Source organism: Marinobacterium sp. MBR-109, assembly GCF_040547565.1.
In the GTDB taxonomy this organism is placed as follows: domain Bacteria; phylum Pseudomonadota; class Gammaproteobacteria; order Pseudomonadales; family Balneatricaceae; genus Marinobacterium.
Window position 1 is genome coordinate 54,669 of record NZ_JBEPPZ010000003.1, and the last position, 57,671, is coordinate 112,339.

Below are 57,671 nucleotides of genomic sequence, written 5' to 3' on the forward strand. Positions count from 1 at the left end.
GGCCGAGGCCTGCCTCGACAGCGGCGGTTCCTGGGATTACCTCGAAGCGCGCTGTGATACCGAGCGTCAGCACGCCTTTGTACCCTATATCGCGCGTCATCCACTGTTGGTGAACGGCGGCATGCTGCTTTCGGTGCTGGGGTTGCTGCTGTGCATCGCTGGCCTGTACCGGCGTCGTTAACCGCTCAGGAGCTGTTTCAATGTTGAAAAAAATTCTGCTGGCACTGATCCTGTTGCCACTGCTGTTCATTCTGTTTTTGTGGCAGGTCAACCCGAGCTGGTGGCAATCGATGAAGTCCGAGTGGCTGGCCGAGTTCAACGCCGAACGTGCAGAGGCGGCAGCCAGCTGGCGCAACGATGGGCTGGCATTCGGCCGTCTGAATGATCAGCAGAGCTGTCTGGAACACAGTCTGAGCAACTTTGACGGCTGTACCGGGTTTGACTGCACCGTCAACTATGGCCGCTTTCTCAGGGCCTGTCTGGAAACCGCACAGCCCAGCGAGGGCTTCTGCGAAGCGGTACCGGGGTTTCGTGAAGAGCCGACCGAGGATGACAAGGCCTGGGCCAAGGATGAGTGCTGGGAACGTAATATTCGGGGTGAAGGCTGCCGCCTGCTGATGCGTCAGCAGCAGCTGTTCTGTGGCCCGGCAGAAGATGAAACGACGGCATCCCTGCCGACATCCGAGTCAGATGGTTAACACCAGCTTGCCGCGCACATGGCCGGTGGCGCTCAGACGGTGCGCCTCGGCCGCCTGATCCAACGGCAGATTGTCGGTCAGGTTCAGCATCACCTTGCCGCTGGACGCCAGCATTGCCAGTTCATGCAGCTGCTCGGCATCAGGGCGGGCGCGAATGCCGCTCACCTTCAGCCCCTTTGCCTCACCGGCCGCGATCACCTCGGCAGCCGTGACGGAGGGCAGGGTGATCATTTTGCCATGGGGCTGCAGGCAATCGAGTGCACGAATCGCTGTATCGCCGCCCACGCCATCAATGATCAGGTCAGCATCATGGATCAGGTTTTCCACCTGCTGGCGTTGGTAATCGATCACGTCATCACAACCCAGACTTTGCAAAAACGCCTTGTTGCCATGGGAGGCGGTACCGATCACATAGGCGCCTTTCCACTTCGCCAGCTGTACCGCCAGATGGCCTACACCGCCCGCTGCCGCGAGTACCAGAACTGACTGACCACTTTTCAGATCGCCGGCTTCAAACAGTGCCTGCCAGGCGGTCAGGCCGGCCAGCCCGAGGCCTGCGGCGGTTACTGGGTCCAGTGCGCTGGGGCGTTGGCTGACCTGATCAGCCGGGGCGATCAGATACTCGGCATAGCAGCCGGCCGGCTGCGGAAAGCGGATAAACCCCATTACTTCATCACCCTGACGCACGTTGTTGACGCCGTCACCCAGGGCTTCAACACGGCCGGCGAACTCCCAGCCGGGGCAAAAGGGCAGCGCGTCGATGAAACTGCTGGCACCGCCACCGGAACAGGTTTTCCAGTCGATTGGATTGACCCCGGCAGCGCGGTTGTGGATCAGTACCTCACCCGGCCCCGGTTGTGGCTGTTCCAGCTCCTCGAGCTGCAGATTTTCAGGCCCGCCAAAGGCATGGATACGGATCGCTTTCATGTGTACTCTCCCCGGATTGTGCGGCTGGCTTAATCGGCCGTCATCAAACGTTAACTGATACCAAGAGTAAAGTGATCCTGCCATGTCTGGCAAACTCTGTGTGATCATCCTCGGGAGGCAAGATGAAGGGAAACCCCGTACGTGGTGGCAGCTACCTGCTGCGTGGAGCGGCAATGTTGCCGCAACCGGGTATTCGGCGTTTTGTGCTGGTACCGCTGCTGATCAACCTGCTGCTGTTCATTGCCGCCATCTGGCTGCTGACGAAGCAGTTCACCCATTGGGTCGAATATGGACTCGGATACATGCCGGACTGGGCCGGCTTTCTCTACTGGCTGTTCTGGCCCCTGTTTGCACTGGTGGTGATGGTCGGTGTCTATTACGGCTTCTCCATTGTGGCCAACTTGATCGCCGCGCCCTTTAACGGCTTTCTGGCCGAAAAGGTGGAACAACAGCTGCGAGGGTCTCCGCTGGTGGATGAGGGCTGGGGGGCGGTGCTGGCAATGATTCCGCGGGCGCTGCAGCGGGAGCTGCAGAAACTTGCCTATTATCTGCCGCGTTTTCTGCTGTTGCTGTTGATTACGTTTATTCCGGGCCTGAATCTGCTTGCGCCACTGCTCTGGTTTCTGTTCGGGGCCTGGATGATGTCGATTCAGTACTGCGATTACCCGATGGACAACAACAGGGTCAGCTTTCCACAGATGAAGCAGTTGATGAAGGCGCGTCGAGTAACGTCGATAGGCTTTGGCGGGCTGGTTCAGCTGGGTATGCTGGTGCCGGTGCTGAATCTGTTTCTGATGCCGGCGGCCGTTGTGGGCGCAACGATTTTCTGGGTGGAAGAGTATGCCGCCGAAGCCAGGGAGCTCAATCCCGGGGCGGCACCACCAGCTCAATGGGGAAATGGCAGCTGAAGCAGCTGCCCTTTCCGGGCTTGCTTTCGATCTCCAGTCGGGCACCCAGGCGCATCAGGACATGCTTGACGATGGCCAGTCCCAGCCCGGTGCCGCCGCTGGCGGATGAACGGCTGTCGTCGACACGGTAGAAGCGTTCGGTCAGGTGGGGAATGTGGCGTGCCTCGATGCCGATCCCGCTGTCGGTCACACTGAAGTGTCCGCCCTTGGCATCGGCCCACCAGCGAATCAGAATGCGGCCCTTGTCGGGCGTGTAGCGAACGGCGTTGAACACCAGGTTGGACAGTGCGCTCTGCAGCTCTGCCGGCACACCCAGCAGGTCATGCTGCGGGTCGATCTGCAGCTCGAACTGGTGCTCACGCTCGGCCGACAGGGTGACGGCATCTTCATGGATATGGCTGATCAGGCTCTGGATCAGCACCGGCTTGAAGGCGGTAGCCTGACGCGAGGTGGCTTCCAGCCGTGACAGCAGCAACAGGTCCTGCACCAGATTTTCCATCCGCCGTGCCTGCTGCTGCATCTGACTCATGCCGCGCATCAGCGGTTTGGGCAGGTCCTGATCGAGAAAGGTTTCAAGATAACCGCGGATAACGGTCAGCGGCGTGCGCAGCTCATGTGAGGCGTTGGCAACGAAGTTTTGTCGGGTCTGCTCCAGCTGGGTCAGACGGGTGATGTCACGTGCCACCAGCAGGCGATCATCGGCGCCAAACAGGCTGATCTGATACTGCAGCCGGGTATCGCCGCCCAGCGGCGAGGGCAGCTCCAGCGGCTCCTGATAGCGCCCCTTGCGGTAGTAGTCCACAAATACCGGATCGCGCAGCAGATTGAGCAGCGGCTTGCCGCGGTCGGTCGCATGGCGCAGCCCCAGCAGTCGCTCGGCAGCCAGATTCCACCATTCAAGATTGTTGTTGCGGTCAATGATGATCACCGCATCGGGCAGTGCGGCGGAGGATTGCTGGAAGCGCGAGATGATGCTGCGCAGCGATGCTTCACGGGCCTGAGTGCGCTTCTGCATCCGAGCCAGTGCGTCCAGGATCTCGCCCCAGGCGCCGGGCAGCTCGGGTGGTTCCTGGGTCGTGTCGCCCATCAGCCATTCGCGCAGCACATTGAAGCGGCGTATCTGGATGAAGGTGAACACGATCAGGCCGAGGGTGATGCCGGCCAGCGGGTAGCCCAGCACGGCACCCAGAACCAGGCCCAGACCGGCGCTCAGCAGCAGACTGATCAGCAGCGAGTGCCGCGCTATGTGCATGGAGTCACTCCATTGCGCTCCCGTTTGGGCGGTGACCGATCTCGATCACGCCACCTGAGCCGAAAAACGGTAACCGGTGCCGCGCACCGTCTGGACCAGGTAGTCGTGACGCTCACCCAGGGCCTTGCGCAGGCGGCGGATATGCACATCGACGGTACGCTCTTCCACATATACGTTGCCGCCCCACACCATGTCCAGCAGCTGGCTGCGGGTATAGGCCCGATCCGGGTGGGTCATGAAAAACTGCAGCAGGCGGAACTCGGTCGGTCCCAGCTCCACCGGACGGTTATCCGCCGTCACGCGATGCGAAACCGGATCCAGCGTCAGGTTGTCCACCGTGACCGGCTCCTCGACCCCCTTGGGCGTGGCACGGCGCAGTACGGCCTTGAGGCGCGCTACCAGCTCGCGTGGCGAGAACGGCTTGGTGATGTAGTCGTCCACTCCGGCTTCCAGCCCCTGGATCTTGTTGTCCTCATCGGCCTTGGCGGTCAACATGATGATCGGAATACCGGCGGTGACCTCATCCTTGCGCAGGCGGCGAGCGAACTCAATGCCGCTGGTACCGGGCATCATCCAGTCCAGCAGCAGCATATCGGGCTTGTTATCGACGATACGGGCATGGGCGGACTGGGCGCTGTCGGCCTCGTCACATTCGTAACCTGCCATCTCCAGTGCTACCGCGATCATCTCGCGGATCGGCGCTTCGTCATCAACGATCAGTACGCGTTTGGACGCAGACATGTTTCTGCCTCTTTTACAGACATTTAATCAGAGTCTGGTATTACAAGACGTTTTGGTTACACAAATATGACATTGGCAGATTTTATTGCCGTTGTCAGTCCTGAATCAGCTGCGCAGCGCGTATTCCAGAATCAGACCGAGCAGCACCAGCAGCTCGGCATAGTGGTTGTTGAGAAAGGCACGGAAGCAGGGCATCCGCTCGCGGGCGCGGATCAGCCAGTGCTGGTAGACGAACAGGGCGGCGGCACCGGCAAGGCCCAGCATATACCAGAGCCCCAACTGCTCGATCCGAGCTACCCAGAGCAGCACCGCCAGCGTGGCCAGCTGCAGCAGAGCGATGATGAGTCGGTCATGGCGACCAAACAGCACCGCGGTGGATTTGACACCGATTTTCAGGTCATCGTCACGGTCCACCATGGCGTACTGCGTATCATAGGCCACGGTCCAGAGCAGTTTGGCCAGATACAGCAGCCATGCGGTCAGCGGCAGCGCTTCCTGAGTGGCGGTAAAGGCCATCGGGATCGCCCAGCCAAAGGCCGCCCCTAGCACCAGCTGAGGCAGGTGGGTATAGCGCTTCATGAAGGGGTAGATGAACGCCAGTGCAAGGCCACCGAAGGACATCAGGATGGTCATGCCGTTGGTCAGCAGTACCAGCAGGAAGGACACCAGCATCAGGCCGCAGAACAGGTAGATCGCTTCCCGTTCGCTGACGCGGCCCGAGGGCAGCGGGCGGTTGACGGTGCGTTTGACGTGGCCGTCGATATGGCGATCGGCAAAATCGTTGATGACGCAGCCGGCGGAGCGGGTCAGAAACACGCCGAGACAGAAGATCAGCAGCAGGTCCCAACGGGGCAAACCTTCGGACGCGATCCAAAGCGCCCAGAGCGTGGGCCAGAGCAGCAGATAGGTGCCGATGGGGCGGTCGGCTCGCATCAAATGGATGTAAGCCTGCAGCCGCTGTTTCAATGGCTGCGGTGACGGTTTGGTTGCCTGCATGATCCCTCCTGAGCGGTCAGAGCGGGTATTGTACGTGCTCCATGGCCGGTAGAAAAACTTCGCATACCAGCAGGGGTTTGCCGTGCAGGTGGAATACGGAACGGCGGGCCCAGTAATGCTGACCGCCGCGGCCTTGCAGTCGACAGGCACGCAATGGGGCGCGCTCAAGACTGGGGTCACGGAACAGGTAGGAACCGAGCGAGCGCGAGCCCAGACGCAGCAGGCGGCGTTCGACGCCGGTCAGTGTGGTGGCGGGAATCACCGTGCGGGCGAAGACCCAGGGCTCGGCATCGCGGCCCAGCAGTTCGACTTCCCGGATCAGGGCACGGTGCCGATGGCTGATGCCCAGTGCACGGGCTTCATCTGGCGTCGGACACTGCCAGCGCTCACTCAGCACCCGGACACCGAACTCGCCGCCGGCGGCCCGCTGCAGACGCCGACTCAGGGAGCCGGCATCGTACAGCCAGGGGCGCCATTGGGCGGGCACGCGAAAGCTGCTGCTGCCCGCAAGCAGCCAGTGCCGGTGGGGAGAGCGTTGAAGCAGAGAATCGCGTGCAGACACCTGGGGAGCTTCCGTTAATGAGACGGGCACCAGTCTAGCATTTTCACCCCGCCAAGTGGGCTGCAGCGATGGCGGTTTATTCTTCGGTGCTGTTGTCGTCGCCCAGCAGGGTGTCGGCTTCGTCTTCCACCGTTTGACGGATCTGTTTCAGGCTGCGGTGGCGCACATCGGTGCCACTGACCTGATAGATCAGGTGTTCTGCCAGGTTGCGGGCATGGTCACCGATCCGCTCCAGGCTGCGCAGGGCCCAGATGACGCTCAGTACCGAAGAGATCGCACGCGGATCTTCCATCATGTAGGTGACCAGCGAGCGCATGGCGGTGCGGTATTCGCGGTCCACCTCCTTGTCCTGTTTGGCAACCTGATAGGCCATCTCGATATCGTTGCGGGCAAAGGCGGTGAGGACATTGCGGACCATGTCACGCACCAGGCTGCCGATATGGCGGACTTCCTGATGGCCGCGCTGGGACGCGCCGCTCTGGGCTTGCTCGATCGCCTGACCGCAGATGCGGGTAGCTTCGTCACCGATCCGCTCCAGATCCGATACCGCACGGCTGATCGATACGATCAGACGCAGATCGCTGGCAGCGGGCTGGCGTCGCGCAATGGTGGTGGTACACAGGTCGTCGATCATCAGTTCCATGGCGTTGGTCTGCTGGTCGACCTTGCGTGAAGCTTCGGCACGATCCACGTCCGCGGTCAGCAGTGCCTCGATGGCATCGCTGACCTGCTGCTCCACCATGCCGCCCATGGTCAACATCTGAGTACGGATGGTCTCCAGCTCTTCGTTGAACTGCTGGGAGATGTGGGTCGAATAGCTGTCTTTTTCCAGTTCCACAGTGTGTGTCTCCGTTTCGGGCGCAGGTCTAGCCGTAGCGTCCGGTGATGTAATCTTCCGTCTGGCGTCGTGTCGGCCGAGTAAACAGTCGCTCGGTATCGCCGAACTCGATCAGACGGCCCTGATGCAGAAACGCGGTGTAATCCGATACACGGGCGGCCTGCTGCATGTTGTGCGTGACGATCAGAATGGTGAAATCCCGCTTCAGCTCGTGGATCAGCTCCTCGATTTTCAGCGTCGAGATCGGATCCAGTGCCGAGGCCGGTTCATCCAGCAGCAGAACCTCGGGGCGAATGGCGATGGTGCGTGCGATCACCAGTCGCTGTTGTTGTCCCCCGGACAGCCCCAATGCACTCTCGTGCAGCCGGTCCTTGACCTCGTCCCAAAGTGCTGCCGAACGCAGCGCCCATTCAACGGTCTCGTCCACCACCCGCTTTTTGCGGATGCCCTGAATCTTGAGGCCGAAGCTGACATTCTCGTACACCGAGGCCGGAAACGGATTGGGTTTCTGGAACACCATGCCCACGCGGCGCCTCAGCTCGGCCACATTCACGGATCGAGCGTAAATATCTTCATTATCCAGCAGAATTGTTCCAGAAATATTACAGTCGGCTGCCAGCTCACTCATGCGGTTGAAACAGCGCAGCAGAGTCGACTTGCCACAGCCGGAAGGCCCGATAAAGGCGGTTACGCGGTTGCCGGGCAGGTCCAGGTTTATATTGCTCAATGCCCGGCTGCCGCCATAGCTGAGGCTCAGGTCACGCACCTGCAGCCGGGTGTCCGGGAAGTCAGATTCAGGGCTGGTGGCGGCCGGGTCGACCGATATCTGTGTGTCCAGGCGTATCAAGACATAGCTCCGTTGGTGAAGGTTGCACGCTAGAGTTCCGGTTCCAGTGTTCTGAATCGGGCCCGCAGATGGTTGCGCATCAGGATTGCTGACAGGTTCAGCAGCAGGATCACCAGCAACAACAGCAAGGCGGTAGCATAGACCAGTGGCTGAGCAGCTTCGGTGTTGGCGCTGTGGAAGCCGACATCATAGATGTGGAAGCCAAGGTGCATGAATTTCTGATCCAGGTGCAGATAGGGGAAGTGTCCGTCCACGGGCAGCTGGGGGACCAGCTTGACCACGCCCACCAGCATCAGTGGTGCGACTTCACCAGCGGCACGGGCGATCGCCAGAATCACTCCGGTCATCATTGCCGGGCTGGCCATGGGCAGCACCACTCTCCACAGGGTTTCCGCCCGGGTTGCACCCAGCGCCAGGGCGCCTTCGCGCAGGCTGGCTGGAATAGTGCGCAATCCCTCTTCGGTGGCCACGATCACCACCGGCAGTGTCAGCAGGGCCAGGGTGGCCGATGCCCATAGCAGGCCGCCAGTGCCGAAGGTCGGTGCTGGCAGGGCTTCCGGGAAAAACAGCGCATCGATACTGCCCCCCAGAAAGTAGACGAAAAAGCCGAGCCCGAAAATGCCGTATACGATGGAGGGTACCCCGGCCAGATTGTTGACCGCAATACGGATGAGTCGGGTGAGTCGCCCCTGATAGGCGTATTCGTGCAGGTACACGGCAGCCAGCACGCCGAACGGTGTGACCAGCAGTGACATCAGCAACACCATCAGAACGGTGCCGAACAGGGCAGGGAAAACGCCGCCCTCGGTATTGCCCTCGCGTGGCGAGTCGGACAGAAACTCCCACAGCTTGATGCCAAAGTGTTCCAGCCTGTCGACAAGGCTCATGTCGTTCGGGCGGTAGGCGCGAATGACGTCCGCCACGGCGAATTCCAGCACCCGCCCATCAGCCACTTCAACGTGGAAGTGGTCACGGGTGACCTGCTGCTGCAGGCGGGTCAGCCGTTTCTGCAGCAGATGATAGTCCTGCTCCAAGTCGGTACGTTTGCGGGCCAGAACTTCCAGTTGAGGTGCCTGCAGCGGGCCGAGCAGTTCAAGTCGGCGCTGCTCCAGACGCAACTGTTCCAGCGTGCGGTTGATCTGCCCCAGCATGTTGCTTTCGATGCGATCAATTTCCTGCTGCAGTGCCTCGGTACGCTGCCGGCGCTGCTCGAATTCATGCCACAGCGCTTCCTGGTCAATGTCCGGGCCCTGATGCAGCAGGGTGCCGTTCTCGCTCAATCCACGCAGATAGCCATACAGCTGGCCCCAACGAGCGCGCTCGAATACGGCCAGATGACCGGGATAGTGCCGCTCTGACAGGGCGCTCTCCAGTACCCAAAAGTAGTCGCTGTCGCTGAACTCCCGGTTACCGTTGCGGATCAGGGTGCGCTGCACTTCGGTCTGATCAGTAACGAGTGAAATGCCGGCTTCCTGCAGCTGACGTACGGGCACCTGCTCATGGCGGATGACTGCGCCAATGACGCGCCGACTCTGGCTGTCGGCCGTCACCTGTGCCTGCAGCAGGTCTTTGGGCCAGAAGTGAGCCAGCCCCTGAACACTGATCAGCAGCAGAATACCCAGCAGGGTGAGCAGGCACAGTGCAACGGCACCGGCATTGAGCCAAACCCAGGGGGTATCGGTATGAAACCATCGCATCAACCGGTTATCAGAGCGCACGGTATTTCCTCCGCAGCTGCTGACGGATCAATTCGGCGATGGTGTTGACGACCAGTGTGAACAGGAACAGCAGCAGCGCAGTCAGGAACAGGACGCGGTAATGGCTGCTGCCGACGCTGGACTCAGGCATCTCGATGGCGATATTGGCGGCCAGTGTTCGCATCCCCTCGAAGATGTTCATCTCCATGATCGGGGTGTTGCCGGTGACCATCAGAACGATCATGGTTTCACCGATGGCACGACCGAAGCCGATCATCAGGGCCGAAAAAATACCGGCGCTGGCAGCGGGCAGGATCATCCAGGTCAGTGCCTGCCAAGGGGTGGCCCCCAGTGCGAGAGCACCGTTGCTGAGGTGGCGTGGTACGGCATGAATGGCATCTTCGGTGAGGGAAAACAGGGTGGGAATAATGGCAAACCCCATTGCAATACCGACGATCAGTGCGTTGCGTTGGTCATAACTGATACCCACCTGGTTGCCGAGCCAGAGTACCAGCTGACCATCAAAAAGCCATGCCTCAATGGGCGCTGCCAGTGGGAAAGCCAGCCAGGCCACCAGCGGGATCACCCCCAGCAGCAGGATCACGTCCCAGCCTTCAGGTAACAGGAAACGGATGCGCTGCGGCATTTTTTCCCAGCCGAAGGCGAACAGCAGAATGCTGATCGGCAGCAGAAGGACCAGTAACAGGATGGCGGTCAGATGAGCCTGCATGAACGGCGCCAGCCAGAGACCGGCGAGAAAACCCAAGACCACAGAAGGAACGGCGGCCATCATTTCGATCATCGGCTTGATTTTGCGGCGCAGGGCCGGCGCCATGAAGTAGGCGGTATAGATGGCGCCGCAGATCGCCATGGGGGTCGCCATCAGCATGGCATAGAGTGCGGCCTTGAGCGTACCGAATACCAGCGGCACCAAGCTGTATTTGGCGGCCGAGTCAGTGCCATTGGTGGATGACTGCCAGATGTAGCCCGGCTCATCATAGTCTTCGTGCCAGATTTTGCCCCACAGGCTGCTCAGCGTGATTTCGGCGTGGGGTGCCTGTAGCTGCCAGCTGCTGACCCGATGGTCGTGCTCAAGCAGCAGTTGCCCGTTGTGTGGTGACAAGGCCAGGGTATTGGGCTTGCCGCCCAGCAGGTTGGAGCGCAGCAGTACGCGGCTGGAGGTCAGGTTGTACAGGCTCAGCGTGCCGTTGTGCTCCAGCGTAACAAAGCTGTTGTCCTGATCCCGGCCGGCCAACAGCAGGGGTGCCGAGGACAGGGGGTCATACTGACGAATCTGTTGCAGTTTCGGGGTGTTATATTCATCCGGCACGAAAAACCACTGTGACAGTGCGCCCGAGCGGTCACCCAGCATCAGGCTGCGCCGTCCCGGCAACAACTCGAACAGTGTGATCTCCTCTCGACTGGCGCGGATCACCTCGTAGGTTTGTCCCGCCCCGTGCAGGGGGATCACGCCGATACGGCCCTCGGGGCCCAGTGCCAGCAGCCGGGACTGTTGCGGCATCAACAGCAGTTTGCGTGGTTCAAAGCCCGGCGTAGGCAGACTGACCGACTGCAGAGGAGCAGACTCGGGTTGGCTCAGGTCAAAGCGGAACTGGTGCAGCTGGCCGGCATGGAAGCTGATCAACAGCAACTGTTTCCGGCTAACGACCGCCGCCAGCGGGCCGGCGGGTGCCGAGTGCAGGCTCAGGGGTTCGGTACCCAGTGGGTAGTGCAAAACCGGCTGAAGATTGTCCGCGCCTGTGTACTGTCGCTGCACCGGCAACACACGTCCGTCACTCAGTGCCAGCACCATCAAGCCGTCACCGGCATCGGCCAGATCGGTAATGTGGCTGTTGTCGGGCAGGTCAAGACTCTGCTGCTGCAGGAGCGTGCCGCTGGAGGACTGGAAAAACTGCAGTGTACCCTCTCGCGTGAGCCGTACGCCGACCTGACCTTCGGCGTCCAGAGCCATAAACAGGCTCTGCCCCGGCAAGGGCTGGTCGATCTGCTGTTCAAGCGGGACGATACGGGCAGATGTCAGCAGAGGGACCACCTGATACAACAGATAGAACAGGATCATCAATACTGACAGGATCACGCCCAGCCCGCCGAGCATGATGAACAGCGTGGCCAGTCGATCCTTGTAGCGACGCAGCTGCAGCCAGCGCTTGCGCAATGGTGTGGACAGCTGCAAATCCGGTGGCGGCGGCAGGGGACTAGTCGACATCGGAGATCATCCTCAGCTGACGAGCGATTGCGCGGGCGGGAAGTGGCGTATAACCCTCTTTCAATACCATTTCCTGACCTTCCCGTGACAGTACCAGATGGAGAAATTCGCGCACCAGTGGGGACAGTGGCTGCCCCGGTGGCCGGTTGATGTATATGTGCAACGGCCGCGCCAGCGGATAGCGGCCATCGATAAAGGTGTCAGGCTCGGGTGCGATATAATTGCTGCCCAGCCGCGCCAGTGGCAGCACGCGCACGGAGGCGTTGCGATAGTTGATGCTGGAATAGCCGATCGCGTTCAGTGCCGTTGCCACTGACTGAACCACCGAGGCCGACCCCGGCTGTTCGTTGACTCGGCTGTGGAAGTCACCGCGGCACAACGCCTGCTCACGGAAGAAGCCATAGGTACCGGACATGGCATTGCGGCCGTACAACAGCAGTGGCTGGGCTGCGAGCTGTCCCTCCACACCCAGCTGCTGCCAGCGATCAATCCGGAGCTCCCCGTTGCAGCGGCGGGTGGCTGAAAAGATCGCATCCAGCTGCTGCAGGTTCAGCCCTGCCACCGGATTGTCGCGGTGCACGAAAATCGCCAGTGCGTCCACCGCCACGGTAATCGCGGTAGGAGGGTAACCATGTCGGCGCTCAAATGCCCGCAACTCTCGCTCCAGCATGGGGCGGCTCATGGGGGCCAGGCTGGCGGTCCCCTCGATCAGAGCCACCGGAGCCGTTGACGAGCCCGGCGCCTGCAGCTGGATATTCACATTGGGGTACAGACGGTTGAATTCCTGCGACCAGAGCAGCATCAGGCTGGCCATGGTGTCGGAGCCAATACTGGACAGGTTGCCGGAAATGCCGGCAACACGCTGGTAAGGCTGCAACTCGGTGGCCGTATCGCTCACGTCCGCGCGGGCTCCTGTCGCCAGCAACAGCAGGCCCAACAACAGTAAGAGTCCGGTGTGCTTCAATGTCTGAATCCTGGCTGGGTCAAGTCAGTGGCTGATTGTACAGCACTGGCGATAGGCAGCCAGGCTGTACACTGAGCGGCACCGCCGGATCAGCCGAAACGACCGGTGATATAGGCTTCGGTCATGTGATGCTCCGGTGCGGTGAACACCTTGACAGTATCGTTGACCTCGACCAGATGGCCAAGATGGAAGTAAGCCGTACGGTCAGAAACACGTGATGCCTGCTGCATGGAGTGGGTCACGATCACGATGGTGTAGCTTTCGGACAGCTCCGATATCAGCTCTTCCACCTTCGCCGTGGCGATCGGGTCCAGTGCCGAGCAGGGCTCATCCATCAGTACGACTTCCGGGTTGACCGCAATGGTACGGGCGATGCACAGGCGTTGCTGCTGACCGCCGGACATGCCGGTGGCGGTGGAGTCCAGACGGTCCTTCACCTCGTCCCACAGGCCCGCCTTGCGCAGGCTGTTCTCGACGATTTCGTCCAGATCCGACTTGCGGTTGGCAAGACCATGAATACGCGGGCCATAAGCCACGTTGTCATAGATCGACTTGGGGAAGGGGTTGGGTTTCTGGAACACCATGCCGACACGGGCACGCAGCTCAACCACGTCCTGACGCGGATCGTAGATGTCCTGATCATCCAGCTGCAGGCTGCCCTTTACCTTGCAGATGTCGATGCTGTCATTCATCCGGTTCAGACAGCGCAGGAAGGTGGATTTGCCACAGCCGGACGGGCCGATAAAGGCAATTACTTCATTCTTGCCGATATCCAGGCTTACGTTCTTGATCGCCCGGTCTTCGCCGTAGAATACCTCCACGTCACGCAGCTTGAACTTGGGTTCTTTGGCAGCGTAGGGCTTGCCAACGGTCTTGCCCTCTTCGATACCGGCATCCGAGCTGCTCTCGATGGCAGTGGACTCGGTGGCCGTGGCTGTAGTCTTGGTCATGGCTGCGTTATCACTCAGAGTTGCGGTCATGTTCATATCTGTTCTCCTTACCAACGGCGCTCAAGACGCTTGCGCAGCCAGATGGCCAATGCATTCATTCCGATCAGAAAGCTCAGCAGTACCATGATGGCGGCTGAGGCACGTTCAATAAAGGCCAGTTCGGGGCTGCCTGCCCACAGGAAGACCTGCACCGGCAATACGGTGGCCGAGTCGAAGAAACCACCGGGTACGTCGACAATGAAGGCGACCATGCCGATCAGCAGCAGCGGGGCGGTCTCACCCAGCGCCTGTGCCATACCGATAATGGAGCCGGTCAGCATACCCGGCATCGCCAGCGGCAGCACATGGTGCAACACCACCTGCATTTTCGAGGCGCCGATCCCTTCCGCCGCTTCGCGGATCGAGGGCGGTACGCTCTTGATCGCGGCCCGGCTGGAGATGATGATGGTGGGCAGTGTCATCAGAGTCAGCACCATACCGCCCACCACCGGCACCGAGCGGGGCATACCGAACAGGTTGATGAATACAGCCAGACCCAGCAGACCAAAGATGATCGACGGCACTGCCGCCAGGTTATTGATGTTGACCTCAATAAAATCGGTCAGACGGTTTTTGGGGGCGAACTCTTCCAGATAGATGGCCGCGGCCACGCCGATCGGGAACGACAGCACCAGGGTGACGAACATGGTCAACAGGGAGCCAATCACCGCACCCATGATGCCTGCCTTGGCCGGGTCGCGAGAATCGCCCCCCTTGAAGAAGACATCGTTGAACGAGGTTTCGATCACGCCCTTGGCCTTCAGCATGTCGACCCACTCCCGCTGTTGTTGCGAGAGTTTGATGGAGTAGGCCTTGTCACCGGCATGCTTGGAATACACATCCACGTCGCTGTGGGCCAGGAAGCTCATCGTCCGGGTGGTGTTCAGCCAGTCGGGATTTTCCTTGAGAGCATCACGCAACTCTGCCGATGCATAGGGGTTGATCAGCTTGCGCACCGCTTCACGGTTGGCGTCGGTTGCGTCCGGAATTTCACGCATCAGGGCCTGAACCAGCGGCTCGACGAAGTCGGCCATTTTTACCTGGCGTGGATCGGTCGGATCATCCAGGTACATCACCTCGCCATCCAGCACGACTTCCAGATTCAGGCTGGTCTTCATGAAGCCGCTGTACCCCTTGCCGATGATATCGGTAAACAGGATCAGCAGGGCCGACAGGGCGATGGCGATCGCAAGAATGCCGTAGGCACGAAAGCGCTTTTCCTTGCGGTAGCGTTTTTTCAATGACTTGCGGACGATTTCCGCCTGTGTAAGTTGCTTAGTCATACTGTTCTCGATACTTGCGCACAATATGCAGGGCGATGATGTTGAGGACCAGTGTTACCAGGAACAACATGGCACCCAGCGCGAAAGCCGCCAGCGTCTTGGCGCTGTCGAACTCCTGGTCTCCGGTGAGCAGAGTGACGATCTGTACGGTCACGGTGGTCACGGTTTCCAGCGGATTGGCGGTCAGATTGGCCGCAAGGCCTGCCGCCATCACCACAATCATGGTTTCACCGATGGCGCGGGAAACGGCCAGCAGAATGCCACCCATAATGCCGGGAAGCGCCGCCGGAAATACCACCTTTTTCATTGTTTCGGACTGAGTCGCCCCCAGTGCCAGCGAACCGTCACGCAGCGACTGTGGTACGGCGTTGATCACATCGTCGGACAGGGATGAAACGAACGGAATGATCATGATCCCCATGACGGCCCCGGCGGCCAGTGCACTCTGTGATGAGGCTTCAATGCCAAAGGAGGCAGCCAGATCGCTGATGAACGGTGCTACGGTCAGGGCGGCAAAAAAGCCGTATACCACGGTCGGGATACCGGCCAGCATCTCCAGCAACGGTTTGACCACGCCGCGCACTTTCGGGTTGGCATATTCCGACAGATAGATGGCTGACATCAGCCCAACGGGTACCGCAACCAGCATGGCGATGCCTGAAATCAGCAGCGTACCGGTGAACAGGGGGATCATGCCGAACGCCCCTTGAGCTGCTACCTGATCTGCACGCAAGGCGGTTTGTGGGCTCCAATGAGAGCCGAAAATGAAATCGACAAATGAAACCTGCTGGAAAAAGCGCAGTGTTTCAAAGGCGACCGAGAAGATGATGCCAATGGTGGTCAGAATGGCCATACCCGCGCAGGTGAAGAAGAGCCATTTCAGAATGATCTCGACCTGCACTCGAGCGTTAAGCCGCGGATGGATACGCAGCCAAGCCAGAAAACCGGCCAGTACTGCAACGGCAACCACCAGCAGGCTCATGTACAGCCGGCTCTGCTCACGCAGCTGTACCAGGCGGTCTGCGGCCTCGACGATGGCGGGTTCGGCAAAGTTGCGCGGCAGGGCACCACTGGCGACGTTGCTGATCTGACTCAGCAACAGACTGGCCTGGCCGGCACTGTCCGGGATTATCTCCTGTGGCAACGAGCCGACGACCAGTGTCTGAATCACCTTGCCCTGAAAGCCGACCCAGAGCGCCAGAATGATCAGAGCGGGAATGCCGCACCAGAGTGCAGCGCGGGCGCCATAGTAGAACGGAAGTGACTTGAGGTGTCGAATCCCGCCCAGCGGCATGGCCAGCGTGCGCGAACGGGTATACCCCAGCCAGTAGGCGATCGCAGCGAATGCCAGCGTGAAAAGAAGCAGATTTGCCGGTTGCATGAGTGTTCCTGTCTGCGATTTTTCGGTAAATAAAACGAATGATGTCCAGACGTGCAAAAGGGCGCGACCCTGATTTCAGGACCGCACCCCGTGTTTTGCCTATGCGTCCTGCTTACTTGAGCTCGTCAATGGTCAGGTTCGGCATGTTTTCAGCCTTGTCCATCAGAACGGCCAGCTGGTCACGCGGCGGTACGATCAGGCCCACATCCTTGAGGTAACCGTTCTGGCCCAGCGCAGAGTTACTGGCAAACTCGCCCACGTATTCAGCGATGCCCGGAACAACACCTACGTGTGCCTTCTTGACGTAGAAGAACAGAGAGCGGGCCACCGGGTACTTGTCCGCCGCAATATCTTCAGCGGTCGGTACCATGCCATCGAGTGTAGCGGCCTGCAGGCGGTCAGCATTTTCTTCCAGGAAGCTGAAACCGAACACGCCGTACATGCCGGTATCGCTGATCAGTTTCTGCACGATCAGGTTGTCATTCTCGCCTGCTTCAATGAAGGCACCGTCTTCACGAATGCTTTCGCAGGTAGCCTTGTGCTCGTCCTTGCTCAGGTCCTTGGCTTCCGGCAGTTTGTCACAGCCGGCTGCGAGTGCCAGTTCATTGAAGGAGTCACGGGTGCCGGAAGTCGGCGGCGGGCCCATTACGCGGATCGGCTTGTTCGGCAGGCCAGCGTCGATGTCACTCCAGTTCTTGTTCGGGTTGGCAACCCATTTGCCATCGACCGGTACCTTTTCGCCCAGCGCCAGGAACAGCTGCTGCAGGGTCAGGTTCAGGTTTTCGGCATCCTTGGAGCTGGCGATAACGATGCCGTCAGAACCGATGCGGAATTCAGTGATATCGGTCACGCCGTTCTTCTGGCACAGCTCAAACTCGGAAGTCTTCATGCGACGAGATGCGTTTGAGATATCCGGGTGCTGAGTGCCGATGCCCTGGCAGAACAGTTTCATACCGCCGCCGGAACCGGTGGATTCCAGCTTCGGAGTGTTGAATTCGGTGTTGCTGCCGAAACGTTCGGCAACCACAGTCGCGAACGGGTACACGGTTGAAGAGCCCACGATGCTGATGGTGTCACGGGCGGCAGCCGGAGCGGCCAGGCTGATGCCGGCAGCGGCGGTCATGGCAAGTGCAAGAGCTTTGGTGCGCAATTTCATTGAGTTACCCTCTCTGAACTGATCGTTTTTTGATGTGGCTCACTATAGGGGGCAAAGATGACTGATTTATGACAGTTGTCACAAAGCGTAAAAAAGTTTTCCAGAGGGCGGGAGCTAGTGCCGTTTGCGGGCAGATTCTCTATTATGTGCACTGCAGCAAAGAGCGTTCGGTTCGCTCGACCCAATAATAAAAGGAGAGATGCATGAGTTGCAGTGATGACACAGAGGTGCTGAAACCCGCAGGAGAGCTGACACTGCAGCTGCCCGCCGGTCAGGAAGCGGTCAACATGTTTGGTGATGTGTATGGCGGTTGGGTAGCCTCTCAGCTGGTGCTCGCCAGTGAGATCCGTGCCGGGCAGGAGGCGCAGGGCCGTATCGCCACGGTATCGGTTGGTCGGATGAGTTTCATGTCACCGGTCATGTGTGGGACGGTGCTGAGTTTTTACACCCGGGTGGTGGAGCGGGGTAACAGCTCGTTGCGGATTCAGGTAGAGGTGTGGGGGCGCTGTCCGGATGGCAGTGAACTGCGCAAGGTGACCAGTGCCGAGTGTGTACAGGTTGCCATCGACCGTCAGGGCCATATCCGCAGTCTGCCGCAGCAGGAGTGAGGCGGTATCCGGCTGCCACTGCGGCAGCCGGATATGACAGATCAGATCAGGAAGCTGGCACCGCTGGCGATAATCGCGATCATCATCACGTTGAGTACCATGCCGGCGCGCATCATCTGACCCTGTGGCAGGAAGCCCGAGCCATACACGATGGCGTTGGGTGGCGTCGCCACCGGCAGCATGAAGGCGCAGGATGCCGCCACGGCGATCACCACCGCCATGATTTCGGTAGACAGACCCATGGTGCCGGCAATGCCAACGAAAATGGGTACCAGCAGTGCGGCGCTGGCGGTATTGCTGGCGATTTCGGTCAGCATCACGACAAATGCCGCAACAACCAGAATGAACAGCGGGGCGGATGCACCACTCATCAGATCGCTGACGGTCTCGGCCAGGAACAGGCTTGCACCGGTGGTGGACAGCATGGCTGACAGGGTCAGTCCGCCCCCGAACAGCAATAGCACGCCCCAGTCGGCCGTTTTTTCGATCTGCTTCCAGTTCACCAACTGCAGCATGCACAGCAGCAGAATGGCGGTCATGGCGACAATTGAGTCGAAACCGCCCTTGACGCCCAGAAAGCCGGACACGGGCTTGCTGAACAGCCACAGGGTGACGGTCAGCGCAAATACGCCCAACGTCATCCACTGCTTGCTGGTGAGTGGTTCATGGCGGTGGATCGCCGGAAAACGGTGGCTCAGCTCAGGCCGCAACAGCGCCCACAGCACCACAATCATCAGCGGCAGTGACAGCGCAACGGTCGGAATACCGAACCGGAGCCAGTCGGCAAAGCTCAGGCCCACTTCGGCGGCGGCGATGGCGTTGGGCGGTGAGCCGACCAGGGTGCCGATACCGCCGATATTGGCGGAATAGGCTACGCCCAGCAGCACGAACCAGTAGGTACGTTCATGCCCTTCATAGGGCAGCTGGCGCAACAGGCCCAGTGCCAGCGGCAGCATCATCGCAGCGGTTGCCGTGTTGGAGATCCACATGGACAGCCCTGCTGACGTAATGAACAGCAGCACCGCGGCCATTCCCAGCTTGCCCTGCGCCAGACGGATCACATGGCCGGCGATGTACTTGTCCAACCCCTGCGCACTGAGCGCCGCGGCAAGCCCGAAGCCACCGAGAAACAGAAAGATGATCGGATTGGCGAAGCTCTTGAGCGCATCGGATACGCTGAACACGCCCGCCACCACGGTCAGCACCGGAATCAGCAGTGCCGTTACGGTAATGTTGAACGTCTCGGTCATCCACAGAATGGCGATGACAGCCAGAATGGCGAGGCCGGTACGCAGCTGAGGCTCAAGTGGCGCCAGCCACCAGATACCGGCACCGGCCAGTACCGCCAGCAGGAAGGTGATCCACTTTCCGGGCATGGGTGTCTCCAGGGTTGGTTGCAAAAGAGCGCGGATTTTACACAGTTGTCCATCAGTGGGCTACTTTAGTCGTAGCGCCCCGCTGGAAGTGTAGAAAAGCTCAACCAAAAAACCAGTAACCACAGGCGATGGCGGCTGTAATGCCCGCCAGATCAGCGCTCAAGCCACACAGTACGGCATGCCGCGTACGCCGAATGCCGACTGCACCGAAATAGACCGCCAGCACATAGAAGGTGGTTTCGGTTGAGCCCTGAACGATCGAGGCTACCTGTGCGGCGAACGAGTCGACCCCGTGGGTGTTCATCGTTTCCAGCATCATTGCGCGTGCCCCTGAGCCTGACAGGGGTTTCATCAGTGCCGTGGGCAGAGCGTCGGCAAAGCGGGTATCCAGCCCGAGCAGGGCAATTCCTTCACGCAGCAACCAGATGAATCCTTCCAGCGCACCGCTCTCGCGCAGGACCCCGATCGCCACCAGCATCGCCAGCAGGTAGGGGATGATCATGATGGCGGTCTCGAACCCCTGCTTGGCGCCTTCTATGAAGGTTTCATACACATTGACGCCGCGTCGCTGTGCCAGCAGCAGAAACAGAATGATGACACTGAACAGCAGCAGGTTGCCGGTCAGCGCCGACTGGCGCTGCAGCTCATCGGCGCTGAGCGTTGCAAAATAGCCCACAAAGGCCAGCAGAAGGGCTGCCCCGGCTCCGAACCAGAGCAGCAGGGTGCGCTGTAACAGGCTGATGCGTTGAACCCAGCAGGTCACCAGCAGTCCTACCAGCGTTGAACAGCTGGTGGCGATCAGAATGGGGATAAAGACTGCGGTGGGATCGGCTGAGCCCTGCTGCGCGCGGTAGAGAAAGATGGTGATCGGAAACAGCGTTACAGCCGAGGTGTTAAGCACCAGAAACAGGATCTGGGCGTTGCTGGCGGTCTCCTTGTCAGGGTTGAGGCTCTGCAGGTCCTGCATCGCCTTCAGCCCCAGCGGGGTGGCCGCGTTGTCGAGGCCGAGAAAGTTGGCCGACAGGTTCATGGTCATGGAGCCGATCGCCGGATGGCGCGGTGGTACCTCCGGCATCAGCCGGGTAAAGAGTGGCCCGAGCAGGTGAGCGATGCGATCCACCAGTCCCGATGCTTCGGCCAGTTTCATCATTCCCAGCCAGAAGGCCAGGGTGCCGATCAGTCCGATGGACAGCTCCACGGTCAGTTTCGACATGTCGAAGCTGCTCTGGATCAGGCGCTGGAACACAGCGGAGTCACCCATGACCAGCCACTGCCAGAGGGCGGCGACAAAGGCGATCAGAAAGAAACCGAGCCAGATCCGGTGCAGCATGGGGGACGTCCTGTGGAAAACTTGCCTCGATTCTAGCGAGGCAGCTGGCATCTGGCCACAGGAGCATGCAATGGGGCGGGGCAGAAGGTATCACGCGCATGTGACACGCTTTGCGTCATCCATGACCGCTCGACCGCCGCCATCCCTGGCGGCAGACGGTCACACACACGCGATATCTCCTGCCTTGCGGTGGTGGCGTGTCTGAGTGAGCTTACCCCCGTAACCGCCAGCAGGTCACTTCCGACAGGGTATGCTGGAACTTGCGCCGGGTTTCGCGGATCACGAAAGGCACGGCCTTAGGCCCGCGGATGAGTTCGAAGTGCTCGTCCAGCACTTCATGCAGGCCATCCAGCGTGGTGACATTTTCACCATCGCGTTTGAAGCCGCCCAGCCACTCCTCTTTGGGGGTGTGTTCCTCCAGCCAGGTGTAGGGCGAAGCGATCAGCAGCAGGCCGCCGGGGTTCAGACGGGTATGCACCTGCGACAGGAACTGACGCGGGCTGTAGAGACGGTCGATCAGGTTGGCGGCCAGAATCAGGTCATAGCCGCTCAGGATCGGTTTGAGATTACAGGCATCGCCCTGCATGAAACTGACGCGATCAGCCGTATCCGCCAGCCCCAGTGAGGCCAGGTCTCGCTCGTGATAGCTGACCAGCTCACCTTCGTCTGGCAATGTATAGCGAAGCCGGCCCTGTTGCTGCAGTTGGACGCCCAGATTGATCAGTCGGGCGGAGAAGTCGACGCCGTCTACCTGATCAAAATGGCGAGCCAGCTCAAGGCTGGCACGACCGGTGGCACAGCCCAGATCCAGCGCCTTGCCGCGACGGCCTTCACCCGTCAGTTCGATGGCCAGACAGGCCAGAGCCCTGGGGAAGTTGGCGACGCCGAAATGCTCGTCACCATAGTGGAACTCGGCGTACTGAGAGGCCAGAGCATCGCTTTCGTAGCGGGAAGAAGGGGTGTCCTTTGGCGCATCGGCGGCGATGTAGCGGAAACCGGCATGCTGAAAGAAGTGGCGGCGAAAGGCGTAGCGCGCACTGCGCAGGCTTTCGTTGCCACAGGAGATCCAGCTGCCACCCTTGATCAGATTGTGGCGGTCGTCAAAGGTTGGCGTGGTGAAGTCATCATAGTAGGGATGCACTTCAAACCCCTCAAAGGGGTAGATCGGTGTCTGTGTCCACTGCCAGACATTGCCGCTGACATCGTAGAAATCGCCTTGGGCAAAGCGGTACACCGAGCAGGATGAAGCAAAGTGATCCAGATGCAGGTTGGCATTGACCGGACCTGTATTATCCGGCTCGACCACGCGGGCCAGGTCGAAAAGGCGATACCATTCGTCCTCGCTGGGCAGGCGGATAAGCTCGCCGGTCTGCTCTGCTTTCCAGCGACAGAAGGCCTCGGCTTCGTGACAGTTGACCTCCACCGGCCAGTCCCAGGGCATATAGACCTGTTCGCACATGAGGCGCAGCTGCCAGCCGTCCTCCGATTCGACCCAGAAGGTCGGATGTACCGCACCGGTGAAGTCGCGCCAGTTCCAGCCTTCCTCGCTCCACCAGCGACGTTCGATGTAACCGCCCGCTTCAACAAAGGCCAGAAACTCCTGGTTGGAGGTCAGCATCTGTGCCGCCTTGAAGCTGTCCAGCATGATCTCGCGGTGGCCGTATTCGTTGTCCCAGCCGTAGCGGGAGTTTTCACGTGACTTGCCCAGAACCGTCTTGCCGGCCGGCACTTCAATCAGCTGGTTGGCAGGTGCAGGTCCCGAGTCGCGACACACCGGCCAGGCCGGGTGGGGCTGTACATACCTGAGTTCATGCTGACGGATCAGCACCGATGAGGTTTCCAGGTGGATACGCTCATGCTCGATCCCCATCACAATGGTCCACCAGGGGTGTTCCCAATTGATCGGGGATGATAGGGGAGCCTCGCGAATGATGCGGTCCAGTGTTTGGCGTACCTGATCACGGTAGGCCTTTACCTCAGCAACAGAAGGCCAGTTGTAGTGGTCATCGTTCAGGTCATCCCAGCTCATTTCATCGACGCCGATGGCGAAGATCGACTCGAAACGGGGGTTGATCCGCTGCTCCACCAGTCCGCTCAGCAGCAACTTGTTGATGAAGAAGGTAGCCGTGTGGCCATAGTAGAATATCAGCGGGTGGCGCAGGGCGATCGGCTTGACGGTGAACGCTTCGTCACAGGTCAACACTTCGAACAGCTGCTCGTAGCGATCAAAGGTGGTATGGAAATAGTCCAGTATCTCGCGACGCAGGGCGTCACTGTCCGGGTTGTCCAGCCGAGGGGTACGGTTAAGGCGTTCCATGTGCAGTCCTGATCCGGTTGGCGACGGTAACGTCAGTTCAGTATAGACAGCCGGATGAGGGTGGAGTAACAGGTACCGGCTGCAGGGTATGGGCTTGTTACTGCCGGCAGGAGGATTTGGATCAGTGATAAAAGTCGGCAGGCGGGCGCCTGCCGACAGATGCAGCGGGGTTTGGGCTCAGTCGAGCATGCTCAGATCACGTACGGCGCCCTTGTCGGCCGAAGTGGCCAGCAGGGCGTAGGCCTTCAGTGCCGTCGAAACCTTGCGCGGACGCTCTTCGGCCGGCTTCCAGCCCAGCTTGTCCTGCTCGGCGCGACGCATCGACAACTCTTCATCGGACACCAGCACGTTGATGGTGCGGTTCGGGATGTCGATACGGATGCGATCACCGTTATTCACCAGACCGATGGCACCACCGGCGGCGGCTTCCGGTGAAGCGTGGCCGATTGACAGGCCCGAGGTCCCGCCGGAGAAGCGGCCATCCGTGAGCAGGGCACATTCCTTGCCCATTCCCTTGGACTTGAGGTAAGAGGTCGGGTAGAGCATCTCCTGCATGCCCGGACCGCCTTTAGGACCTTCGTAGCGAATCACCACAACGTCACCGGCCTTGACCTCGTCGTTGAGGATTTTCTGCACCGCCTCGTCCTGTGATTCCATCACGTTGGCGTTGCCTTCGAACACCAGAATCGACTCATCAACGCCGGCACTCTTCACGACGCAGCCATCCAGTGCGATGTTGCCGTACAGCACCGCCAGTCCGCCTTCCAGCGAGAAGGCATGGTCCAGCGAGCGGATGCAGCCGTGTTCGCGGTCACCGTCCAGCGTCGGCCATCGGGTCGCCTGGCTGAACGCCTGCTGGGTCGGGATGCCGGCCGGGCCTGCCTTGTAGAACTCGACCACCTCGGGCGTTGGATTGCGCATGATATCCCACAGGTCCAGCGCATCCTTCATGGTGGCGGTATGTACCGTTGGCACATCAGTGTGCAGTTTGCCGGCGCGATCCAGCTCACCCAGGATACCCATGATGCCACCGGCACGGTGAACGTCTTCAATGTGGTATTTCGGCGTGTTCGGCGCCACTTTGCACAGCTGAGGTACAACGCGGGAGAGGCGGTCGATATCCTTCATGGTGAAGTCGATCTCCGCTTCCTGCGCGATCGCCAGCAGGTGCAGAATGGTGTTGGTGGAACCGCCCATGGCGATATCCAGCGTCATGGCGTTCTCGAAAGCCTTCATGCCCACGGCGCGGGGCAAAATGCGCTCGTCATTGCCTTCATAGTACTTTTTCGCCAGCTCAACGATCAGATGACCGGCACGCTTGAACAGCTGCTCGCGGTCGGCGTGTGTCGCCAGCATGGTGCCGTTGCCTGGCAGGGACAGGCCCAGCGCTTCGGTGAGGCAGTTCATGGAGTTGGCAGTGAACATGCCGGAGCAGGAGCCGCAGGTGGGGCAGGCGGAGCGCTCGACGGCATCGACTTCTTCGTCAGTCGCATTCGGGTCTGCCGCCAGTACCATGGCATCCACCAGATCCAGCTTGTGTTCGGACAGTTTGGTCTTGCCGGCTTCCATCGGGCCACCGGAGACGAAGATGACCGGAATGTTCAGGCGCATCGCTGCCATCAGCATTCCCGGGGTGATCTTGTCGCAGTTGGAGATGCACACCAGTGCGTCGGCGCAGTGGGCGTTGACCATGTACTCCACGGAGTCGGCAATGATATCGCGGCTCGGCAGCGAGTAGAGCATGCCGTCGTGGCCCATGGCGATACCGTCATCCACGGCGATGGTATTGAACTCCTTGGCTACACCGCCGGCCTTTTCGATCTCGCGGGCCACCAGTTGTCCCATGTCCTTCAGGTGGACGTGGCCGGGAACGAACTGAGTAAAGGAGTTGGCCACGGCAACGATCGGTTTGTGGAAATCTTCATCCGTCATGCCGGTGGCACGCCACAGTGCACGGGCACCCGCCATGTTGCGGCCGGCGGTGGAGGTCTTGGAACGATACTCAGGCATGGGGCTCCCCTCGGAATTCGGTTCTTCAAATAGGATTAAGTATATCAGATAAAAGCAGGCCGCCGAGGGGGGTAAAAGCCGAGTCTTTTCAGCTAGACTGAAGAGCAGAACTCAGTGCACAAAGGAGAGATGGCCATGCGAGTGGGCGTGCCGAAAGAGATCAAGAATCATGAGTATCGGGTGGGCATGACCCCGATGGGGGTGCGCGAGCTGGTCGAGCAGGGGCATCAGGTTCAGGTTGAACAGAATGCCGGAGCTGCGGTTGGCTTCAGTGATGCCGACTATGAACAGGCCGGCGCCGTGATTGTGGATGACCCGCGGGCCGTGTTCACCTGGGCCGATCTTATCGTCAAGGTGAAAGAGCCGCAGCCCGATGAGTGCAGCTGGCTCAGTGCCGATCAAGTGCTGTTTACCTACCTGCACCTTGCCGCAGACCGCCCGCTGACGGATGCTCTGCTGGCCAGTGGCTGTACCGCCATCGGCTATGAAACCGTAGAGGACCAGCATGGCGGCCTGCCGCTGTTGGCGCCAATGAGCGAGGTGGCCGGGCGAATGGCCGTGCAGGCGGGTGCTCACTGTCTTGAAAAGGCGCAGGGTGGACGCGGTGTGTTGCTCGGCGGTGTGCCGGGCGTGAACCCGGGGCGGGTGATGATCCTCGGTGGAGGTGTGGTGGGCGAAAACGCTGCCCGAATTGCGCTGGGCATGGGGGCGCAGGTCTGTCTGCTGGACAAGTCCATCGTCCGACTGCGTCAGCTTGATGAGCGTTTTAATGGCGAGCTTGCCACCCTGTACTCCACCCAGGAAAACATCGAGCAGCAGCTGGCACAGGCCGATCTGGTCATTGGCGCCGTGTTGTTGCCCGGCGCGGCAGCGCCGAAGCTGGTGACGCGCAGCATGCTGGGACTGATGCGGCCCGGTGCTGTGCTGGTGGATGTGGCGATCGATCAGGGCGGATGTTTCGAAACCAGCCGCCCGACAACCCACGCCGATCCGGTGTTCGAGGTGGATGGCATTATCCATTACTGTGTCGCCAACATGCCGGGGGCCGTGGCCCGTACCGCCACCCTGGCGCTGACCAACGCAACCCTGCCCTATATCGAGGCACTGGCGCAGCACGAGTGGCGTCGGGCACTGCAGGACATCCCGGGTTTTATTCACGGCTTGAACATCCATTCCGGTCGCGTTGCCTGTGCCGGGGTTGCCGAGGCTTTTGATCTGCCTTTCAATCCGCCCCAAACGGAGCTGGGCAGTGCTTGAACCAAATCGCCGGCGGCTCTATGCTCGACACAGATATAAGGAGTATCTGATGCAGGAAAATAACAGAATTGGCGCCGACATCTGGCTGCAGCGGTTGATGAAAACCGGCATTCCGTTGGCGTTGATCTGCATTCTCAGCCTGTGGCTGGGACAGACATTGGGCGTGCCGGCGCTGGGTTGGCTGTTTGTGCTGAGCGCACCGCTGGTGCTGCTGATCGGTTTTGCCTACAACCTGAGATACCTGCTGCTGGTACAGCGTCGCAAGCGTGCCCGGCAGAGCTGAAACATCATCGAGGAGACTGCAACATGGAACGCAATATCGGTGTACTGGATCAACTGGTGCGAGTCCTGATCGGCCTGGTGCTGATCGTACTGATCTTTTTCGGACCCCAGACATGGTGGGGCCTGGTCGGCGTGCCGATCATCGCAATCGCCATCTCCGGGACCTGCCCGCTTTACAGCCTGCTGGGCATGCGTACCTGCCGCAAGTGTGGCTGACATTCACGCGCGATTCAGATCAGGATCTTTAGCCTACGCATCCATTGACGGGTGAACTCGGTTGCGGCTCGGCCGCAACCGCACGCCGACCATAGAAGGTCGCATGAGGTAAAACCATGCCAGCCGAGCGCCATCACCGCTCTGTCCATACCGCTGTGATTACAGCCCTGTTGATTACGCTGCAGCTCTGGAGTGTAAGTCCGCTGTTGTCAGCGGAGCCCGCTAGGGACTCTGCTGAAGATACCGTTGAGCCGGTCAACCTGTTGCAGGCCTCGAAGCTTGTTCGGGATGAACTGGGTGGAGAGGTGATCAAGGCGGAGCTGACAGAGCATCAGGGTGAGCCGGTCTATACCATCCGTCTGCTGGAACAGGGACGTATCCGTGAAGTGCTGGTGGATGCTGCCAGCGGCAAGTTGTTACCTGAAGAGATAGCGGAGGCGGCTGACTGATGAAGGCCCTGATAGTTGAAGATGATACCGACCTGAGGCGCCAGCTGTGCAACCTGCTGGAGCAGCGCGGATACACCATTGAGCAAACCGGCAGTGGTCGTGAAGCGCTCTACCTCGGTCAGGAGTATGAATACGACATTGCGGTAGTTGATATCGGCCTGCCGGAGATGTCGGGGCTGGACCTGATTCGGCAGTGGCGGGAAGAGGGGCACACCATGCCCGTGCTGGTGCTGACAGCCCGCGGTGACTGGCAGGACAAGGTCGAGGGGCTGGAAGCCGGTGCCGACGACTATCTGGCCAAGCCCTTCCATACCGAAGAGCTGCTGGCGCGTCTGAATGCCTTGGTGCGACGTGCATCCGGCCATGCCAGCCCGGTACTGCGCTTTGGTCCACTGGAGCTGGATACGGCCGCCCGTGTGGTGAGTCTGAATGGTGACGAGGTCAGGCTCACCAGCTATGAGTACCGCACGCTTGAATACCTGATGCTCAATGCGGGCAAGACCATCTCCAAGGCAGAGCTGACAGAGCACCTTTATCATCAGGATTATGACCGCGACAGCAATGTGCTGGAGGTGTTTATCCGCCGCCTGCGCCAGAAGCTGGATCCGGACCAGAGCCTGCAGCCGATCACCACCGTGCGCGGTCTGGGCTATCGCTTTGCCCTTGGAGGCGGGCCCGCCGCGTGAGTCCCGAAGCCGCCGTACCCCTCTCACTGCGTGCCCGTTTGCTGCGGGCGTCGGCGGTTATCCTGCCGTTGGTGATCATTGTGGCCGGGGTGGCGCTGCTCAAAGCCTTTCATGGCAGCCTTGAAAATGCCGAGGCTTCACAGGCGCGGCTGCATGTCTATCTCCTGCTGGGTGCCGTTGAAGTGGATGGCAACCAGCTCAAACTCCCCAACACCTTGCTTGAGCCGGGCTTCAGCCGTGATGGCTCGGGTGTCTATGGCTTCATTCATGCCGCTGACGGCAGCCTGTTGTGGCGCTCCCGTTCCAGCCAGAGTATCGCTCCGGATGTGGTGCAACGGCTGCCCAGCTCGTTGCTGCAGCCCGGGCAGGCGCTGTTCAGTCATCTGCCGCAGCAGGGGCTGTATCTGTTCCAGTATCCGGTGATCTGGGAGGCGGATGGTACCGATATTCGCTTCCTGGTATCGGTTCTGCGCAGCGACAGTCATGTGGTCTCCGAGATGAAAGCCTTCAGCCTGCAGCTGCTGGGGTGGCTCAGCGGAGTTGGACTGGTCGCGCTGCTGGCACAGTATTTCATCATGCGCTGGGGGTTGCGGCCGCTGGATCTGCTGGCGGCTGACCTGCAGCGGATTGAGGCCGGCAGGACGGACCACCTGGACGGGCGTTACCCCGAGGAGGTGCAGGGCGTCACGCAGAGTCTGAACCGCCTGATCGAGTCGGAACGGCGCCAGCGTGAGCGGTATCGCAATACGCTGGCCGATCTTGCCCACAGTTTGAAAACACCACTGGCGGTGATACGTGGTGCCGGTGACGATTGTGCCGATCAGCACAGCTATCGCAGGCTGGTGGAGGAGCAAACCCAGCGCATGCAGCAGATTGTGCAGTATCAGCTGTCCAGGGCCGTCAAGAGTGAGGGGCGGGTGCTGGCACAGGCGGTGGCGGTCGCGCCCCTGCTGGAGCGGTTGGTGCGGGTGATGGAGAAAGTCTACGCTGCCCATCCGGCAGAGGTCAGCCTGTCGTTACAGCCGGATGCCGGTTTTGCCGGTGATGAGCGTGATCTGATGGAGCTGCTGGGAAATCTGCTGGATAACGCCTTCAAATATGGCAACGGGCGGGTGGCGGTCGAGGCGGGCCTTGAGGCAGGTCAGCTGGTGATCAGCATCAGTGACAACGGTGAAGGTGTGGCGCCGGCACAGCGGCAGGTGATCTTGCAGCGCGGCGCCCGTCTGGACAGCCAGACCCCGGGGCAGGGGATCGGGCTGGCGGTAGCGCTGGATATTGTCAGCAGCTATGACGGTGCGCTGGAGGTCAGCAGCTCAACTTTGGGTGGTGCCTGCTTTCGGGTTGAGCTGCCGGGTGGGCCGGTCAGCCAAGACGCTTGAAGAACACCTTGGAGTTGCGCTGGAAGTTGTAGAGGGCCTTTTTCTCGCCCGGCAGCTCGTCCAGCGGTGCATTGCCAAAGCCCCGTTCAAGGAACCAGTGCGCCGTACGGGTCGTGAGCACGAACAGTCGCTTCAGCCCCAACGCAATGGCCTGATCCTCGATCGCTTCCAGCAGCATGTCGCCACGCTGCCCGCCCCGGTAGGTCTGGTCGATGGCAACACAGGCCAGTTCTCCGATCGCTTCTTCCGGGAAGGGGTAGAGTGCGGCACAGCCAATGATGGCGCCATCACGCTCGACCACGGTAAAACGCTCGATCTCGGCTTCCAGGCGCTCGCGGGAGCGGCGCACCAGCACACCTTTCTCTTCCAGTGGGGCGATCAGCTCCAGAATACCCCCCACGTCTTCAATGTTGGCGGGGCGTACCTGCTCGTAGGAATGGCTGACTACCATGGTGCCCTGCCCGTCGCGGGTGAACAGCTCGGCCAGCAACGCACCGTCGTCGTGGTAACTGATCAGGTGGCAGCGGGGTACGCCCTGCTGGCAGGCGGTCGCGGCGGCTTCCAGCAGACAGGCGGTTTCACTGTAAGGCTGCTCGGGGTCATCCAGCTTGGCCAGATATTGCTGCACCAGACGAGCGGCGGTTGAGGCCAGCAGTTCGCTGCGCAGCTCACCCTGGCTGTCCTGAATGCCGGGACGGGAACCAAACAGAATCAGCTTGTCGGCCTTGAGGGCGATCGCGGCCTGAGTGGCGACCTCCTCTACCGACAGATTGAATACTTCGCCGGTGGGCGAGTAGCCCAAGTTGGACAGCAGTACGATCTGATTCAGGTCCAGCAGGCGGCGCACCCCCTCATGGTCAATTCGCCGCAGTTCGCCGGTGTGGCCCATGTCCACGCCATCCAGTACACCTACCGGTCGGGCCGTGACAAAGTTGCCGCTGCAGACACGGATACGCGCTCCGTGCATCGGCGTGTTGGCCAGCCCCATCGACAGCTGGGCCTCGATTTCGGTCCTGAGGCTGCCCACGGCCTCGATTACACACTCCAGAATTTCCGGTGTGGTGACGCGCAGGTCGTGGTGAAGGCGTGTCTCCACCCCGCGTGCCTGCAGGCGCTGCTCCGCCTGAGGACGAGCGCCGTGCACCAGTACCAGCCGCACGCCGAGGCTGTTGAGCAGGGCGATGTCATGTACCGTGTTGGCAAAGTTGGCATCGGCTATCGCCTCGCCCCCCAGCATCAGCACAAAGGTCTTGCCCCGGTGCGCATTGATATAGGGCGACGAGTGGCGAAACCAGTTAACGTATTCGGAAGTCACGGCGCTCAAGTCAGGCTCCTGCTGTTCTGTATTAAAGGCAGTAGTGGGCAATCAGGCTGCGCAACAGCTCCACCGTAGGGCGGATCTGATCCAGTGCCAGATATTCGTCCGGCTGGTGGGCCTGATCAATACTGCCCGGTCCCATCACTATGGTATCCATCCCCAACGATTGCAGGAAGGGGGCTTCAGTGCCAAAGGCCACCGCTTCGGCGCGATGGCCGGTCAAGCGTTCGGCCAGCCTTACCAGCTCCGAGTCGGCCGGCGTCTCGAAGGGTGGAATGCCCGGAAACTGGGAGTGGGTCTCGATCTTCACGCCAAAACGGTCATTCAGCGGTCGCAGCCGCTCACTGATGGCGTTGCGCAACCCGTCAATGGACATGCCGGGCAGTGGCCGCAGGTCATACTCCAGCTCACAGCGACCACAGATCCGGTTGGAGCTGTCGCCACCGTGGATACAGCCCAGATTAAGGGTGGGCACATCGACCCGGAACTGGGCGTTGCGGTGTTTCTGTTGCAGCTCGCCGCGCAGGGTCAGCAGTTCGCTCATCACTGCATGCATCGCTTCCAGTGCGTTGGCACCCAGCGAGGGATCGGAGGAGTGGCCTGATCGGCCCTGTATGCGCACCGATTCCATAATGATTCCCTTGTGCATCCGGATCGGCTGCAGGCGGGTGGGCTCGCCGATCACGGCAGCGCGGGCCATTGGACGACCGGCCTCGGCCAGTGCGCGGGCGCCGGACATGGAGCTTTCTTCGTCCGCCGTGGCCAGAATGATCAACGGCTGTTTCAGGGGCTGGTCGAGGAAGTGCTTGGCGGCCTCAATGGCGAGGGCGAAAAAGCCTTTCATGTCACAGGTGCCCAGCCCGTACAGCCGGTTGTCACGCTCAGTCAGAAAGAAGGGGTCCGAACGCCATAGCTCCGGATCACAGGGCACGGTATCGGTATGCCCTGACAGCACAAGCCCGCCCGGACCGCTGCCCAGTGTGGCGATCAGGTTGGCCTTTTCGGGATGTCCCGGTACCGGCATCACTTCAGCGTTAAAGCCAAGCGCCTCAAGCCACTCATGCAGCTGCTCGATGACAACCAGGTTGCTCTGATCGTGGTGTACGGAAGCGGAACTGATGGATGGCGCAGCGATCAGCCGGCGCATCATTTCAAGGGTATTGAGCGAGTGTGTGGTCATGATGGGCTCCACTGTTTGACCCATTTTGCTACCTTTGCGGTCGCGGGTCCATGTGTGTGAAGCGAGGGGTGGTCAGATTGACCACCCCGGGGCGGGCTGTCAGGTGAACATACCCTTGAGCATGAAGAAGAACATGATCGACAGGATGGCACCGGCCGGCAGCGTCACGATCCAGGAGACGAAGATGGTGCCCACAACGCGCAGGTTGAGCGCTGCCATGCCACGGGCCAGGCCCACGCCCAACACCGCACCCACCAGCGTATGAGTGGTGGAGATCGGCAACCCTGTACCTGAAGCCACAACGACAGTGCTGGCGGCTGCCAGCGTGGCGGCAAAACCGCGGCTAGGGGTCAGCTCGGTAATGTTCTGGCCGACGGTGGCGATCACCTTGTGGCCATACATCACCAGGCCGGCAACGATGCCGGCACCACCGAGCAGCAGAATCCAGGCGGGCATGGCGGCTTTCTGTGCCACTTCTCCGCCGGCGCTGACGATACCGACAATGGCGGCCAGCGGGCCAACGGCGTTGGCCACATCGTTGGAGCCGTGGGCAAAGGCCATGGCGCAGGCGGTGAACATCATCAGGACGCCGAATACCTTTTCCACGCTGGTGAAGTGGAAGTCGCGATTGGCTTCAGGGTCAAGCTTGATGCCGCGCTGCATGAATATGCCGATACCCATGGTGACCAAGCCGATCAACACCGAAACCGCAGCACTCTCGCCCCAGCTCAGGTGCAGGCCTACATGCTTGAGGCCCTTGGTGAAGGTCACCATGGCGATGATGAAGCCCACCAGGAAAATATACATGGGGACATAGCGTTTGGCATTGGCGAAGGGATTCTCGGTATCCAGAATCAACTTTTGTACACTGCGGAACAGGAAGAAGGCGATGACGCCGGCCGTGACGGGTGACACTACCCAGCTGGCCACAATATTGCCGACCTTGTTCCAGTGTACGGCCTCCATGGAGATACCAACGGCTGCAAAGCCGACAATGGCGCCGACAATGGAGTGAGTGGTGGAAACCGGCCAGCCAAAGTGGGTCGCAATCAGCAGCCAGATGCCCGCTGCCAGCAGCGAAGCCATCATGCCGAATACCAGAAGTTCCGGGTTGGCGCTGAGCATTGAGGGTTCGATAATACCCTTGCGGATCGTATCGGTTACGGCCCCGCCGGCCAGATAGGCGCCGGCGAATTCGAACAGAATAGCGATCAGAATGGCCTGTTTCAGGGTCAGAGCGCGGGACCCGACAGAAGTCCCCATCGCGTTGGCTACATCGTTGGCACCTACACCCCAGGCCATGAAGAAGCCGAAGATGCAGGCCATGACCACCATGATGGTGCCGTACTGAGCAATGATTTCCATAGGTTTAAGCCTTGGTCGTCTGTGTAGTTAACGGGCCAGCAGCAGCTGCAGTCGGCTGCCAACCTGCTGGGCGCGGTTGGCAAGATCGCCAACCCACTGGATGATCTGATAGAGAAACATGACATCGATCGGCCAGAGGTCGCGTTCAACACGGAACAGTGAGGCACGCAGCTCGCGCTCATGCTCGTCGGTCTTGTGCTCCAGTCGGTCCAACTCGGTGATCAGGCGTTCAACGATATCCACTTCATGGCCGCGGAAACCCGCTGCCAACAGCTCGTCCAGCTCACTCAGTGCCAGTACGGCCTGTTCAATCGTCTGCAGAGCGGTGCGCAGCAGTTCGCGCAGTTCGTCCTGGATCGGTTCCGGGATCTGCATCTGGCGACCCAGCATCAAACCGGCAATATCCTTGGCTCGGTTGGCGATCTTGTCCTGCATGCGCAGAAGATCAAGTAGATCGGTGCGGGGGACCGGCAGAAAAATGCTGGCGGGGAGGCGCTGGCGGATATCTCGCTTCATGTCATCCGCTTCACCTTCAATGACAGCGATACGGTGCTGACATTCAGCTGCCGTGTTCCAGTCGTTCGCGATCACCGCATCAAAGAAGGGGATCAGTTCTGCGGCGCTTGCCTGCGCCTTGATGATGTGCTCCTGCATCGGCTTGAACGGGGAACGGGCGAACATCTGCATAATTGGGCTATTAACCATGTTGCGTTCCTGTTGCAGGTGGAAAAAACTGGGCGCAAGTATACGTGCTGCTGTCACAGATCTGTAGTGATAGTGTCATAAAAAGTGTCACAAAATTTGCGCGATTCTGATGATGATCAGTGCTCTGGATTGGGTACACTGGTGGCAGATCAACAAGGTGTCTGAACGATGGCGACAGAAACAGAACTCAAGCTGCTGATCGAACCGGCAGCAATGGAACGGTTGAGCCGGCATTCACTGCTGTGCCATGCAACCGGGCAAGCGGCCCGTCTGCTGCATAACACCTACTATGACACAGCGGCCCTCGATCTGGCCCGAGCAAAGGTGGCACTGCGGGTCCGGCGTCAGGGGGAGCGGTTTATTCAGACGCTGAAAACACGGGGGCAGAGCATCGACGGTCTGCATCAGCGGGGTGAATGGGAGTGGGATCTGACCAGCGAACAGCTTGATCCCACTCTGCTTGGAGCCGACATCTGGCCCACCGAGCTGGCCGCACCGGATCAGATGACACTGATGCCGGTGTTTACCACCGACTTCACGCGCCGCCTCTGGTGGCTGACTTTTGAGGGTGCCGAGATCGAAGTGGCACTGGATCTGGGTGAAGTGGTGTGCGACTGCGCGGATGGTCTTCATCTGACCGATCCGATCAGTGAGCTGGAGCTGGAACTCAAATCAGGCCCTGCTGAAGCGCTGTTTGCACTGGCGCATCGGTTGGCTGAGCAGGTAGAACTGCAGCCTGGCGATATCAGCAAGGCACAGCGTGGCTATCGACTGTTCAGTCAGTGTGGCCAGCACTCAATGGATTGCAGGGGAGACGCATGAATGTCGATTGATGAACAGATGTTGCAGAACGTGCCGGAACAGCTGCGGCCTCTGCTGCAGGATAACCTTGCTCGCATCGAAGCTGCCCTCGGTGAGTTGCAGGGTCAGCCGGATTGGCTGACGGGCGAGTTGCAGCGCACCCTGATTGGCAGTGATTTTGTTGCCGAACAGCTGCAGCGTCACCCTGGCTGGCTGGCGCAGCTGATTCGAAGCGGCGACCTGCAACAGGCCTACGGCGAAACCGAGTATGCCGAACGACTGCAGGCGTTGCTGACACCGATTGAGGACGAGAAGGAGCTGCACCGCCAGTTGCGCCTGTTCCGTCAGCGCGAAATGATCCGCCTGATCTGGCGTGATCTCAACCGGCTCAGCGACATGCGCGGTAACACCCGCGAGCTGTCCTGGCTGGCGGATGCCTGCATTGATCGCACACTGGAGTGGTTGTACCAGCAGGCCTGTCAGCGCTGGGGCGTGCCACACTCGCGCCCGGATGCCAGCGGGCAGCGGCATCCGCAACGGATGGTGGTGCTCGGCATGGGCAAGCTGGGTGCGCATGAGTTGAACCTGTCATCCGATATTGATTTGATCTTTACCTTCCCGGCCAATGGCGAAACCGACGGTGATCGCAAGAATCTGGAAAATCAGGACTTTTTCATCCGGCTGGGGCAAAAGCTGATCCAGGCGCTGGATAACCTGACCATCGATGGATTTGTGTTTCGCGTCGACATGCGCCTGCGTCCATTCGGCTCGGCTGGCCCGCTGGCGTGCAGCTTTGGAGCCATGGAAAGCTATTACCAGGATCAGGGCCGTGACTGGGAGCGCTATGCCATGATCAAGGCTCGCGTTGTAGCCGGTGATCAGGAGGCCGGAGAGGAGCTGATCCAGCTGTTGCGTCCGTTTGTGTATCGCAAGTATATCGACTTCAGCGCATTCGAATCATTGCGCGACATGAAGGGCATGATCAACCGTGAAGTGCGCCGCAAAGGGTTGAGTCATAACGTGAAACTGGGTGCCGGTGGCATCCGCGAGGTGGAATTTATTGCACAGGCGTTTCAGTTAATCCGGGGCGGTCGCGATCATGAGTTGCAGCAGCGTGAACTGCTCAATATTCTGCCGCAGCTGCCGGAGAAGGTGGGTATGCCTGAAGCGGCCGTGGCCGAGCTGACTGATGCCTACACCTTCCTGCGCAATATAGAGCATGGTATTCAGGCGATCGCCGACAAACAGACGCAGGAATTGCCGGAAGATGAAATGGGCCGGGAGCGTCTGGCCTTTGCCCAGGGCTTTGCCGATTGGGATGCGTTGGACCAGGCGTTGCAAAAATGTCGGGCGGACGTGTCGCGTCACTTTGCAGATGTGATCGCTCCGGTGGATGAGGGAGAAGAACAACCTGATGACCTGCGCGGTGACTGGCTGGCGCTCTGGCAAGGGTTGATGGAGGATGCCAGTGCGCTGGAGTTTCTGGCCGAACAGGGCTATCAGGCTCCTGAGCAGGCATTGAAAGCGCTGCAGGATCTGAAGGGGTTGCGCACGGTACAGATGCTGCAAAAAGTGGCGCTGGAGCGACTGGAAGCGGTATTGCCGGCTCTGCTGGAGAATGTTGGGCAGTGCAGTAATCCGGAGATTACGCTGGAGCGGGTACTGGTGTTGATTCAGGCGGTATTGCGCCGGTCCGCCTATCTGGTGCTGTTGAACGAAAACCCTGCAGCGTTGAAACAGCTGGTTCAGCTCTGCTCCGCCAGTGCCTGGTTTGCCGAGCAGTTGTCGAAACAGCCTGTTCTGCTGGATGAGTTGATCGATCCACGCACACTTTACACGCCGCCGAACCTGACGGCTCTGCGTACCGAGCTGCGCCAGCAGTTGCTGCGTATCCCGGAAGATGACATCGAACAATTGATGGAAACCCTGCGTTACTTCAAGCATGCCCACATGTTGCGGGTGGCAGCGTCCGATATTACCGGAGTATTGCCGTTGATGCGGGTCAGTGATTACCTGACCTGGCTTGCGGAAGCCGTGCTTGAAGCGGTGCTGGATATCGCCTGGCGCAACCTCACTGAGAAACACGGCGTACCGCAGAAAAGCCCCGGTGTGCCCTGTGATCCCGACTTTATCATCATCGGTTATGGCAAGGTGGGTGGCATAGAGCTGTCCTACGGCTCTGATCTGGATCTGGTATTTCTGCACGATGCGGCCGGCAATCTGGAGACCGATGGAGGCAAACCCATCGCCAACAGTGTCTTCTTCAACCGGTTGGGACAGAGGATCATCCATATCCTCAATACGTTCACCCCGTCCGGGATTCTGTATGAAGTGGACATGCGCTTGCGCCCGTCCGGCAACTCCGGCCTGCTGGTCAGCTCACTGAATGCCTTCCGAGAGTATCAACAGAAGGAAGCCTGGACCTGGGAGCACCAAGCGCTGGTTCGGGCGCGTGTGGTGGCCGGCAGCCCAGCCCTGGCGGAGCGATTCCAGTCCGTGCGCCGTGAGATACTGGGGCAGCCGCGGGAAGAGGCAAAACTCAAGTCGGATGTGGTCACGATGCGCGAGAAGATGCGCGGGCATCTGGGCAGTAAACCTGCGGCCGATGAAGAAAGTCGCGTATTCCATCTGAAACAGGACCGGGGTGGTATCGTCGATATCGAGTTCATGGTGCAATATCTGGTGTTGCGTCATGCGGCCGAGATGCCTGCACTGATGCGTTGGACCGATAACATCCGCATTCTGGCCAGTGTTGAAGCCGAAGGGTTGCTGGCATCCGATGAGGTGGAGCTGCTGCGGGAAGCCTATAAGGCCTATCGTGCTGCCGGCCACCGTCAGACGATGCAAAACCTGTCCGGTGTGTTGGGCGATCAGGAAATGGCCGCCTATCGCGCAGGCGTAGCCGAACTCTGGCAAAGGTTGCTGGCGCAGTAACTCTCGCTCTCTACGCATGAAAAAGCCGACCCGGGATATGCCGGGTCGGCTTTTCAGACTCGTGAGCTGTGCCGTTCGGTCAGAGGCTGGTCAGCCAGCCATGGGTATCCTCAACCTTGCCCCACTGAATATCGTTCAGGGCACGGCGCAGACGCACTGTAGTTTCGCCGATGCCGCCGTTGCCAACTTCATACTCCTTGCCCTTGTGGATCAGGGTGCCGACAGAGGTCAGTACAGCGGCCGTGCCGGACAGGGCCGCTTCACATCCCGGACGCGCGCTGCGCTCAAGCAGCTCCTCAACGGTGAGCTGGCGTTCGGACACGGTCATGCCCATATCACGAGCCAGCGTCAGGATGGAGTCACGGGTGACGCCGTGCAGGAAGGTCGAGTCCAGCGCCTTGGTGATGATCTCGTCACCATCGATCAGCAGGAAGTTGGCTGCACCGGTTTCCTGAACATCACCGCCCGGGCAGAACAGTACCTGATCAGCCTGGTACTCCGCTCGTGCCTTCATGATCGGCTGCAGTGCACTGGCATAGTTGCCGCCACTTTTGACCACGCCCATGTGCGGCGAACAGCGCATGCCCTCGTCATCCAACAGCAGGCGCAGTGCCTTGTCACCGCCGGTAAAGTAATCACCCACCGGTGACAGCAACACATACAGGCAGGACGTCAGTGAAGGAACGGCAGCCTTGCCGATGGCAGGCTCGGTACCGATATGGGTCGGGCGAATGTACATGGAGCCAGGCGCCTCCGGTACCTGATCGGCAAAGCGGGTGACAATATCAACAATCATCTGCTCAAGCTTTTCCGGTGCAAACTCCGGCAATGCCAGAATGTCGGAGCTTTGCTGCAGGCGGGCAATGTTGCGGTCCATGCGAAAGATTTTGACCGAACCGTCTTCGTGACGAAATGCCTTCAAGCCCTCGAAGCAACTGCTGGAGTAGTGCAGTACGTGTGCCCCGGGGTGCAGCTGAATACTGTCGCTCGATACCACCTCGGCGTTGCTCCACTGTGAGCCGTCGAACCAGGAAATTGCCATTTCAGGCATGAAAACGGAACCAAAAGCAGACATATCACCTTCCTAACAAGCTGGGCTGAGACCGAAGGCTGGCGGGGCGGAGCCAGCAGACACGAGCGATCCGAGAAATTCAGACCCCTAGATTGTATGCATTCAGCGAAAAAATGGAATTGCCTGGCGGATAAATAGTGTTGCAGCCTTCGTTGCACGGCTGCTGCAATGGTATCATTTGACGCCTATGGCAAGCGTCTGGTTCTGTTGGGCCGAGCGTATGGGAAACAGCAAAGTGGGTGTGCGTGAAACAGATCCTGATTATCAGCGATGGCAAGCCCGGGCATCGCAACCAGTCGCTGGGGCTGGCCGAAGCGATTGCCCGCCGTACTTCGGTGGAGATCAGCGAACGCGAGCCAATGGGGCGCTTCGAGGCACTGAGGCTCTGCCTGGGTGGCGCCTTGCCGCAACTGGATGACCGCCCTGATCTACTGATCGGTGCCGGACACACCACGCACCTGACCCTGCTGGCGCTGCGCAAACTGTACCGTGCTCCCGCCATTGTGTTGATGAAACCATCTATCCCGATGGGCTTCTTTGACCTCTGCCTGGTGCCCGAGCATGACCAGCCACCCAGACGTCCCAATATCATTGTCACTGACGGGGCGCTCAACCGGATGCTACCGGGCGAGAAGGCTCCGGGCAGCGGTGTCATACTGATCGGGGGGCCGTCAAAACATTACCGCTGGGATGAAGCCGGTGTGCTGAATCAGGTGCAGGCCCTGCTGGAATCGGAACAGCGTGACTGGCTGATCGGCTCGTCACGGCGAACGCCTGCCAGTACTGAGCAGGCTTTGTCAGCGTTGTGCGGCGATCGCTTTGTACCCGCCGCCGAAACCGGACCCGACTGGCTGCCGCAGCAGCTGGCCAGCGCTGAGGTCTGCTGGATCACGGAAGACAGCGCATCCATGGTGTATGAAGCACTGACGGCGGGCTGCCAAGTTGGCGTTTTGCCACTACGCGGTAATGCGGACAACCGGATCGGCAAGGGTATTGAGCAGCTTGCAACACAGGGGCTGGTGGTGCGCGCACCGGACTGGTCGATGAGCGGGCTGGCGGCTGCGGGTGTTGTATTTAATGAGGCAGAGCGCTGTGCCGAGGAAGTGCTCAGGAGGGAGTGGCTGTGAAGGTTGTACAGGTATTGCCAGCCCTTGAGCTGGGAGGCGTCGAGCGAGGCACGCTTGAAGTGGCTCGTGGACTGGTTGCCGCTGGCCATGAGTCCATTGTTGTGTCGGCCGGCGGGCGCCTTGTTGAACAGCTTGAACGTGAAGGCAGCCGCCACGTGCAATGGGGACTGGGCAAGAAATCGTTACTGACGCTGCTGCAGGTGGCCGGGTTTCGCCGTTGGCTGGCCGAAGAAAAGCCGGATATCGTGCATGTGCGATCACGCATGCCCGCCTGGGTTGTATGGCTGGCCTGGCGCAAGATGGACCCAGCGACTCGGCCGCGCTTCATCACCACCCTGCATGGTATGCACTCGGTTAACCGCTACAGCGCCATCATGGGCAAGGGTGAACGCGTTATTGCCGTATCCGAGACGGCGAAACGCTACCTGTTGGACAACTATCCGGAAGTGGACCCTGCCAAGGTAACCGTGATTCATCGGGGCATTGACCCGGAAGAGTTTCCGCGTGGATATCAGCCCACAGAAGAATGGAAAACACGCTTCTTTGATGAGTGCCCTCAGGCTCTGAATAAACACCTGATCTGCTTCCCTGGACGAATTACTCGCTGGAAAGGGCATCTTGATCTGGTCAAGGTCGTGGCAACACTCAGTCAACAGCGACAGGACTTCCATGTCCTGATCGTCGGCAGTGACCCCAAGAACAAATTCATTCATGAAGTGAAGGCAGCCATCAGTGCGGCTGGCCTCAACGAGTATTTCTCCTTCCTGGGCACCCGCTCGGATATGAAAGAGCTGTATGCCATTTCAGATGTGATGTTGTCCCTTACATCAACAACCGCAGAAGCGTTTGGCCGAACAGTTGTGGAATGTTTGTCGATTGGTACGCCGGTGGTGGGGTATGCACATGGGGCGGTTGCTGAAACCTTGGGGGCTATTTATCCGGAAGGCAGGGCTGTAACGGGAGATATTCCAGACATTGTGCGGAGTATTGAAGGCGTATTTCATAAGAGTAAAGGCGTGGGTTTAAAAAACAATCCTTTTGTGCTTGATCATATGATAACCAGCACTCTAGAAATATATTCGAATTACAGGATGTAAGTGTGATTAAAGCAGATGTTGAGAAATTTTTTATATCAGCTCTCATGTCTTTTTTTGCTGTTTTTTCAATAACCTATTTTGTCATTGAGGGAATATATAAAGACGGTGTCTATATTCTATTCATTGTGGCGTTTTTTTGTTTTTTTACTCAAATAAAGCTGGATTCTAAATTTATTTTTTTGATGGCGGTTCCTTTTTTTATATTTTTGGCGCCTGATATTATTAATATAATCAGAGGGTATACGAGACTAAGTGATATTGAAAAGGTATCACGCAACCTCCTTGTCATCCTCCCTGCTGCATTGGTTCTGTATAAAGAGATTGATAGCCGAGTTATTATAAAGTTCATCTCAGTAATTCTGGGATTTACTTTGTTTTTTTGTATTTTGCAAAAAAATGGGCTGTTTGCTGTGGAATCACATAAATCAAGCAGCGTTAATCCCGGGCTTTGGTTTAATAAAGGCTCTTTTTCATCGGCTATTGTTTTTTTCTATTCCATTTTTTTGGGTGGCTTTCTTGTCAAGGAAAGGAGTATTGGCTTTATTTGGTTTGGAATATCTTTTTTGTCATGTGCATCTATTTTATATATGACAGAGGCTAGGGGGCCTCTGCTGGCGTTCTTACTGGTTAACTCTATTTTAATGGCTGTGCTGCTAAGAAGGCATGCAAATAATAAAAATATTATGATACCCGCTATTTTAGTGCTGTTTATGATATTTCTTATTGTTTACTCGATGTGGGATCGTATTTATCTTGCTTATATAAATATACAGAATTATTTCATGTATGATCAGGCATATAATTCAGTTGGTATAAGAATAGACTCTTGGCTAATGGCTTGGGATGTTTTCTTGAAAGCTCCATGGTTTGGGCTTGGTGTCGAGGGTGCTTATGCATCGAAACAAGAAATAGTTAGTGCAGGGAAATACCCAGCTTATATGCTGAAATATCATACGCATTCAGAGTATTTTACTATCCTTGAACGAGGAGGAATGTTTGGTGTTTTTTGCTTTTTTATGTTTGTGGTTTTTCCATTTTATATGCTCTATTCTTATAAAGTTTCGTTGTCTGGTATGCTGCCAACGGTCATGGTTTTTGTATCATTACTGGTAATAGGAATTACCAGTGCCACCTTGCGGAATAATATCGGTGCTAACTCTTTTCTTTATTGTCTTGTGATGTCTCAGGTTATTTCCATTCTTGCAGTGAGGGAGGGAAAGCAAAATGAAAAAAGCTATTAAACTTTATTACCAAAATATTGAGAATAATTTTGGTGATGTATTGTCCCGAGAAATAGTGACGAAAGTTTCGTCCAGAACAGCAAGTTTCAGTCCTTTTAAAAAATCTGATCTGGTGGCTATCGGTAGTTTGGCCGAGCGAGTGGTTAAAAAGAGTTTCAAACGCTGGCTACTCAATCTGGGGCATCCAGTGGATATGTGGGGAACTGGTTTTTTAGCACCAGGAAGCAATGTTTCATCCCGTTTCATTCGTATACATGCTCTTCGGGGGAAGCTGTCTGCTGCTAGATTTGGTATAGGAGACGGTTTGGTTGCAGTGGGTGACCCCGGATTGCTCTGCTCCCACTTATTTCCCCAGTGTTTACCTGATGGTAAAGGGAATATTCTTTGTTTACCCCATTTACATGATAGGGCATCGAGTGAGTGGGTTGAATCATTGCGCCGACTATTTCCGCACAATAAAGTTGATCAGCTCTCTCTTGCCAATGACTATAAGATAATATTGGCAGCCATTGCCAGTTCTGAAATGGTAGTCACAACTGCGATGCACCCTTATATAGCGGCTCATAGCTATGATGTTCCTGTGCTCTACTTACAGACTGGGGATAATATTCATATGGGTGGTGATTATAAGTTGCGTGATTATCTATCGGTATACGGACGAGATGGCCTGAATACTATTGACTGTGGGCAGCTTATGTCGGGTGATTGCTGTGCAGAGCAACTGCTGGAGCTGGCCGCAGATGATCGTGTGCCTGCTGATGACGTGAAGCGTATCCAGCAAGCATTGTTGGATGCATTCCCGCAGGAGTACTGTGTGTGAAGATCATTCATGTACTGTGTTCAGACCGCAAGGGCGGTTTGGAGCAGGCATTTGTCAATATTTCCAATAGCCTTGTACAGCTGGGCTATGATGTTGAAGCTTGGATACCTGCAGCTGCACCCTATCGCGATGATCTTTTGAACCAAGTTGTTATTCGTCCTTTCACGGTCAGGGGATTTTATGATGTGGCAGCCATGCTCAGAGCACGGCTATGGTTGAAAAAATCGTCTCCTGATCTGATCATTACACATAACTCCCGTGCAACCAGTATTCTGACAAAAAGCTGCCTGGGATCAGCTTATCCGATTTTAGGTTTTTCTCACGGCGATAAATTTAACCGTATGAAAGGGGCTGATAGGCTGGTTGTATTGACCGAGGCGATGCGCAGTAAAAGTTTAAGATCCGGGTTTAAGCATGAAAGTGTGGTTGTTTTTCCTAATATGATTCCCTGTGTGCCATCTCTTCCGGCGCCATCGGTGGGTAAGTCTCTTCCCACGCCTCTCAGCTTGGGTTTTATGGGTCGAATCAGTCCTGAAAAAGGGTTGGATCTCCTGCTTGAGGCCTTGAGCCTCCTTAAACGCCGGGGGCTTTCTTTGCGACTGCATATAGCAGGCAGTGGTGACAGTGAAGCACAAGTTCGTGACATGGCGGAGCGCTTGGGCATTCGTACAGAGGTGATTTTCGATGGCTGGGTCGATGATATTGCCAGTTGGCTGCGGACAATTGATCTTGCCGTATTTCCATCACGTTATGAATCGTTCGGGATTGTAGTCCTGGAGGCTGCAGCATACGGCTGTCCTGTGGTCGCGACCAAGGCAGATGGCCCTGCGAGCCAGATTACGCATGGATATGACGGCTGGTTGGCCGATGTTGACAGTTTGCAGTCACTGACAGATACGTTGTTGAGGGCTATCGACATGTATCCGCAGTGGCCCGAAGTCATCTGTAACGCACACAAGCGAGCTCAGAGATATAGCATGGAAGTGTTACTGCCAGAACTGGATGCTTTGATCCAGACAGCGATCAGATCTGGTAAACGAATTTAGCCCTTGTCGTTCGTTCTGGATGTCTCGTACAGTTTTATCTGCCTCAAGAACCGGCTATACGCAAAGTTAACCGCATAGATATAGCCCATCAGCCCGCCACGCCAGTAGCCGCGGAAGAAGTAACCCACGATAAAGGCGGTCCAGAACTCGGTCAGAATACGGAACGTTGATGGTTTGCGACCGCGAGCCAGCAGGTCTTTCGCCTGCGCCTCGGTATACTCGTTCATTTTTTCTATGCGATGGTGGAAAGATTTGAGCGAATCGTGTGCCATGCGGCCCTTGAGTGTGGAGGTTTTGCCCCCCGACTCCATCTGAACCCGGTCATGTACCGGGCTGGTGCTGTAGCGGCCTTTTGACTTTCGATACAATCGCACCGGCTTGTAGGGCGTGTAGGCACTCAGACGGTCGGTACAGTAAAGGCGATCGTGGATGGCGATGAAATAGCCATCGGCATCGGGAGCATCGTGGGCAAACAGCTGCATCATTTCTGCCTTGAGCTCAGGCAGAATGCGCTCATCCGCATCAATATTAAGGATCCAGTCATTGCGTGCCTGATCCTCTGCAAAGCGCTTTTGCTGACCGTACCCGGGCCAGTCATGATGGATGACCTTGGCACCCAGTGACGCTGCGACCTCCTGGGTGCCATCCGTGCTGCCTGAGTCCACCACTACAACCTCGTCGACCCAGTCGCGCACGCTTTCGATCGCCATGCCGATGCGGTCCGCTTCGTCCTGAGCGATGATGGTGACACTGATGGGCAGGGTGATATCGGTCATGTGATGCCTGTTGGTTTCAAGGGTCTGGAGGTTGCTATAATCGAGCTCTATTGTCGGGGCAAACAGGTTCGCCTGGCAAGTTTCGCACAACGACAGGAGTTCCCGTGAGCCGGATTCAAACGCTTCAGATCATCGGCAGCAAGAAACTGGGTGGCGCCGAAAGCTTTTTTGTTCGCCTTCACCAGGCCTTCAACCAGACGAATGATCTGGGCTCAACCGCCATCGTGCCGCATAAAAGCGAACTGCTCAGTAGTCTGTCTGCGCCTGTAGCGACCAGTGCCATGCGCAGTGTGTTCGACCCTCTGTCGCGTTTCAGTCTGGGAGGCTTGATCCGGCGTGAGCGCCCGGAAATCGTCCAGACCTGGATGGGACGGGCTACGCGTCTCGTTCACCTGCGTCCGGGCAAAGGGCCGGTTCATGTGGCGCGGCTCGGAGGCTTCTACAATCCGGATCACTATCGACATGTACATGCATTGGTTGGCAATACCCGAGGGATCTGTGATTACCTGATCAAGCATGGTTACCCTGCAGAACGCGTACACTACATCAGCAACTTTGTTCCTCCTCCTGAACCGGTTGAGGCTGAACAACTGCAGCAGTGGAAAACTCGGTTAAACCTGAAAGATGACCTGGTGGTCTTTGCTCTTGGGCGGCTGCACACCAACAAGGCCTTTGACACGCTGCTGGATGCCTTTTCGGCCTTGCCGACGGAGATCGACGGGCGTCGTGTGCAGTTGCTGCTGGCGGGGGATGGCCCTTTGGCCGATCAGCTCAAGGATCAGGCGAGCAAAAGTGCAGCCAGTAATCGCATCCATTTTCTGGGCTGGCAGTCGGATCCAGCCCCCTTTTTTGCCATGGCTGACCTGTTCGTCTGCCCCTCACGGCATGAGCCACTGGGCAATGTGATTCTTGAGGGTTGGGCGCATGGTGTACCCGTTGTTTCCACACGCAGTGATGGTGCGTTGGAGCTGATGACGGATGGCATTGACGGTGTGCTGACAGAGGTCGATGCCTGTGAGGCGCTGACCGCCGCCATGCAGCAGGTACTGACCGCCTCTGATGATCAGAAAGCCGCGATGATCAGTGCCGGGCGTTGTACGTTGGAGCAGCGTTTTGGCCAAGAGGCCATTGTATCGGCCTATCACGCCTTGTATGAGCAGCTTTTGGCGGGGGCTCGCTGATGTGCGGAATAGCCGGCATCTACACACCAGGGCGTGATATTGATGCTGAACTTCCTGCTCGGTTGGCGGCTGCGCTGTCTCATCGCGGACCTGATGGGCAGGGCATGTTTGCCGAGCAGGGTGTCGCCCTCATCCATACCCGACTTTCAATTATCGATCTGGAACACGGACAGCAGCCGCTGTATTCACAAGACCGGCAGCGGGTCCTGGTCGCCAATGGGGAAATCTATAACCATGTGGAGCTGAGGCAGTCGCTGCAGGGGCGGGGTGAAAGATTCAATACCGGCTCTGACTGCGAAACCATTTTGCCATTGTCTGCATCGGACTCAGGCCCAGACGCAGACTTTGCGCATCAGCTGGAAGGCATGTTTGCCTTTGCGCTTTATAACCGCAGCAGTGGTGAGCTGCTGCTGGTGCGTGATCGATTCGGTATCAAACCGCTTTATTACTGCGAATTGCCCGGCGGCATTGCTTTTGCTTCGGAAATCAAGGCGTTGGTCAGGGTGTTGCCGGACAAGCCGCAGCCCAATCTGGAAGCGGTAGGGCGATTCCTGCAGATCAACTTTGCGTCCGGTGATGAAACGGCGATCAAGGGTATTTACCGTGTACCACCAGGTGGGTTTCTCAAGGTTTCGCCGGATGGAGATATTGAGACAGGCATTTGGTGGTCGCTGGAACAGTCGCTTAAAGAGCAGCCGGTATTCAATGGTGACGAGCAGGCTGCGCTGGAGACCTTTGATGAGCTGCTGCAGAATGTTCTGCAAAAGCATCTGCGTTCCGATGTGCCGGTGGGACTCTTTCTGTCCGGAGGTGTTGATTCATCAATATTGGCTACAGAGCTCAGTCGTTGCAGTTTTGGCAAACAACTGCCCAAATCCTGGAGTCTGGCCTTTAACAGCACAACCGTGCATGACGAGTCAGAGGCCGCCGGTGCTGTTGCCCAAGCCTGTAGCCTTGAGCTTGAGTTCGTTAAATCAGAGCCGATCAGGCTGTTTGATCAACTGGTATATGCGATTTGGGCCAGTGATGAGCTGATGGGTGACTTCGCGTCGCTGCCAACGGTGGTGCTTGCAGACAGGGCATCGCAGAGTCACAAAGTGGTATTGAGCGGCGAAGGTGGCGATGAAGTGTTTGCCGGTTACGGCCGCTATCGCATGCCTGTGTTTCAGCGCTGGCTTGCTCAGCTGAGGGCTCCCGGCAGTGGTGGTTTCAGAACCAAAGGTCGTTTTAATCGGTCGCAGGCACGGGGTTTGATCAAGCCTTCACAACAGGCAAGTCTGTTTGGCCATTGGCGAGTGCCCTTTATCCGGAGCTGGAAACGGTTTGCGGGCCTTGATCGTTTGACACGCATGCAGGCGACCGATATCGCAACCTGGCTGGTGGATGATTTGCTGGTAAAGGCGGATCGGATGATGATGGTCAAGGGTGTAGAAGGCAGGGTGCCTTTTCTGGATCATCGACTGGTTTTGTTCGGACTGTCGCTGCCACAGTCGTTACGACAGCGTGGGCGGGTCGGTAAATACCTGCCGCGCACATGGCTCCGGGCGCACCTGCCTCAGGTTGAGCAGGGACGCAAGAAAGGCTTCTCAGTGCCGGTAGCCGATTGGGTCAGATCACTGGATCCCGTCAGGCTTGAACAGGCACTTATGAGGTCTCCGCTGTTGACCGCGATACTGGATAGAACGGAGCTGCAGGGCCTGCTTGCCAAACTGCCACAACTGGACAGGAAGCTGATAGAACCTGTTGCTGCGCTTATTCAGCTGGCGATCTGGTATCGCCTGTTTATCGAACAGGCGGGGGCCAGGCCGCCCGAAAAGATAGACCCATTGGAGTGGCTGCTAAACTGACTATGGCTGCCTGCGATACAGGTAGTTCTTGCCCTCAGGGTGCGTTTTGAAACGGCGGTGCACCCACATGTACTGTGCCGGATCCTTGCGGATGGCGCGCTCAATCTCGGCATTGACCCGGGCAGCATCGGCCTCTTCATCACCGGTCGGGAAGGGTTCAATTGCCGGGAAGAGTTCCAGTTCATAACCGGAGTCATCCGGCAGGCGGTGCTGTGCCAGCATCAAAATCGGTGATTTGTTCAGCCTTGCCATGCGTGTGGTTGCGGTAATGGTTGCCGCCGGGACACCGAAAAAGGGTGCATACACAGACTGGTGGCTGCCAAAGTCCTGATCAGGCGCGTACCAGACAATGTGATTGTTGCGCAGAGCCTTTAAAACCTTACGAATTTCCGAGCGCTCTATCACCAGTTCGAAGTAGCGTTGGCGACAACGGGTAATGACCCGCTCCAGCAATGGATTATTGTGGCGGCGATACATGGCATCGACCGGATAAAAGTCTGAAAACAGCAGCCCGCCCAGGTCTAGGGTCGAAAAATGTGCCCCCAATAAAATAACGCCCTTGCCTTCTGTCAGTGCAGCGTCCAGATGCTCTTGCCCCTTGAGTGAGAAGTGCCCCTTCAGCTTTTCCAGCGGGGTCCACCAGGCCATGGCTGTTTCGAACAGGCCGATGCCGTTGTTGGCAAATACCGAACGAACCATTTTCGCCTGTTCAGTGTGGCTCAGTTCAGGAAAGCAAAGGCGGATGTTGACCTCGGTCACATGGCGTCGGCGAGGGCTCAGGTAAAAAAGAATATGGCCCAGCACGCGGCCGAGGCGGATCTGCCAGCGCCAGGGCAGGCGGTTAAGCAGCCATAAAAGGCCGATGCCGACTCTGGCGGGCCAGAATCGAGGGCTTAGAAAGCGCTTGTCAGGGGCGGTGTGTTGGCTCACGGGCTCTCTTGCAACAGGTCATGACAGGGCTGATTGTAAAGTGCAGGCCCGCGGGCGGCAAACCGATACGGGCTGTAACATCACTGGCCGATTTTCTCATGGTATGATGCACCACTTATCTTCGGACCCGATAGCTGAAAGGTTATAGATGAAAATAGCAGTTGCAGGCACAGGCTACGTAGGGCTTTCCAACGCTGTGTTGCTCGCGCAGCACAACGAAGTGGTGGCACTGGACATCCTGAGTGACAAGGTGGATCAGCTTAATCGAGGCGAGTCGCCAATCGAGGATGTCGAGATCAGCCAGTACCTGGCTTCCGGCAAGCTGCAATTGCGTGCAACACTGGACAAGCACGAGGCGTATACCGGTGCCGAGTTTGTCATCATTGCCACGCCCACCGATTACGACCCGCAGACCAACTACTTCAACACCCGCAGTGTCGAGGCAGTGGTGCAGGATGTGCTGGCGATCAACCCCCAGGCGGTGATGGTGATCAAGTCCACGGTGCCGGTGGGCTATACCCGTGAGCTGGCGCAGCGCCTGGGCACAAACAACCTGATCTTCTCGCCGGAGTTCCTGCGCGAAGGCAAGGCGCTGTATGACAATCTGTACCCCTCGCGCATCGTCGTGGGAGAGCAGTCTGACCGTGCCGCTTGTTTTGCCGATCTGCTCAAGCAGGGGGCGCTTAAGCAGGATGTATCGGTTCTGTTCACCGACTCCACTGAAGCAGAAGCGATCAAACTGTTTGCCAACACCTATCTGGCGATGCGCGTTGCCTATTTCAACGAACTCGACAGCTATGCTCAGTCACATGGTCTGAACACCCGTCAAATTATTGAAGGTGTCGGGCTCGACCCTCGTATTGGTAACCACTATAACAACCCTTCTTTTGGCTATGGCGGTTACTGCCTGCCCAAGGATACCAAACAGCTGCTGGCCAATTATGATCAGGTACCCAATAACCTGATCCGTGCCATTGTGGACTCCAATACCACCCGCAAGGACTTTATCGCCAACTCGGTGATTGCGCGTAACCCGAAGATAGTGGGTGTGTATCGGCTGGTGATGAAATCCGGCTCGGACAACTTCCGTGCTTCCGCTATTCAGGGAGTGATGAAGCGAATTAAAGCCAAGGGCATTGAGGTAGTGGTGTATGAGCCGGTACTGGACGAAGATTACTTCTTCAACTCCCGAGTGATTAGAGATTTGGACGAGTTCAAACAGATCAGTGATGTAATTCTGGCCAATCGGCTGGCGGACGAGATTCAGGATTGTGAAGCCAAGGTTTTCACACGTGATCTGTTTGGCAGCGATTCCTGAGGCGATACCATGAAAGTACTGGTCACCGGCAATGCCGGATTTATTGGTTTCCATACCGCAATGAAGCTGCTCCAGCGTGGTGATGAGGTGGTCGGTTTTGACAACGTCAACGACTACTATGATACCGATCTGAAGGACGCCCGCCTGAGCTGCCTGGAGCAGGCTGCGGCGGATACGGGTTCAACTTACCAGTTTATCCGCGCCAATCTTGCAGACCGTGACGCGGTTGAATCCTGTTTTGCCGAACACCGGTTTGATCGAGTCATTCACCTGGCCGCTCAGGCGGGTGTGCGCTACTCAATCGAAAATCCTCACGCCTATGTGGAAAGCAATCTGGTCGGTTTTGTTAACGTACTGGAGGCATGCCGGCAGCATCAGGTCGGGCATCTGACCTATGCCAGCACCAGCAGTGTCTATGGTGCCAACACCAGTATGCCGTTCAGTGAACATGATGGGGTCAACCACCCGGTACAGTTCTATGCCGCCACCAAGCGTTCCAACGAATTGATGGCTCACAGTTACAGTCACCTGTTTGGCCTGCCCACGACAGGGCTACGCTTTTTTACCGTATATGGCCCCTGGGGTCGCCCCGATATGGCGCCTCATCTGTTTACCAGTCGTATTCTGGCGGGCGAGCCGATCAAAGTGTTCAATAACGGAAACCACTCGCGTGACTTCACCTACATTGATGACATCGTTGCAGGTGTAATCCTTGCCAGCGATCAGCCCGCAAGCTCAAACCCGGACTGGGACAGTGACCACCCTGATCCCGCTACCAGCAAGGCATCCTTCAGGCTCTACAACATTGGGAACAGTAACGCGGTCAAGCTGGGTGACTTTATTGCGGCAATCGAAACGGCAACCGGCAAGGAGGCGCGCAAGGAAATGTTGCCGCTTCAGCCGGGGGATGTGCCTGATACCTTTGCCGACAGCAGTGCACTGGAGCAGAGCGTTGGCTACAAGCCGGCCACGTCTGTTGAAGAGGGCGTCAATCGATTCGTGAAGTGGTACCGGGAATACTATGCAGTCTGACCAGATCACACAAAATGAAAGTCATCTTGAAGTGGACAGCGCCTGGCAAACGTACAAACGCTTGTTGATCTATGTGCGCCCGCTCTGGCTGATATTCGTGATCAGCTTTATCGGTTTTGCCATCTATGGTGCTGGTCAGGCACTGTCGGCCAAATGGCTTGAAATGGTAGTGAATACCGTTCAGAACAATGATTATGATCAGCGCTGGTTTCTGGCCGCTGCCGTTATGGGGATCTTCATTCTGCGAGGAGTGGGCGCCTTTATTGGCAATTACAGCATTGCCTATGTGGGGCGGGAAGTGATTCACCGCCTGCGTACTCAGGTGTTTGAGCGCCTTCTGCTGTTGCCGTCACATTATTACAGTCACAAATCCAGCGGTGAGCTGCTGGCAAAGCTGACCTACAACGTTGAGCAGGTAACCGAGGCCGTAACCAATGCGATCAAGGTGCTGTTTCGGGAAGGGCTCACGGTGGTCGGGCTTTTAGGCTACATGTTCTACCTCAACTGGAAGCTGACCCTGATTTTTGTTGCGGCAGGGCCGTTGATCGGGCTGGTGGTTTCGATGGCAGCCAAGCGGATGCGCAAGTTAAGTCGCCGTATCCAGAAATCGGTCGGCGATATCACCGAGTCGGCCTCCGAATCGATCAAGGGATATCAGGTCGTGCGCATCTTTGGTGGTGCCGAAGCCGAGCGAGAGCGCTTTGAGCAGGCCAGCCTGCACAACAAGCGTCAGTTCATGAAACTGGTGGTCACCCAGTCGCTCAACACTCCAATCATTCAGCTGCTGGTTGCGCTGGCGCTGTCGGCGTTGCTGTTTCTGGCGATGCAACCGGATGTGATGGGGAGCATGAGCACCGGTGGCTTCGTTGCCTTTTTGACGGCGGCGGGCATGATTACCAAGCCGTTGCGTCTGTTAACGGACGTGACTTCGATTGTGCAGAAAGGCATCGCCGCAGCGGAAAGCCTGTTTGAGGTGCTGGATGAGCCGGTGGAGCAGGACCGCGGCAGCCGCACGCTGGAGCGGATCGGTGATATCGAATTCCGCGATCTGTGCTTTGCCTATCCCGGCACGGACAAGCAGGTGTTGAATGATATTTCCCTGCGCCTGCCGCAGGGAAAAAGCGTGGCGCTGGTGGGGCGTTCGGGCAGTGGCAAGACCACGCTGGCCAGTCTGTTGCCGCGCTTCAATGATGGTTGGACGGGTGAGCTGCTGATCAATGGCGAGCCGCTGGAGTCGTTTACGCTGGATAGTTTGCGTAGCCAGATATCACTGGTGAACCAGAATGTGGTGCTGTTCAACGGTACCATCGCCGAGAATATTGCCTATGGCGCCATGGCCGGCGCCAGTGAAACCGCGATTCTGGCGGCGGCAGAAGCCGCTCATGTGACCGAGTTTGTCGAACGTCTGCCGCAGGGGATTCATACCCGGGTGGGTGAGAATGGCGTTCTTCTCTCGGGCGGTCAGCGTCAGCGTATCGCCATCGCCCGCGCCATTCTGAAGGATGCGCCGATTCTGATTCTGGATGAAGCGACATCGGCGCTGGACAGTGAGTCTGAGCGGCACATTCAGGATGCATTGGAAGAGGTGATGCGTGGTCGAACCACACTGGTGATAGCACACCGCCTGTCCACCATCGAAAAAGCCGATATCATCGTGGTGATGGAAGATGGCCGCATCATTGAGCAGGGTTCTCACTCCGAACTGCTGGAGCAGCAGGGGGCCTATTCCAAGTTTCATATTCTTCAGACCGATACGGAGTAACAGGGATGAAGACCGCGCAGTCGATCTGTTATCGCGGGCTGCTGTGGCTGTTGGCACTGCAGTTGATCAGCTGGGCACTGCTGCCGGGTCTGCTGGTTGAAAGCCTGCCGCTGGATGTGGTGGAAGGCGTTTACTGGGGGCAGGAATGGCAGTGGGGCTATTACAAACACCCGCCGCTGCCGGCCTGGATTTTGTATCTGTTTGAGCTCACCCTGGGCGATGTTGGTCCCTTTCTGCTGAGTCAGTTGTGTATCGGCCTGACCCTGCTCTGTGTCTGGCATCTTGGCTGTCGTACCCTGGGTCGGGAACGTGCAGCCTTTGGCGTGCTGGCGCTGTTGGGTGTGTACTTCTTTACCTGGCCCACCATCGAATTCAATCACAATGTGGCGCAGATGCCGATCTGGGCGGCGGCGGTGCTGCTGTTTCATCGCGCGATCAGCCAGGGTCGCTGGCTGGACTGGCTGCTGCTCGGACTGGTGTCCGGGCTTGGGCTGTTGACCAAGTACTCCTACATCATGCTGCTGGCGCCCATGTTCCTCTGGCTGGTTGTACATCCACCGCTGAGGAAGGAATTACTGAAGCCGCAGCTCTGGCTCGGTGTGCTGGTGATGGGGCTGGTGTTCCTGCCGCACCTGCTCTGGCTGGTGGCGCATGATTTTCTGCCGTTCAGCTATGCCGCGGCACGCTCGGCTGCAGCGTCTGCCACCGAATCCCGTTGGCTGGGGCCGCTGAAGTTCCTGCTGGTACAGCTTGTAGACCATCTGCCGTTGCTGCTGTTGCTGTTGATGGCGGGCTTCCTGCGCCGAAGTTGCTGGCAGAGGCCTGTTGAAGGCACCGCCTTTCTGCTCTGGATCGGACTGATGCCGGCACTGCTGACGGCGCTGGGTGCCATGATCAGCGGTGCCGGTACCCGTGATATGTGGGGCGCGCCCATGTGGAATCTGTCCGGACTGATACTGGCATCGATGATTCCGCTGGAGGTGTTGCGCGAGCGCTGGAAACGGCTGCTGTGGGCATTTGCTGCCTTTCTGCTGCTGTTGGTAACGCTGATGTTGTTGTTTGTCGGCTTCAAGGATCAGATCCGTGACAAGCCTTCTCGCACGGGTTGGCCGGATCAGGCATTGGCCAACACCCTGCAGCAACAATGGCAGCAGCATACCGACTGTCCGTTGCAACTGGTGGCCGGTGATTACTGGCTGGCCGAAACAGTCGCGATCAATCTGAGCCCGCGTGCCTCAGCCATTCCGGATGCGGATCTGGCACTTGCGCCCTGGGCGGATCTGGCACGCGTACAACGGCAGGGCGGGTTGCTGATCTGGGAAACGAAAGACAGCCGCTGGCAGTCAGCGCTGCCGGAAGCGGGGCGATGGGATGCCGAGGGTGAGCTCAGCCTGAACTGGCCGCGACTGCCGGAGCAGGCGCCGCTGTCGATCAGTTGGCGACTGTGGTTGCCTGAAGCCGATTGCAGCCGATAGACGTTTCCAGCCAGTAAACAACGGCTCAATCCAGTGCAGGCATCAGTGTAAGCGAGCGCTGACTCTGTTGCAGAGCGACACCGAAGGCATCGCTGGCAAGCCAGTCGTACTCCTGTTGTCGCGCACGCGCCAGACTGGATTGGCCATCGGTATGCCCCGGGTGGCACATGATCAGCGCGCCTTCCGGCAGGGTTTGAAGCCAGTGCTGCAACATGCGCTCAAAGCCGGCGTCCGGTTGCAGCGAGTACATGCCGGCGAAACTTCGATTGCCGGCAACGGCGTGCTGTCGTCGTTGCCGCTCAAAGCCCAGTCCCATCAGTCGCAGCACCAGCGCCTTGAAACCCGCGTCATGGCCGCCAATGGGCGGATTGGATACTCTTATCCAGGGGCGTTGCCGCTGATAGCGCTGCTGCAGGGTCTGCAGCACAATATTGCGAATGCCCGGAAACATCTGAATGTGCTGGTGGCCGTCGACAAAGTCCGGTGGCCGTCCGGTCAGGGCCTCGAAATGATCCAGCTGTTGGTTCAGCGCCTGCTGTACCCGGTCGGTATCCAGTTGCCCCAGCAGGCTCTGCTGCATCAGCTTGCCAAGGGGGGGGGCATTATCGCCTTCGGTCAGATTGAAATGCAGGCCCAGTGAGGCGCAATCATGTCGTGCCACCAGTGCGGCAGCGGCGTCTTCTGTCCAGGCCGGCATCGTGGTCATGCAACTGGTGGCCGACAGGCGACCAAGGTCGATCAGTTCCAGAATGGCGCGATTGATGCCATCAGTCAGGCCGAAATCATCGGCGCACAGTGTCAGTGATCGAGTCATGCGAAGGCCCAGAATTTGCCCAGCAGATAGGTCAGTACGGCCACCGTGCCCAATACCAGCAGCATGGCGATATCGTAGCGCAGCGGGGTGAGTGTCAGCAGCGCCCAGTACATCGCCTCATTCACCAGAAAGCTGCTGGCCGCAACAGCCGCAAAGCGAGGCAGTGTCTGGCGGTGTGAGCGATCACTTGCCCTGAATGTGAGGTGACGGTGACCAAAGTAGCTGACATTGAACGCCACCAGAAAGGCGATCACGTTGGCGATCAACGGGTGCAGGGCAGCCAGGGGGACCAGCACAACCACCACCAGCCAGTGGACCAGCAGGGCACTGACCCCGACCGCGATAAAACTCAGGGCTTCACGCGTCATCGCGGCCATCCCGGTTGTCTGCACGATCGCGGAAGGAGACCTGACGCCCAACCAGATACAGCGGGCGTGCCTTCACTTCAGAGAAGATGCGGGCAATGTACTCGCCCAGAATCCCCACCGAAAACAGCTGAATGCCGCCAAGAAAGGCGATCCCTGCCGCGATGGTGGGCCAGCCGGGTACGTCTGAGCCGAAAATCAGTGTACGCAGCACAATGATGAACGCATACAACACCGACAGCACCGAGACCCCGGCCCCGATCAGCATCCAGATGCGCAGCGGCGCACTGCTGAAGCTGGTGAAGCCGGTCAGGGCCAGAGACGACAGGTGGCGCAGGCGGAAGTTGGTGCTGCCGCCCATGCGCGGTGCAACCTGAAAGGACACCGCCTTGCTGGGAAAACCAACCCAGGCATACAGCCCCTTCATCATGCGTGAGCGCTCGGGCAGCTGGCGCAGTGCCTGCACAACCTTGCGATCAAGCAGGCGAAAGTCACCGGCATCCGGGTGGATGTCGATCTCGGCACTGCGGCTGAGGATTTTGTAAAACAGATTGGTCAGATGGCGCTTGGCATGAGACTCGTCCGAGCGATCTTCACGCACGCCATAGACCATGTCCCAGCCCTGGTGCCAGTGATGAAAGAACTGATCCACCACGGCAAGCGGATGCTGACCATCGGAGTCCATAAGCAGAACAACGTCACCATCGGCATGGTCGATCCCCGCACTGAGCGCTGCTTCCTTGCCGAAATTGCGTGACAGCTGCAGCAGCGTGACGGGATATTCATGGGTCAGGGCGCTGACCAGGGCGGCTGTATCGTCCTGACTGCCATCATCGACCACCAGCAGTTCAATCTCATCTGAGAATTTCTGCAGGTACTGGCTCAACTCCGGGATCAAGTGACGCAGGTTTTCCGCCTCATTGAAGGCCGGCAGTATGCAGGTCAGGCTTGGTCGCTTCGGCCGGGAGTCGGCTTCAGGCAGGTGTTGAGTGTTATCCATATTCAGATCCGCTGAACGGTTGGCAATTGCCTGCATTGTCCCCGATATGCGGCAGGGGTTCCAGCGTTCGGCTGTATGCCGGAGCGTGTTACACTGCAGGCTTTATTCAACCATGTATCGGCGCCCATGCGACAGCTCTACACCCTCCTGTTCTACCTGCTGCTGCCCATCCTGCTGCTGCGCCTCTGGTGGCGTGGCCGCAAGGCACCCGGGTATCGGCAAAACTGGCGTCAGCGGCTGGGGCTTGGGCCTGCCATCGGTCAGCCGGTGATATGGATACATGCGGTCTCGGTGGGTGAGACAGTGGCGATCGCGCCGTTGGTCAATCGACTGCTGGTGCGTTACCCACAGCATCGAGTGCTGATTACCAATATGACACCCACCGGTGCGGCTCAGGTACGCACGCTGTTCGGTGACCGGGTTGAGCAGCGTTTTTGTCCCTGGGATCTGCCGCTGGCGCTGCGGGCTTTTCTGCGTCGAACCCGTCCCGAGCTGTGCATCATTGTTGAAACCGAACTCTGGCCCAATCTGGTCAACCAGTGTGCCCGCGCCGGTGTGCCGGTGCTGCTGGCCAATGCGCGGCTGTCGGCGCGCTCGGCGCGCGGTTATCAGCGCTTTTCAGCCCTGACAAAACCGATGCTGCAGCAACTGAGCCTGATCGCTGCGCAGGGGCAGGCGGATGCGGATCGTTTTGTTGCGCTGGGCATGCCGCCTGAACGGGTCGACGTGACCGGCAGTATCAAGTTCGATATGCAGCCGGATGCCGCACAGGTTGCAGCGGGGCAGGCGCTGCGTGAACAGCTGGGCAACGATCGCCCGGTGCTGATCGCGGCCAGTACCCATCAGGGCGAGGATGAAATTCTGCTGCAGGCCTGGCAGCAACTCCGGGCTGTCCATCCCCAATTGGTGCTGATGCTGGTGCCGCGCCATCCCGAACGCTTTGATGCCGTGGCCGAGCTGTGTCGTGGCTACAGCAAGCGACTGGTACGGCGCAGCCGTGGCGATCAGCCGGACGAACACACCGAATTGTATCTGGGTGACAGCATGGGCGAACTGATGCTGTTCTACGCGGCGGCTGATATCGCCTTT

At 58.3% G+C, this 57,671-nt stretch carries 52 protein-coding genes (2 of these 52 cut by a window edge); 24 read left to right on the forward strand and 28 right to left on the reverse strand.

Annotated features, from left to right (window positions below):
• A protein-coding gene (locus ABIE60_RS05185; protein WP_354468290.1) for a hypothetical protein crosses the window boundary here: on the forward strand, window positions 1-181 show its 3' portion. Its footprint begins 77 nt before the window's first position; 181 of the gene's 258 nt are visible here — the last part of the coding sequence; its start codon lies beyond the left edge, outside the window; the stop codon is at window positions 179-181.
• A 19-nt stretch (window positions 182-200) separates the two neighbouring features.
• Window positions 201-698, forward strand: a complete 498-nt coding sequence (locus ABIE60_RS05190) for a hypothetical protein (protein WP_354468292.1) — start codon at window positions 201-203, stop codon at window positions 696-698.
• On the opposite strand, the gene ABIE60_RS05195 is transcribed toward ABIE60_RS05190, so the two are convergent.
• Window positions 687-1,625, reverse strand: coding sequence for an NADP-dependent oxidoreductase (locus tag ABIE60_RS05195; RefSeq protein ID WP_354468293.1), 939 nt, complete (start codon window positions 1,623-1,625; stop codon window positions 687-689). The two genes, ABIE60_RS05190 and ABIE60_RS05195, sit on opposite strands and share 12 nt — an antisense overlap.
• A gap of 122 nt (window positions 1,626-1,747) precedes the next feature.
• Between ABIE60_RS05195 and cysZ the strand changes: the two genes are divergently transcribed.
• Window positions 1,748-2,533, forward strand: coding sequence for a sulfate transporter CysZ (gene cysZ, locus ABIE60_RS05200; protein WP_354468295.1), 786 nt, complete (start codon window positions 1,748-1,750; stop codon window positions 2,531-2,533).
• Here the strand turns inward: cysZ and phoR are convergent.
• The 13 genes from phoR to ABIE60_RS05265 form a co-directional block, all read right to left on the reverse strand.
• Window positions 2,487-3,785, reverse strand: a complete 1,299-nt coding sequence (gene phoR, locus ABIE60_RS05205) for a phosphate regulon sensor histidine kinase PhoR (protein WP_354468296.1) — start codon at window positions 3,783-3,785, stop codon at window positions 2,487-2,489. The genes cysZ and phoR overlap by 47 nt on opposite strands.
• A 45-nt stretch (window positions 3,786-3,830) precedes the next feature.
• Window positions 3,831-4,526, reverse strand: coding sequence for a phosphate regulon transcriptional regulator PhoB (gene phoB / locus ABIE60_RS05210; protein ID WP_354468297.1), 696 nt, complete (start codon window positions 4,524-4,526; stop codon window positions 3,831-3,833).
• A gap of 105 nt (window positions 4,527-4,631) precedes the next feature.
• Window positions 4,632-5,522, reverse strand: a complete 891-nt coding sequence (gene ubiA, locus ABIE60_RS05215; protein ID WP_354468298.1) for a 4-hydroxybenzoate octaprenyltransferase — start codon at window positions 5,520-5,522, stop codon at window positions 4,632-4,634.
• A 16-nt stretch (window positions 5,523-5,538) separates the two neighbouring features.
• Window positions 5,539-6,084, reverse strand: a complete 546-nt coding sequence (locus ABIE60_RS05220) for a chorismate--pyruvate lyase family protein (protein WP_354468300.1) — start codon at window positions 6,082-6,084, stop codon at window positions 5,539-5,541.
• A gap of 76 nt (window positions 6,085-6,160) precedes the next feature.
• Complete coding sequence (phoU, locus tag ABIE60_RS05225; RefSeq protein WP_354468301.1) at window positions 6,161-6,922, reverse strand: phosphate signaling complex protein PhoU; 762 nt, start codon at window positions 6,920-6,922, stop codon at window positions 6,161-6,163.
• A gap of 28 nt (window positions 6,923-6,950) precedes the next feature.
• Window positions 6,951-7,748 (reverse strand): phosphate ABC transporter ATP-binding protein PstB, encoded by a 798-nt coding sequence (gene pstB / locus ABIE60_RS05230; protein ID WP_354468640.1) that lies wholly within the window; start codon window positions 7,746-7,748, stop codon window positions 6,951-6,953.
• A 50-nt stretch (window positions 7,749-7,798) separates the two neighbouring features.
• Window positions 7,799-9,466: a phosphate ABC transporter permease PstA gene (gene pstA / locus ABIE60_RS05235; RefSeq protein WP_354468641.1), complete on the reverse strand. Its 1,668-nt coding sequence runs from the start codon at window positions 9,464-9,466 to the stop codon at window positions 7,799-7,801.
• A 10-nt stretch (window positions 9,467-9,476) separates the two neighbouring features.
• Complete coding sequence (locus tag ABIE60_RS05240; RefSeq protein ID WP_354468303.1) at window positions 9,477-11,693, reverse strand: ABC transporter permease subunit; 2,217 nt, start codon at window positions 11,691-11,693, stop codon at window positions 9,477-9,479.
• A complete protein-coding gene (locus ABIE60_RS05245) occupies window positions 11,683-12,657 on the reverse strand; it encodes a PstS family phosphate ABC transporter substrate-binding protein (protein ID WP_354468304.1) in 975 nt (324 codons plus the stop codon). The genes ABIE60_RS05240 and ABIE60_RS05245 overlap by 11 nt, the downstream gene beginning before the upstream one ends.
• Window positions 12,658-12,746: 89 nt before the next feature.
• Window positions 12,747-13,643 carry a phosphate ABC transporter ATP-binding protein PstB gene (gene pstB / locus ABIE60_RS05250; RefSeq protein WP_502914942.1) on the reverse strand — a complete coding sequence of 299 codons (897 nt, stop codon included), beginning with the start codon at window positions 13,641-13,643 and terminating at the stop codon, window positions 12,747-12,749.
• Window positions 13,644-13,654: 11 nt separating this feature from the next.
• On the reverse strand, window positions 13,655-14,929 hold the full coding sequence (pstA, locus tag ABIE60_RS05255; RefSeq protein WP_354468306.1) for a phosphate ABC transporter permease PstA: 1,275 nt from the start codon (window positions 14,927-14,929) through the stop codon (window positions 13,655-13,657).
• Window positions 14,922-16,310, reverse strand: coding sequence for a phosphate ABC transporter permease subunit PstC (gene pstC / locus ABIE60_RS05260; protein ID WP_354468308.1), 1,389 nt, complete (start codon window positions 16,308-16,310; stop codon window positions 14,922-14,924). Before pstC ends, pstA (ABIE60_RS05255) begins: the two co-directional genes overlap by 8 nt.
• A gap of 112 nt (window positions 16,311-16,422) precedes the next feature.
• Entirely contained in the window at window positions 16,423-17,466 is a 1,044-nt protein-coding gene (locus ABIE60_RS05265) for a substrate-binding domain-containing protein (RefSeq protein WP_354468309.1), read from the reverse strand.
• Between the two features lie 203 nt (window positions 17,467-17,669).
• Here ABIE60_RS05265 and ABIE60_RS05270 point away from each other — a divergent pair, with 203 nt between their 5' ends.
• Window positions 17,670-18,074, forward strand: a complete 405-nt coding sequence (locus tag ABIE60_RS05270; RefSeq protein ID WP_354468310.1) for an acyl-CoA thioesterase — start codon at window positions 17,670-17,672, stop codon at window positions 18,072-18,074.
• A 41-nt stretch (window positions 18,075-18,115) separates the two neighbouring features.
• Here ABIE60_RS05270 and ABIE60_RS05275 read toward each other — a convergent pair whose 3' ends face one another.
• The 4 genes from ABIE60_RS05275 to ilvD all read right to left on the reverse strand — a co-directional run bounded on the left by ABIE60_RS05275 (window position 18,116) and on the right by ilvD (window position 25,107).
• The gene (locus tag ABIE60_RS05275; RefSeq protein ID WP_354468312.1) at window positions 18,116-19,450 is read right to left on the reverse strand and encodes a DASS family sodium-coupled anion symporter; all 1,335 of its coding nucleotides are present in this window, start codon (window positions 19,448-19,450) and stop codon (window positions 18,116-18,118) included.
• Between the two features lie 100 nt (window positions 19,451-19,550).
• On the reverse strand, window positions 19,551-20,780 hold the full coding sequence (locus ABIE60_RS05280) for a spore maturation protein (protein WP_354468314.1): 1,230 nt from the start codon (window positions 20,778-20,780) through the stop codon (window positions 19,551-19,553).
• A 211-nt stretch (window positions 20,781-20,991) separates the two neighbouring features.
• On the reverse strand, window positions 20,992-23,097 hold the full coding sequence (gene ovoA, locus ABIE60_RS05285) for a 5-histidylcysteine sulfoxide synthase (RefSeq protein ID WP_354468316.1): 2,106 nt from the start codon (window positions 23,095-23,097) through the stop codon (window positions 20,992-20,994).
• A 177-nt stretch (window positions 23,098-23,274) separates the two neighbouring features.
• Entirely contained in the window at window positions 23,275-25,107 is a 1,833-nt protein-coding gene (gene ilvD / locus ABIE60_RS05290; protein ID WP_354468318.1) for a dihydroxy-acid dehydratase, read from the reverse strand.
• Between the two features lie 135 nt (window positions 25,108-25,242).
• Here ilvD and ald point away from each other — a divergent pair, with 135 nt between their 5' ends.
• The 6 genes from ald to ABIE60_RS05320 all read left to right on the forward strand — a co-directional run bounded on the left by ald (window position 25,243) and on the right by ABIE60_RS05320 (window position 29,376).
• Window positions 25,243-26,364 (forward strand): alanine dehydrogenase, encoded by a 1,122-nt coding sequence (gene ald, locus ABIE60_RS05295; RefSeq protein WP_354468319.1) that lies wholly within the window; start codon window positions 25,243-25,245, stop codon window positions 26,362-26,364.
• 49 nt (window positions 26,365-26,413) lie between these two features.
• Complete coding sequence (locus tag ABIE60_RS05300) at window positions 26,414-26,647, forward strand: hypothetical protein (protein ID WP_354468321.1); 234 nt, start codon at window positions 26,414-26,416, stop codon at window positions 26,645-26,647.
• A 23-nt stretch (window positions 26,648-26,670) separates the two neighbouring features.
• Window positions 26,671-26,862, forward strand: a complete 192-nt coding sequence (locus tag ABIE60_RS05305) for a YgaP family membrane protein (protein WP_354468322.1) — start codon at window positions 26,671-26,673, stop codon at window positions 26,860-26,862.
• A 116-nt stretch (window positions 26,863-26,978) separates the two neighbouring features.
• Entirely contained in the window at window positions 26,979-27,311 is a 333-nt protein-coding gene (locus tag ABIE60_RS05310; RefSeq protein WP_354468324.1) for a PepSY domain-containing protein, read from the forward strand.
• Window positions 27,311-27,997 (forward strand): response regulator transcription factor, encoded by a 687-nt coding sequence (locus ABIE60_RS05315; RefSeq protein ID WP_354468325.1) that lies wholly within the window; start codon window positions 27,311-27,313, stop codon window positions 27,995-27,997. The genes ABIE60_RS05310 and ABIE60_RS05315 overlap by 1 nt, the downstream gene beginning before the upstream one ends.
• Entirely contained in the window at window positions 27,994-29,376 is a 1,383-nt protein-coding gene (locus tag ABIE60_RS05320) for an ATP-binding protein (RefSeq protein WP_354468326.1), read from the forward strand. The genes ABIE60_RS05315 and ABIE60_RS05320 overlap by 4 nt, the downstream gene beginning before the upstream one ends.
• Here the strand turns inward: ABIE60_RS05320 and argA are convergent.
• The 4 genes from argA to ABIE60_RS05340 form a co-directional block, all read right to left on the reverse strand.
• Window positions 29,360-30,700, reverse strand: a complete 1,341-nt coding sequence (gene argA, locus ABIE60_RS05325) for an amino-acid N-acetyltransferase (RefSeq protein ID WP_354468328.1) — start codon at window positions 30,698-30,700, stop codon at window positions 29,360-29,362. The two genes, ABIE60_RS05320 and argA, sit on opposite strands and share 17 nt — an antisense overlap.
• 22 nt (window positions 30,701-30,722) lie before the next feature.
• Window positions 30,723-31,874 carry an acetylornithine deacetylase gene (gene argE, locus ABIE60_RS05330; RefSeq protein WP_354468330.1) on the reverse strand — a complete coding sequence of 384 codons (1,152 nt, stop codon included), beginning with the start codon at window positions 31,872-31,874 and terminating at the stop codon, window positions 30,723-30,725.
• Window positions 31,875-31,973: 99 nt separating this feature from the next.
• Window positions 31,974-33,239 carry an inorganic phosphate transporter gene (locus tag ABIE60_RS05335; RefSeq protein WP_354468331.1) on the reverse strand — a complete coding sequence of 422 codons (1,266 nt, stop codon included), beginning with the start codon at window positions 33,237-33,239 and terminating at the stop codon, window positions 31,974-31,976.
• Window positions 33,240-33,266: 27 nt separating this feature from the next.
• The gene (locus ABIE60_RS05340; protein ID WP_354468333.1) at window positions 33,267-33,944 is read right to left on the reverse strand and encodes a TIGR00153 family protein; all 678 of its coding nucleotides are present in this window, start codon (window positions 33,942-33,944) and stop codon (window positions 33,267-33,269) included.
• Window positions 33,945-34,112: 168 nt separating this feature from the next.
• Between ABIE60_RS05340 and ABIE60_RS05345 the strand changes: the two genes are divergently transcribed.
• Both ABIE60_RS05345 and glnE read left to right on the forward strand, forming a co-directional pair.
• Window positions 34,113-34,766 (forward strand): CYTH domain-containing protein, encoded by a 654-nt coding sequence (locus ABIE60_RS05345; RefSeq protein ID WP_354468334.1) that lies wholly within the window; start codon window positions 34,113-34,115, stop codon window positions 34,764-34,766.
• Window positions 34,767-37,679 (forward strand): bifunctional [glutamate--ammonia ligase]-adenylyl-L-tyrosine phosphorylase/[glutamate--ammonia-ligase] adenylyltransferase, encoded by a 2,913-nt coding sequence (gene glnE / locus ABIE60_RS05350; protein ID WP_354468335.1) that lies wholly within the window; start codon window positions 34,767-34,769, stop codon window positions 37,677-37,679.
• A gap of 79 nt (window positions 37,680-37,758) precedes the next feature.
• Here glnE and ABIE60_RS05355 read toward each other — a convergent pair whose 3' ends face one another.
• Entirely contained in the window at window positions 37,759-38,754 is a 996-nt protein-coding gene (locus tag ABIE60_RS05355) for a branched-chain amino acid aminotransferase (RefSeq protein WP_354468336.1), read from the reverse strand.
• A gap of 242 nt (window positions 38,755-38,996) precedes the next feature.
• On the opposite strand from ABIE60_RS05355, the gene ABIE60_RS05360 reads away from it, so the two are divergent.
• Genes ABIE60_RS05360 through ABIE60_RS05380 form a run of 5 tightly spaced genes read left to right on the forward strand, consistent with a single transcriptional unit; the run spans window position 38,997 to window position 44,082 of the window.
• A complete protein-coding gene (locus ABIE60_RS05360) occupies window positions 38,997-39,878 on the forward strand; it encodes a mitochondrial fission ELM1 family protein (RefSeq protein WP_354468338.1) in 882 nt (293 codons plus the stop codon).
• Window positions 39,875-40,975 (forward strand): glycosyltransferase family 4 protein, encoded by a 1,101-nt coding sequence (locus tag ABIE60_RS05365; protein WP_354468339.1) that lies wholly within the window; start codon window positions 39,875-39,877, stop codon window positions 40,973-40,975. Before ABIE60_RS05360 ends, ABIE60_RS05365 begins: the two co-directional genes overlap by 4 nt.
• Window positions 40,976-40,977: 2 nt before the next feature.
• On the forward strand, window positions 40,978-42,216 hold the full coding sequence (locus tag ABIE60_RS05370; protein ID WP_354468340.1) for an O-antigen ligase family protein: 1,239 nt from the start codon (window positions 40,978-40,980) through the stop codon (window positions 42,214-42,216).
• Window positions 42,200-43,036 (forward strand): polysaccharide pyruvyl transferase family protein, encoded by an 837-nt coding sequence (locus tag ABIE60_RS05375; protein WP_354468342.1) that lies wholly within the window; start codon window positions 42,200-42,202, stop codon window positions 43,034-43,036. The genes ABIE60_RS05370 and ABIE60_RS05375 overlap by 17 nt, the downstream gene beginning before the upstream one ends.
• A complete protein-coding gene (locus ABIE60_RS05380; protein WP_354468343.1) occupies window positions 43,033-44,082 on the forward strand; it encodes a glycosyltransferase in 1,050 nt (349 codons plus the stop codon). The genes ABIE60_RS05375 and ABIE60_RS05380 overlap by 4 nt, the downstream gene beginning before the upstream one ends.
• Here ABIE60_RS05380 and ABIE60_RS05385 read toward each other — a convergent pair.
• Window positions 44,079-44,858 carry a glycosyltransferase family 2 protein gene (locus tag ABIE60_RS05385; protein ID WP_354468345.1) on the reverse strand — a complete coding sequence of 260 codons (780 nt, stop codon included), beginning with the start codon at window positions 44,856-44,858 and terminating at the stop codon, window positions 44,079-44,081. The two genes, ABIE60_RS05380 and ABIE60_RS05385, sit on opposite strands and share 4 nt — an antisense overlap.
• A 104-nt stretch (window positions 44,859-44,962) precedes the next feature.
• On the opposite strand from ABIE60_RS05385, the gene ABIE60_RS05390 reads away from it, so the two are divergent.
• Both ABIE60_RS05390 and asnB read left to right on the forward strand, forming a co-directional pair.
• A complete protein-coding gene (locus ABIE60_RS05390; protein ID WP_354468347.1) occupies window positions 44,963-46,039 on the forward strand; it encodes a glycosyltransferase in 1,077 nt (358 codons plus the stop codon).
• Window positions 46,039-47,886, forward strand: a complete 1,848-nt coding sequence (gene asnB, locus ABIE60_RS05395; RefSeq protein WP_354468349.1) for an asparagine synthase (glutamine-hydrolyzing) — start codon at window positions 46,039-46,041, stop codon at window positions 47,884-47,886. Before ABIE60_RS05390 ends, asnB begins: the two co-directional genes overlap by 1 nt.
• Here asnB and lpxL read toward each other — a convergent pair whose 3' ends face one another.
• On the reverse strand, window positions 47,887-48,816 hold the full coding sequence (lpxL, locus tag ABIE60_RS05400) for an LpxL/LpxP family Kdo(2)-lipid IV(A) lauroyl/palmitoleoyl acyltransferase (protein ID WP_354468350.1): 930 nt from the start codon (window positions 48,814-48,816) through the stop codon (window positions 47,887-47,889).
• Between the two features lie 148 nt (window positions 48,817-48,964).
• Here lpxL and ABIE60_RS05405 point away from each other — a divergent pair, with 148 nt between their 5' ends.
• The 4 genes from ABIE60_RS05405 to ABIE60_RS05420 are packed head-to-tail and all read left to right on the forward strand — an operon-like array spanning window position 48,965 to window position 54,403.
• Entirely contained in the window at window positions 48,965-50,134 is a 1,170-nt protein-coding gene (locus ABIE60_RS05405) for a nucleotide sugar dehydrogenase (RefSeq protein ID WP_354468352.1), read from the forward strand.
• A 9-nt stretch (window positions 50,135-50,143) separates the two neighbouring features.
• The gene (locus ABIE60_RS05410) at window positions 50,144-51,166 is read left to right on the forward strand and encodes an NAD-dependent epimerase (protein WP_354468354.1); all 1,023 of its coding nucleotides are present in this window, start codon (window positions 50,144-50,146) and stop codon (window positions 51,164-51,166) included.
• The gene (msbA, locus tag ABIE60_RS05415; protein WP_354468355.1) at window positions 51,156-52,928 is read left to right on the forward strand and encodes a lipid A export permease/ATP-binding protein MsbA; all 1,773 of its coding nucleotides are present in this window, start codon (window positions 51,156-51,158) and stop codon (window positions 52,926-52,928) included. Before ABIE60_RS05410 ends, msbA begins: the two co-directional genes overlap by 11 nt.
• Before the next feature lie 5 nt (window positions 52,929-52,933).
• The gene (locus ABIE60_RS05420; RefSeq protein WP_354468357.1) at window positions 52,934-54,403 is read left to right on the forward strand and encodes a glycosyltransferase family 39 protein; all 1,470 of its coding nucleotides are present in this window, start codon (window positions 52,934-52,936) and stop codon (window positions 54,401-54,403) included.
• A gap of 25 nt (window positions 54,404-54,428) precedes the next feature.
• On the opposite strand, the gene ABIE60_RS05425 is transcribed toward ABIE60_RS05420, so the two are convergent.
• From ABIE60_RS05425 to ABIE60_RS05435, 3 genes are read right to left on the reverse strand one after another with little or no spacing between them, the layout of a single operon-like run.
• Window positions 54,429-55,217: a ChbG/HpnK family deacetylase gene (locus ABIE60_RS05425; protein ID WP_354468358.1), complete on the reverse strand. Its 789-nt coding sequence runs from the start codon at window positions 55,215-55,217 to the stop codon at window positions 54,429-54,431.
• The gene (locus ABIE60_RS05430) at window positions 55,214-55,585 is read right to left on the reverse strand and encodes a GtrA family protein (protein WP_354468359.1); all 372 of its coding nucleotides are present in this window, start codon (window positions 55,583-55,585) and stop codon (window positions 55,214-55,216) included. Before ABIE60_RS05430 ends, ABIE60_RS05425 begins: the two co-directional genes overlap by 4 nt.
• A complete protein-coding gene (locus tag ABIE60_RS05435; protein WP_354468360.1) occupies window positions 55,575-56,582 on the reverse strand; it encodes a glycosyltransferase family 2 protein in 1,008 nt (335 codons plus the stop codon). Before ABIE60_RS05435 ends, ABIE60_RS05430 begins: the two co-directional genes overlap by 11 nt.
• Before the next feature lie 126 nt (window positions 56,583-56,708).
• Between ABIE60_RS05435 and waaA the strand changes: the two genes are divergently transcribed.
• Window positions 56,709-57,671 carry the 5' portion of a lipid IV(A) 3-deoxy-D-manno-octulosonic acid transferase gene (waaA, locus tag ABIE60_RS05440; RefSeq protein ID WP_354468362.1) on the forward strand. The gene runs 297 nt beyond the window's last position, so only the first 963 of its 1,260 coding nucleotides appear in the window; the start codon lies at window positions 56,709-56,711; its stop codon lies off the right edge, out of view.

Bases quoted from the DNA above. Each gene is read 5' to 3' on its own strand.
- ABIE60_RS05240 (WP_354468303.1), bottom strand. From the start codon at position 11,693: ATGTCGACTAGTCCCCTGCCGCCGCCACCGGATTTGCAGCTGTCCACA.
- ABIE60_RS05335 (WP_354468331.1), bottom strand. From the start codon at position 33,239: ATGGAAATCATTGCTCAGTACGGCACCATCATGGTGGTCATGGCCTGC.
- ABIE60_RS05195 (WP_354468293.1), bottom strand. From the start codon at position 1,625: ATGAAAGCGATCCGTATCCATGCCTTTGGCGGGCCTGAAAATCTGCAG.
- ABIE60_RS05310 (WP_354468324.1), top strand. From the start codon at position 26,979: ATGCCAGCCGAGCGCCATCACCGCTCTGTCCATACCGCTGTGATTACA.
- ABIE60_RS05425 (WP_354468358.1), bottom strand. From the start codon at position 55,217: ATGACTCGATCACTGACACTGTGCGCCGATGATTTCGGCCTGACTGAT.
- ABIE60_RS05345 (WP_354468334.1), top strand. From the start codon at position 34,113: ATGGCGACAGAAACAGAACTCAAGCTGCTGATCGAACCGGCAGCAATG.
- ABIE60_RS05355 (WP_354468336.1), bottom strand. From the start codon at position 38,754: ATGTCTGCTTTTGGTTCCGTTTTCATGCCTGAAATGGCAATTTCCTGG.
- ABIE60_RS05270 (WP_354468310.1), top strand. From the start codon at position 17,670: ATGAGTTGCAGTGATGACACAGAGGTGCTGAAACCCGCAGGAGAGCTG.
- ABIE60_RS05405 (WP_354468352.1), top strand. From the start codon at position 48,965: ATGAAAATAGCAGTTGCAGGCACAGGCTACGTAGGGCTTTCCAACGCT.
- ald (WP_354468319.1), top strand. From the start codon at position 25,243: ATGCGAGTGGGCGTGCCGAAAGAGATCAAGAATCATGAGTATCGGGTG.
- ABIE60_RS05385 (WP_354468345.1), bottom strand. From the start codon at position 44,858: ATGACCGATATCACCCTGCCCATCAGTGTCACCATCATCGCTCAGGAC.
- ABIE60_RS05420 (WP_354468357.1), top strand. From the start codon at position 52,934: ATGAAGACCGCGCAGTCGATCTGTTATCGCGGGCTGCTGTGGCTGTTG.
- ABIE60_RS05410 (WP_354468354.1), top strand. From the start codon at position 50,144: ATGAAAGTACTGGTCACCGGCAATGCCGGATTTATTGGTTTCCATACC.
- pstC (WP_354468308.1), bottom strand. From the start codon at position 16,310: ATGCAACCGGCAAATCTGCTTCTTTTCACGCTGGCATTCGCTGCGATC.
- ABIE60_RS05190 (WP_354468292.1), top strand. From the start codon at position 201: ATGTTGAAAAAAATTCTGCTGGCACTGATCCTGTTGCCACTGCTGTTC.
- ABIE60_RS05315 (WP_354468325.1), top strand. From the start codon at position 27,311: ATGAAGGCCCTGATAGTTGAAGATGATACCGACCTGAGGCGCCAGCTG.
- cysZ (WP_354468295.1), top strand. From the start codon at position 1,748: ATGAAGGGAAACCCCGTACGTGGTGGCAGCTACCTGCTGCGTGGAGCG.
- argE (WP_354468330.1), bottom strand. From the start codon at position 31,874: ATGACCACACACTCGCTCAATACCCTTGAAATGATGCGCCGGCTGATC.
- ilvD (WP_354468318.1), bottom strand. From the start codon at position 25,107: ATGCCTGAGTATCGTTCCAAGACCTCCACCGCCGGCCGCAACATGGCG.
- glnE (WP_354468335.1), top strand. From the start codon at position 34,767: ATGTCGATTGATGAACAGATGTTGCAGAACGTGCCGGAACAGCTGCGG.
- ubiA (WP_354468298.1), bottom strand. From the start codon at position 5,522: ATGCAGGCAACCAAACCGTCACCGCAGCCATTGAAACAGCGGCTGCAG.
- ABIE60_RS05430 (WP_354468359.1), bottom strand. From the start codon at position 55,585: ATGACGCGTGAAGCCCTGAGTTTTATCGCGGTCGGGGTCAGTGCCCTG.
- ABIE60_RS05435 (WP_354468360.1), bottom strand. From the start codon at position 56,582: ATGGATAACACTCAACACCTGCCTGAAGCCGACTCCCGGCCGAAGCGA.
- msbA (WP_354468355.1), top strand. From the start codon at position 51,156: ATGCAGTCTGACCAGATCACACAAAATGAAAGTCATCTTGAAGTGGAC.
- ABIE60_RS05300 (WP_354468321.1), top strand. From the start codon at position 26,414: ATGCAGGAAAATAACAGAATTGGCGCCGACATCTGGCTGCAGCGGTTG.
- pstB (WP_502914942.1), bottom strand. From the start codon at position 13,643: ATGAACATGACCGCAACTCTGAGTGATAACGCAGCCATGACCAAGACT.
- asnB (WP_354468349.1), top strand. From the start codon at position 46,039: ATGTGCGGAATAGCCGGCATCTACACACCAGGGCGTGATATTGATGCT.
- pstA (WP_354468641.1), bottom strand. From the start codon at position 9,466: ATGCGATGGTTTCATACCGATACCCCCTGGGTTTGGCTCAATGCCGGT.
- ABIE60_RS05265 (WP_354468309.1), bottom strand. From the start codon at position 17,466: ATGAAATTGCGCACCAAAGCTCTTGCACTTGCCATGACCGCCGCTGCC.
- phoB (WP_354468297.1), bottom strand. From the start codon at position 4,526: ATGTCTGCGTCCAAACGCGTACTGATCGTTGATGACGAAGCGCCGATC.
- ABIE60_RS05340 (WP_354468333.1), bottom strand. From the start codon at position 33,944: ATGGTTAATAGCCCAATTATGCAGATGTTCGCCCGTTCCCCGTTCAAG.
- pstA (WP_354468306.1), bottom strand. From the start codon at position 14,929: ATGACTAAGCAACTTACACAGGCGGAAATCGTCCGCAAGTCATTGAAA.
- ABIE60_RS05275 (WP_354468312.1), bottom strand. From the start codon at position 19,450: ATGCCCGGAAAGTGGATCACCTTCCTGCTGGCGGTACTGGCCGGTGCC.
- ovoA (WP_354468316.1), bottom strand. From the start codon at position 23,097: ATGGAACGCCTTAACCGTACCCCTCGGCTGGACAACCCGGACAGTGAC.
- phoR (WP_354468296.1), bottom strand. From the start codon at position 3,785: ATGCACATAGCGCGGCACTCGCTGCTGATCAGTCTGCTGCTGAGCGCC.
- ABIE60_RS05305 (WP_354468322.1), top strand. From the start codon at position 26,671: ATGGAACGCAATATCGGTGTACTGGATCAACTGGTGCGAGTCCTGATC.
- ABIE60_RS05280 (WP_354468314.1), bottom strand. From the start codon at position 20,780: ATGCTGCACCGGATCTGGCTCGGTTTCTTTCTGATCGCCTTTGTCGCC.
- ABIE60_RS05375 (WP_354468342.1), top strand. From the start codon at position 42,200: ATGAAAAAAGCTATTAAACTTTATTACCAAAATATTGAGAATAATTTT.